Below are 57,671 nucleotides of genomic sequence, written 5' to 3' on the forward strand. Positions count from 1 at the left end.
CATACGATTTTTATATTTTTATGACAGTTCTGATGAGTGATTTACGTGCTTTATATTTTAGTGGGCACAAAATGCTTGATTAAAATATTCAAATAAATCTGGTGTTTGTTTCCATAAAATTATAGAAAGTACCAAAAATGCAGCGATGATAAAAGCCATAATTGTTTTCAAAAGTAAGGCATTATGCGTCATGAATAACAGCCTCCTCATTAACAAAGAAGTGAACAATCACTCCTACTATACTTAAGGCTATAGAACATAGCCAAATCGCATTGTAATTACCTGTTAAATCATGGTTAACGCCGCCAAGCCATCCACCAAAGAAAGAACCGACTTGGTGGGTGAAAAACACAATACCACTCAGCATCGATAGATATTTTACCCCAAACATATTTGCCACAATGCCATTTGTGAGCGGAACTGTAGAGAGCCATAAAAGGCCCATAATTATGCCAAAAGCATATACCGTATAAGTGCTTAAAGGTAATAACAAAAAGGCAATGATCGCGATGCCACGGCTGCCATAAAGTGCCATTAATAATTTAGGTTTTGAGAAGCGATCTCCTAACCAACCAGCACCGTAAGTTCCCACTACGTTAAATAGGCCCACCAATGCCAGAAATACAGTGCCAGTAGCCGCGTCAAATCCATGGTCGATTAAATAGCCGGGTAAATGTACACCTAAGAAGACGACTTGGAATCCACAAACTAAAAAGCCTAAAGCTAACCACCAGAAGGGCTTATGTTTTCTGGCAATGTTAAGCACTTGTTTAAATGTGAGTTGAGGCTGAGCAATTGCTTTTGGTGTTTGATTGCTTGACCCTTTTAACATAAGCGCTAGCGGAATAATAAAAGCAATTAATAGTGCACTCACCATTAGGGCTGCTGACCATCCCACTGTTTTAAGTAAGAGCAGGGTGGATGGCAACATAATGAACTGACCGAAAGATCCGGCAGCACTAGCAATACCCATTGCCATGCTTCTTTTTTCTGGTGGAGCAGCTCGACCTACTGCACTGAGTAAAACCGTAAATGAGGTTGCTGATAAAGCTAAGCCAATAATTAGCCCCAGACTTAAATTTAAGATTAATACGCTTGAACTAAAAGCCATTAAGAGTAAGCCGAGGGTATAAAGTAGCCCACCAATAGCGACCACAATTTTACTACCATATTTGTCTGCGATGGCGCCGGTAAAAGGTTGAACGACTCCCCAGATCAGGTTTTGCATAGCAATGGCAAGACTAAAAACATGTTGCCCCCAACCAAATTCATGACTCATCGGTACTAGATAGAGTCCAAAACCATGTCTGACTCCTAGAGAAAGAGCTAGAATAATTGCACTGCCAATCAACATATAGATGAGGGGCTGAGAAAATTGATTGCCAGTTTTAGTCATGATTAATGGAAAATTATAATAATGTGATGATTTATTGTAGAAGATATATCGAGTAATATCGATATGTTTAGATAGAATATTTAAGACGAGCTAAAGAGTAAGTAAGGTTGTATTGCTTTGTGAAAAAAAGAAAAGAAGCAGAAATTATTTTGATCTCTGCTTCTTATAAACAATAAAATTAAGCTGCGGAATTGCGTTCGAGCAAAGCCTGTTCAAAAAGAACTTGTTCTTTTTCTTTATGTTCGGTAGTGAAGCGAATTAAAATTACGCTACAGCCTGCAACCATAACTAGACCTCCTAAAATAAACAGGCAAGTTTGTACATCAAGTAAACCTTTCAGTAAGAAACCTGCTGCGACAGCGCCAACGTTACCACCTGCACCAATAATTCCTGCAACGCCACCTAATGCATTACGGTCAATAAACGGAACAAGTGCATAAGTTGCACCACAAGCCATATGAGTAAACAGTGCAAAAATGGTCATAGAAATGATTGCGAGAGCAACACCATTCATTTGTGAGAAGAGTATTAAGAATAAACCTTCACCTAAGATCATGAGTACGAGCACTTTTGTACGACCATCTAATCCTTTTTTGAGCGCTACTTTATCGGAGATGATCCCGCCAAGTGCACGAGCAAATAATGCCAGCAAACCAAAGATTCCTGCAGTTAAACCAGCGGTTTTCAAATCCATTTTGAACTGATCAACATAATACATTGCTGCAACGTTATGGATGAAAATCTCAATACCGAAACTTGCGCCATATGCTAAAAATAAAATCCAGACACGATAGTTACGAGCGGCTTGCATTAAAATTGCTGTACCACCTTTTTTACCACTACCAACCTCAATACCTTGTGCGCGGACTTCTTTAAAGTTTCCTTGAGGACAATCTTGAGTTAATTTCCAGTAAAGGATGCCAACAATAACCATCATTACGCCAGGTACGATTAATGCCACGCGCCATCCCATGGCTTGCTCAACACCAAACATCACAATTGCACCGAGCAATAAAGGCATTAAGGCTTGCGTTGCACCACCGCCAGCATTTCCCCAGCCAGCTGCTGCAGCGTTTGCTGTACCTACAACGTTAGGAGCAAACATAATGCTTGTATGGTATTGCGTAATTACGAAGCTTGCGCCAATTGCGCCAATGAGTAAGCGAAAGAACAGAAAAGATTCATAACTATTGGCAGCAGCTACACCAAATACTGGAATACTGCCGACTAATAGGAGGATGGTGTACGTAATGCGTGGACCATATTTATCGCAGAGTGGTCCAACAATAAGCCGAACTAAAATTGTAATGGCAACAGCAGCAATATTAATATTGGCAATTTGGTCTTTTGTTAATCCAAACTCACCTTTAATAACGGGCATTAATGGTGCACACGCAAACCATGCGAAGAAACATACAAAGAAAGCGAGCCATGTCATGTGGAAGGCACGCATTGCTGGAGTTGAAAAACTGAATAATTTAATCTCAGTTGCTTTTTTTGCATCTAGATTTACATTTGAAGACATACGCCGTCCCCCTGAACTGAACGAAATTTAATTTGCATGGCAATAAGTTGCCTATCTGCAGACCGATCAGAGCGGACATCGTTGGCCGTCTTGGTTTATTCATTGAATCAGCGTTGATTCATTATGCTATGAATAAAGCAAAGGGCGTGCCAAAAAATGAATTTTACTAAAAAGGAAAAATTACTTTCTAATTTTATTAAGTTAGTTTGTGAAGATAAAAATAACTAAAAAAAGAAGATCGAAACGAGAGGAGGGTTATAAGAGTATAGGGAGTTAGTTTTATTTGTTGTGTTTATAAAAAATGCTCATTTTTTTAGCATTTTGATTTAAAAAGAAGCAATTTGTAGATGTTTATAGATTGAAAGAAAGCTATAAAAACGTGCATAAGTTTTTATAGCTTTATATAAAACAAAAGTTAGAAGCGGTAACCGATCCCTGCATAACCTAAAATCGGGTTAATTTCGATGTCCGCTTTTGCATTGATTAATTCACCATACTTGGCGTCGCTCACTGTAATGGTTGTATCTGTTTTTAAGTGAGCATAAGAGACAGAACCTACAGCGTACCATTTGTCATTAAAGTCATAGGTAAATCCTAAAGTTGCTACCGGAGCAATAGCATCCGATGCTTCAAGGTCAACTTTTGGATCACCAGAGCTAGTTTTTCTTTCCAAAGCTGCTCCTGCTTTCCCGTCTTTAATGTTTACAATCATATGGCCAGCATTGACTAAATCTTTCTCAATTTCTGGGTTCATTTCTAATTCGCTAAAATAGGCATACATCACACCTAGACCAACATAAGGTCTAAATTTATTTACGCCAGTTTTGCCAAAATGGTATTGAAACTCAAATGCTGGAGTCCAAGCGCGTGCTGAAGCGGCACTTCCATGTCCTTCAAGATCTGTAATGAAAAGATTATTGTTAAGCTCCATAGAACCAGCAATTCCTCCCGCTGGTGTAGCGGTAGCTGAAAAAGGAGCATAAATTTTACCTTTACCTTGTAAATCAACTTTAGGAGGAATACCTGCTTTTACTTCTAAGGAAATGTTGTCTGTAAAAAAGTAATTGCTCATGAGTCCTAAAGTCGTAACATCATCTGCCTCTAAGCCAGTATTATTGGCCTCCCATTGACTCAAACCTCGAACTTCAGCTGTTCCGCTTAACCAAGATGGAATTTCATCGGCACCTAATCCACCAAGAGTATCAATAAGTTTTTCAAGCACAATATTACTATTATCATCTGAAATATTGTCCTGAATGGTTTTGATTTTAATATCTCCAACCTTGGATTTCTCATTCTCTTTAACAGAAGTATTAATTCTGAAAGGTTGAGCTTTTCCTGTGGGCTTGACATATAAGGGACCAGCAGAGACTGAAAAACGTTTGAAGCCATCACCATCTTTTAAACTAAAATATGGAGAAGCGGCGGAGGTGACTGTTGGCAGAGCAAAAAAGGCAGCTGTCATACAAAATAATGACTTTTTCATCATAAAAGGACTCCATGTCCGGCATTTGTTTACTGATTTTTATTGAGCCAACCATACCGTGTTTTATAAAAATGATTGTTTATTAAAAATTAATAATTGTAATTTTTTTGAAATAATTGTTTATATTTAGCAATATTTATTAATTAAAAATACATAATAAATAATAAAAGACTACATAAAGTAGCCTTTTATTAAATGTAATTAAATGATTAGTTGAAGCGAGATAAGTCTTCTTCAGGGCGTGCAGTTAAAACTTCAATGCCCGTTTGAGTCACTAAAATAGTATGTTCATATTGAGCTGAAAGTTTATGGTCTTTCGTTACCACAGTCCATTTGTCGCCTAAGAGTTTAGTTTGCCATACGCCTGCATTTACCATTGGTTCAATGGTAAAAGTCATACCTGCTTCCAGACGCATACCTGTACCCGCTTGACCATAATGTAATACTTGAGGCTCATCATGGAACACAGTTCCAATACCGTGACCACAATATTCACGTACTACACTAAAACGCTCTGATTCGACATATTTTTGGATTGCATGGCCGATATCACCTAAATATGAACCATCTTTAACAGTTGCCATACCTCGATACATGGCTTCTTGAGCAACTTTACATAGACGGTTGGCTAAAATAGAAGTTTCGCCACCGACGATATACATCATATTGGTATCACCGTGATAGCCATCTTTAATAACAGTTACGTCAATATTAAGAATGTCACCATTTTTTAAGATTTTATTTTCAGAGGGAATACCATGACAGACAACATGGTTAACCGAAGTACAAATAGAGTGCTGAAAAGCAGGTCGCCCAGGAGCTCCACCATAGCCGACACAGGCAGGAATAGCATGCTGTACATTTTCAATGTGGTTACGGCAAATGGTATCAAGTTCAAGTGTATTTACACCTGCCTTAATATGGGGCTTGATCATCTCTAGAACTTCAGCCGCCAGTCGTCCTGCAATGCGCATTTTTTCAATTTCATCTGGAGTTTTAATTAATCGACGTGGAGCTGTATAAGTACTGTTCATGATCTCTAAAAACTTTTGGTAATTTACAAGTGTCTATGGTATAAATAGCCGCCCATTTTATCAAATGCTTTTCGTGAATATCTTTTACGAACAATTTTGATAGATGGGGTAAAAAATCCGCACATATATCGTCACATTACTCTGGGTGCCTGTAAAAGGGTGGAGAATGCGGATATATGGAGGCCTAACCCAAAATTTAAGGTAAAGAAAATGGCAGATTACAACGTAAGCATGCGCGACCTTCTTCAAGCAGGCGCGCACTTTGGTCACCAAACTCGTTTCTGGAACCCAAAAATGCGTCAATACATTTTTGGCGCGCGCAACAAAATTCACATCATCAACCTTGAGCACACAGTTCCTGCGTTAAATGATGCTTTGAACTTCGCTAACCAATTAGCAAGCAAAAAGAACAAAGTTTTGTTCGTTGGTACAAAACGTGCTGCTTCTAACATCATCCGTGAACAAGCACAACGTGCGGGTCAACCATATGTTGATCACCGCTGGTTAGGTGGTATGTTGACGAACTGGAAAACTCTTCGCCAATCTATCAACCGTTTAAAAGATCTTCAAACTCAATCTCAAGATGGTACTTTTGCTAAGCTTACTAAACGTGAAGCTTTAGAGCGTACTCGTGAGATGGAAAAACTTGAACGTGCTTTAGGCGGCGTTAAAAACATGGGTGGTTTACCTGACGCATTATTCGTAATTGACGTAGATCACGAATCAATTGCGATTAAAGAAGCTAAAAACCTTGGTATTCCAGTAATCGGTATCGTTGATACAAACTCTAACCCAGACAACGTAGACTACGTTATTCCTGGTAATGACGATGCAATCCGTGCGGTTACACTTTATGCTTCTGCTATGGCTGATGCGATTCTTGCTGGTAAAGAATATGCTCAATCACAAGCAAATGCACAAGCTAAAGGCGAAGAAGCTGCTAAAGAAGCTCCAGAGGCTTAATGCGTTTTGACGCAGGCTTGTCATTTTTGCGACATGTAATGGTGGCAAATTAAGCGTCGAGAGTGCAAACGGCCCAGAGTTTCTTTGGGCCGTTTTTGTTGAAAAGATTTATTTTTCTACCGTATTTAGGAGAACAACATGACTGCAGTTACTGCGAGCATGGTAAAAGAATTACGTGACCGTACTGGTCTTGCAATGATGGAATGCAAAAAAGCATTAACAGAATCTAATGGTGATGTTGAATTAGCGATTGATAACCTTCGTAAATCAGGTCAAGCAAAAGCTGCTAAAAAAGCGGGCAACATTGCTGCTGACGGTGCAATCACTATCGTTCAAGAAGGCAACAAAGCAATTCTAGTTGAAGTTAACTGTCAAACTGACTTCGTTGCTAAAGACGAAAACTTCTCTAACTTCTCAAAAGCTGTTGCTACTGCTGCTTTAGCTGCTGGCGAAACTGATGCTGCTAAAATCGCTGAATTAAAATTAGCAGACGGTCAAACAGTTGAAGAAGCTCGTATTGCACTTGTTCAAAAAATCGGTGAAAACATCCAAGTTCGTCGCGCGAAAATCGTTGAAGGCGAAAACTTGGCTATCTACAAACACGGTTTAAAAATCGGTGTTGTAGTTTCTTATACTGGTGATGCTGATACTGGTAAAGGTATTGCAATGCACGTTGCTGCATTCAACCCAGTAGCTGTAAATGCTGAAGCTGTTCCTGCTGACCTTATCGCTAAAGAAAAAGAAATTGCTGAAGCGAAAGCGTTAGAATCTGGTAAGCCAGCTAACATCGTTGAGAAAATGGTAACTGGTTCAGTTGATAAATATTTGAACGAAGTTGCTCTTGATCGTCAAATGTATGTAATCGACAACGACAAAAAAGTTGCTGATGTATTAAAAGCAACTGGTACTACTGTTGCTAACTTCGTACGTTTTGAAGTTGGTGAAGGTATTGAGAAAAAAGCAGAACTTAGCTTCGCTGAAGAAGTTGCTGCTGCTCAAGCTGCTGCGAAGTAATTCGTATCACAATAAAAAAAGCCCCATTGGGGCTTTTTTTATCTCAGTTAAATAAGGGTATACAATGATAAATAAAAAGAATCTTAGTATTGGCGGTGTCATTATTTTATTGATTGCTGCATATTTTGGTCTGGATTTATCTGGACATAAGCAAAATCAATCATCATCAACTATACCCGCAGCTCAGCATACTGAAACTACATTACCAAGTAATGGAGTCGACAACATAAAAGCTGCTCATGAGCAGAGACAAAGTAATGTTCAAGTGAAGGGAAGTGGTCGAGTAAAAGCAATTTTAAGAGATGATAATGATGGGTCGAAACACCAGAAATTTATTCTTGTTTTAAAAAATGGCCTTTCAATTTTAGTCGCACATAATATCGATTTAGCACCTAAAATTCCTAATTTAAAAAAAGGTGACGTGGTAGAGTTTTATGGCGAATATGAATACAACCCTAAAGGTGGTGTATTGCACTGGACACATCGTGATCCACAAAGTCGTCATGAAAGCGGTTGGCTCAAACATGATGGGCAAATCTATCAATAAAGCCGAATAAATGAATAAAGAGATTGTTTTTATAGAGCAATTTTATTCTATTCAGTTTCTTAAAACATGCTATGGTTTTTTATTGAATGGATGAGACGTATTTATGCAGCGGGAGCAAGCCGATTATCTGCATGTGCGAGAGCTGGGCGGTTTAGAGTTATTAAAAGCACATTATCACCAAACGCAATTTTCGAAGCATACTCATGAAGGGTATTGTATTGGCGTGATTGAAGAGGGCGCACAGTCTTTTTTTAGGACAGGCCAGCTACATGTAGCTCCTAAAGGCGATATTATTTTAGTAAATGCTGACGAGATTCATACGGGTTCATCTGCTGTTGAGTCGGGTTGGCGATATCGGGCGATTTATCCCACACCTGAAATGTTGGCAGAAGTTAGTCAAGATTTTTTTGAAAATTCACGTGGGGCGCCGTGGTTTCCTCAAGCTGTGATTCGTGACCTAGGTTTAGCTCAACAACTTTGTTTACTCTTTGATTTATTAGAACAAAAAGATAATTTCTTACTCAAAGAAACAATGTATTTATCGACTTTAGCCTGTCTAATGAAGCGACATGGTAAATCAAATCACACTTTTTGTGAGTTGCCAGAGGCATATTTCAAAATATTAAGAGTTAAAGAGTTACTGGTAGAAATGCCTGAAACGAATTTTTCTTTGCAAGATCTGGCTGACATGGTGGGCTTGAGCGCATGGCATTTCTTAAGACAATTTAAAAAATATGTGGGCTTGCCACCTCATGCTTGGCTTGTTCAAGCGCGCTTACAAAAAGCAAGACAATTATTAAAACAGGGTGACCAAATTGCAATGGTGGCACAGCAGTGTGGCTTTTCTGATCAAAGCCATTTTAATCGCCACTTTAAAAAAGCAATGGGAGTGACGCCAACTCAATATGTAGCTAGTCTAAATAACTAAATTATTAAAAATTTATTTACAGCAATTTTATTCAATATAAGTCGGCTTTCATCAAGCATGTTATAGAGATGCTTCTTATATTGGATTCTATATATGAATATTCAGCTTAATCAGTCGGTTGAGTTTCCAAAAAATAAGCCATCCTATCTTTTTTTGCGCGGTGCAATGGATATTTTACCGTTGTCAATTTCTGTTATTCCATGGGCAATTTTAGCAGGCTCTATGGCAATTCATGCAGGTTTATCTTTCTATAAGGCGCTTGCGATGTCAGGAATTGTCTTTGCTGGTGCAGCGCAATTAGTTAGCTTAAGCATGGTAATGGAAGGTGCATCCACTTTTACAATTTATGTGACGATTTTCTTTTTAACAGCTCAGCATTTTATTTATGCATTAACTTTAAGAAAGGACATTTCTATTTTGCCTCTTTCGAAACGATTAAGTTTGGGGTTTTTATTAACAGATGAATTATTTGCGGTGTGTGCATCCGGTGAAAAAAGGCAGCCAGAATATCTGTTGGGTGCAGGCCTATCTTTTTATTTATTCTGGGTAGTGTTTAGCTTGGTAGGAATACTTTTAGCAACAGTGATTCCTGATTTATTAAATTATCATTTAGATTTTTCAATTGTGGCTATTTTTGTTGCCATGATCGTACCGTTATGTAAGGGGTTGCCTGTACTTGCTGGTGTACTAATGACTTGTTTTAGCGGTTTTTTCTTTAAATTTTATCAGGTTGAAGGGGCGATTTTACTTTCAGGATTACTAGGGATGTTGGTTGCTGTGTTAACTGAAAAAATAGAGAAGGAGCGATAATATGTCTTGGTTCATGATTTTAGGCTTCGCAGCAATCGTCTTTTTTAATCGTTATTATTTTTTAGAGCCTAACGTTAAAATTAAACTGCCTCTTATTATGAATAAGATGCTTAATTATTCTGCTCCCTGTTTATTAACAGCGATTTGTATTCCGGTTGTTTTTTTTGATGGCGATAATTTAAAAGGAATTTTAGATAATTCTTATATTTATGCAGCAATCTTTTGTATTGTAATTTCCATTTATCTAAAAAGAGTACTTTTAAGTGTTATCGCTAGTTTAGTTTTTTTCTATTTTATAAATTTTCTAATAAATCAGTAAAATGTAAAAAGCTGAATCGAGATGATCCAGCTTTAATTTAATCATTAGGAAAGAGCGTGTTTTTGTCTGCTTTTCCATTTAGGTAAGATTTTTCCTAAATAGGCATCCATGCACCAAACTGGTCCAATCAGTAGAAATTGTAAATCTTTAAAGAAAGATGGCTTTTTGCCCTCGATTTTATGGCCATAAAACTGTCCGACCCAAGCAACTACAAAAATAGCGATATAAAATCCTACTCCTACAGGTAGGGTGTAAATGAGCCACGCCATAACCACCAGTAAAGCAGCCATTGCAACAGCAAGTACAAGATCTAAACGTGCATAAAATACGAGAGTCAGTACAAGTAATAGAGCTGTGAGTAAAGCGCTGAAATGGGCAATGATTCCAATAATAGAAAATAAAATGGCAGGAACGCAGAGCCAGTGAATTTGTTTGTTGGTTGGGTTTTGATGGCTTTCGCTATATTCATCAAACCATTCTGTAATGGATTTCATTAATGGCACACTCCTTGTTTTAGCTTTGATTTATTTTTTCTGAGTATATTTTATCCTGTTCTTAAGGTGGGCGACAAGAAACTGGTATTATTCAACTATAGGAACTTGGCAATAAAGATTTAAAAAGAACACGAGAAAAACGTAATGCCTGGGTGATAGAAAAAGTACTCAATGTAACCTTGAGAATGATGCAATATTTCAGAATATTTTTTATAGGTTGCTAGATGATGAAATCATCAAAAAAAGTATAATTTTGAGATAGGTGGGAAAATTGCATGAAAAAGCTCTACTTATCTACTCTAAAAACGCCATAATTAGCCTTGATTTTATAAAAATGGTACTGGGGTAGCGGAAATTTAATAAAGTCGCTCTAAGCGCAATTTAGAAGCAAAATAAGCTTGGATAAGATAAACGTACTTTTTTGTGTAAAAAATATTCAAATTTAAGGGTGGAGAAGGGCTAAAAAAGATAATTTTTTTAACCTAAGTTGGAAATTATTTTTATAGTTTAATACATAAAAAAGCCGCAGAAAAAATTGCGGCTTTTTACATGAACTCTAGAGGCTATAACTTATGAAGTTGGACCATCAACACGTTCAATATTTACTTTTGCAGTTCCAGCATTGGTAATGCCAAGACGTTTAGCTGCACCGTATGATAGGTCAAGTACACGATTGCCATGGAAAGGACCACGGTCATTTACTTTTACAACCACACTTTTACCATTGTCTTTATTCGTTACTCGGATGTAACAGTTCAATGGTAGGCTACGGTGAGCAGCAGTGAGAGCATTCATATCGAATGTTTCACCATTTGCTGTTTTACGGCCATGGAATTGACGACCATACCATGAAGCCATGCCAGTTTGGCTAAACTTACGAACAGTGTTTGAAGCTACTGTGTTAAGTTTTTCAATCACTGAAGGCTCATCTTCAGGGATTTCAATTTTTGCTGCGATCGCTTGACGACGAATTTGGTCGCCAGAACGTTCAGTGATTGAAAGACTGTTAATGTTAGAAAAACGAGAATTAAAATTTTGAGTATCTTTACTCAATACACGAGCTGCTAAATTAGAGCCATCTACATCATTATTTAATGATGATGATTGCACCATTTCAGCGTGCAATGGGGCCATACTTAAACTAGCCGTCAGTGCAAGAACGTATTTCAGCGATAACTGCATTTGTATAAACTCCTGAGAACATGTACTTTTTTCTTTCAGCGATTGACTGAAATTTAAAGTGAACATGTCTGATTATTCACTTTTGCAATTGCTACATTGGGGTGGATAATATTCATCGCTTACGGAGAGTGTCTAGTCTTTAACGAGAAATCGTTACAAAAAGGGCAAAAACTTACAGTTCTGGGTTAAAAAATAATCAAAAGTGTAACAAAATATTAAATTTGTGCGTATTGTGACCTATTTAACAAAAATATTTATTGACTTTTACATAACTCATAAAAAAGCTAGCCTATCGGCTAGCCACTTCAGTGCCTAATAACCATACAGCAGTCGCATACATACGGCTCTTATTATAGGTCGTAATCACTTGAAAATTCGGGTAAGTTAAATAGTAAATCGGACCATTATAGTCTTGTAATTGAATAACATTTACCATATCCAGATCATCAATTTTAACTAAAGGATTTAATGGTGAGATGCCTAGCGTCTTTAATGCACCATATGGAAAAGGCTGAGTTAAATCTTTAGCAATAATACTTTCCGGATTTGATCCCGTGTAACGCGCCATAAACCCGATAGGTTGATCGCGTTGCCATCCTTGTTTTGCTAAGTAGTTTGCGATTGAACCAATTGCATCTTCTGCAGAGTTTCTTAAGTCGATATGCCCATTACCGTCATAATCGACACCATATTTACTAATATTGCTCGGCATAAACTGTGGATAGCCAATTGCACCTGCGTAGGAACCTACAATACTATTTGTTGGGTAACCTTCTTTATAAGTCCATGCAATAAGAGCAGCTAACTCATCGCCAAAATATTCAGCACGGCGAGGGTAGCCAAAAGCAAGTGTGGCTAAGGCATCACGTGTAATAAAAGAACCTTTATTCGCGCCATAACCTGTTTCAACACCTAAAATGCCCAAAATGACAGCTTGAGGTACACCATATTGTTGTTCAGCGCGGTTTAAAGCATCTGCATATTGGTTTTTAAAACGGACGCCACGTTGAATTGTCCCTTCAACCAAAAACATAGAACGATAGTCATACCAAGGTTTGCTTTCCCCTGGACGAGTCATAATATTTAGAATGTTTGGTAAATTTTTTGCACCACTCATGGCTGCATCAACTTGATCGCCACTTAATCCATAAGCGCTCATGGTTTTTTGTTTAAAATTTACATAGTCAGGATGTGTTGCAAAATCGTTGGCCTGAGCGAAGTGACTTGTACTGATTAAACCAGTACACAAAGCGAGCATTTTTAAAGTTTTATTTAAGTGTTGAGACAACATATCGTTTTAAAATTCCAGATTATCGATGTGTATGAATGGACATGACTAAACCAAAGGTGGCCATTAAAGTAATAATAGCTGTTCCGCCATAACTCATAAAAGGTAAAGGAACACCTACTACAGGTAAAATACCACTGACCATTCCCGCATTTACAAATACATACACAAAAAATGACAAACCAAAGGCGCCAGCAACTAAACGTCCATAGTTATGGAAGCTTTGTAAACCGATTTGGAATGTTCTAAAAATAATAGCAAAATAAAGAATAACTAAAATAAGTACACCGATGAGCCCAAATTCTTCGGAATACGCGGCAATAATAAAGTCGGTATGACCTTCGGGTAAAAAGTGCAAATGTGATTGAGTTCCTTCAAGAAATCCTTTGCCCGAAAAACCACCAGAACCAATCGCAGTTTTAGATTGAATAATATTCCAACCTGTACCGAGAGCATCCGCCTCTGGGTCAAGCAACGTTAAAACCCTTTGACGTTGATAGTCGTGTAAAAGAAATTCCCAAGCAATCGGAATGATGACCGCAGCGCACGCTCCTGCAGCACCGATCATACGCCATGATAGTCCACTTAAAAATAAAACAAATATGCCACTTGCTAGCACTAACACTGATGTCCCTAAATCGGGTTGTTCTGCAATTAGTAAAAAAGGAATACCAATTAACATTAAGGATAAAACAACTTGTGAAAAGCTAGGGGGAAGGGGTTTTCGTGCTAAAAACCATGCAACCATCATGGGCATGCCGATTTTCATGAACTCACTGGGTTGGACACTTCCGAAACCGGGAATATCAATCCAGCGCTGAGCACCCATTCGGACTTCGCCAAACACCATGACTGCCACAAGTGAAAATAAGCCAAACAAATAAAAATATGGTGAAAAAGCTTGATAGACCTTGGGCGGAATTTGGGCTAGACCAAACATAACTAAAAAGCCAATACCAAAACTCATGGCTTGTTTACTCACTAACCCCACATCCTGTGCAGAAGCACTATATAGTACGGTTAAACCTAATAAAGCATTTAAGAGCAGAAATAGGCATAACCAAGGGTCAACATGGAGCTGTTGCCACTTTGACGGTTGCATAGCGGTGCTAAGACCATCTCGAGGAGCTTGGCGTAAAAATTTATATTGTGGGCTAGGAGACATGCGGCGTTAACTAAGGTCAATCAGTGCTTGGCGCATGCTAACATAAACGTGGTGAATGGCAATGTATATCAATATTTTGCAATAAAAAAACCTAGCTCTCGCTAGGTTTCCGATAGTCTATTTTTTATTAGTTAAAGAATAAACCATCATGATATTCAGCCATCGCTTTAAGTTCAGTGCGATTTAAGCTTGGAATCAGTTTGTCGATTGCAATGTGAACAGCTTTTGTTACAGCTGCTGCACCAATATCTGCTGCTTTACGCTTGATCATACCGAGGTCTAATGTCTTGTTAAAATCAGACATGAAGTGTTTGATCATCGCATCGCCGAATTGTTTATATAATTCAGCTAAAGCAGCTTTATTAATGTCATTGCCTGCTTCAAGCTCAGTAAAGTTATGCTTAAGGTTAGTCACTAAACCTGCATCTAAATTTACGCCTATTTTATATTGGCCTTGTGGGTCTTTAAATAAGCTTTTTTCAGAAAACTCTACTGACTGTTTAACTACATCGTTAGGTGCTTTGCTTAGCAATTGCTTTAAAAGAACAGCAACAGTTGATTTGACATAGCCTGCTAGTTTTTCGGCAGTATCGCGCTTTTCACTTGCAGGAAAATGCTGAACTAACTGAATTAAGACATTATCAATAATTTCTTCATTGAGTTGTAAAGCAATCTTATCGCGAAGTGGATATAAAGGTTCACTAGAATTTTTATTCGCAATTCCAGTTTGTATATCGTTCAATAAGCCTTCAGAAGGGGTAAAACCAAAAAACGGCATGGTATATCCTCAAATTATTCGTTTTATTGTCGTGCCAATCGAATCGGTTTTGGCATCCATGAAAGATCCGATACTCGGCAAGGGTTAATATCAAGTCCGCCGCGACGAGTATAAGTTGCATAAACCATCAGCTTTTCAGGCTGTAGATTTTGCCAAATATCGGCAAAGATCTGTTCGACACACTGTTCGTGAAAGCCGTTATGCTGACGGTACGAGATAATATAAGCTAAAACACTACGATAACAAGGTTTTTTGCCTTTAAAACGAATAAAAACTGTACCCCAATCAGGTTGTCCCGTGACTGGGCAGTTACTTCTTAAAAGATGAGAATACAATTCAACTTCGACTTCTTCATCAGACTCATCTAGTTTTAAAAGAGTGGCATCAGGATGTTGTTCTAAACGCTCTGGAGTGAGGTCGTCAACACAAATACCTTGAGGCTTAGAAATCTCTAAATCATCTACTTGAACTAGGGTTAATTCAACTTTTGCACCAGCCGCCGCCGAGAGGTCTTTTTCAACAGTTTCAATAAATGATTGTTTAGACTCAAACTGAGTGAAGTTAAGACTATTGAAGTAAAGTTTTAATGACTTAGATTCAATCAAATTCGGTGAAGATGCAGGTAGCGTAATTCTGCCAATAGCAACTTGCGGAATACCATGAGCGTTTAACCATGAAATTTCAAAAACATGCCACCAATCTTTACCTTGTGTGATGCCTTCAATATGCGAGTAGGCTTCACGAGACTGAGCACGAGCAATTGGAAATAAAACATCAGGTTGATAGTTAGTTGGATATTGGGTTTCTTTCCCCAACAAAGACTGTTCGACACTCATTCACGCATTCCTGAACCACGAGCAAGTAAATAGTAAGCAATTCCGTAAAGTACAACACAGCATGATGTCACAATGATTAAAGAGAATGAAACATTCACATCGCTATGACCTAAAATACCGAAACGGAAAGCATTAACCATATAAACAATAGGGTTAATTAAAGAAAGTTTTTGCCAAAAAGGACCAAGGGAACTAATGGCATAAAACACACCACCTAAATAAGTTAAGGGTGTAAGAACAAAGGTTGGAATAATAGAAATATCATCAAATGATTTTGCATAGACTGCATTAATAAAACCACCTAATGAGAAAAGAACTGAAGTAATTAAGACTGTATATATAGTTACGAACCAGTTGTGTATGAAAAGGTCAGTAAAGAACATGCTCATTGCAGTCACAATTGTACCAACTAATACACCACGGCAAATACCACCGATCACATAGCCCCACAAAATAATATGTAGTGGCACAGGACTCATGATGAGCTCTTCAATGCTTTTTTGGAATTTTACGCTAAAGAAACTGGAAGACACGTTGGCATAACTATTAGTAATAACAGCCATCATAATTAAGCCAGGCACAATAAACTGCATATAGCTCACACCACCCATTTGTCCAATGCGTGAACCAACCAAATTACCAAAAATGACAAAGTACAAACTCATCGTAATTGCCGGTGGTAATAAGGTTTGTGGCCAAATGCGTAGAAAACGGCGTACTTCTTTACGAACTATGGTCCAGAGAGCAATTTGCAGTTGGCTAAAATTCATTTTGCCTCTCCTTCAAGATTTTTCTCGACCATTTTGACAAATAACTCTTCTAGACGGTTCGATTTATTACGCATACTGTGAACACGAATACCTTGAGATTCTAATAACTGGAATAGGTCATTCAATGTATGCGCTCTATCCATCGTGACTTCTAAAGTATTGCTATCAATTAAGTTGAACTTGACACCAATAATGTTTAACTGGAGCGGCCCAATCGGTTCGGCTAAATCGAAGATAAATGATTCTTCATTGAGCTGATTAAGGAAGCTCTTCATGCTGGTATCTTCTTTAATTACACCGCGATCAATAATCGCAATGCGACGACACAACATTTCTGCTTCTTCTAAATAGTGGGTCGTTAAAATAATAGAAGTACCGCTTTCGTTCATTTCGGTCAGAAAATCCCACATAGAACGGCGTAATTCAATATCTACACCCGCAGTAGGTTCATCTAGAATAAGAAGTTTAGGCTCATGCATCATGGCACGGGCAATCATCAGACGACGTTTCATACCGCCAGACAGCATACGTGCTTGTATATTACGTTTTTCCCACAAACCGAGTTTTTCTAAATAATGTTCAGCACGTTTTTCTGCAATCTTTTTATGGATACCGTAATAGCCAGCTTGAGTGACTAAAATATCGAATGTTTTTTCAAACTGCCCGAAGTTAAATTCTTGAGGAACGACGCCAAGCTGCTGTTTTGCCAGAGAAGGATGGGTATCGAGGTTGTGCCCAAAAATCTCAACTGTTCCTGAGGTTTTTTTTGTGAGGGAGCTGATAATACCAATGGTTGTTGATTTGCCGGCACCGTTTGGACCTAACAACGCATAAAATTCACCTTCAGGCACAGTGAGGTTAATACCTTTTAACGCCTGAAAACCATTACGATATGTTTTGGACAAATCTCTTAAAACCAAAGCATCAGTCATGAAATTCTCACATTATGAAAGAGGGGTATATTTTGAGCGATAATGATTAATAAACCAAGTAAAATAGTCGGAATTTTATAAAATTAAGATAAATTGAGAAATTATTATATAAAAGCTGGTGCGCCCGGCGGGGATCGAACCCACGACCCCAGGTTTCGGAAACCTGTACTCTATCCAACTGAGCTACGAGCGCATGTGTGGGGCACATCATAGGAAAAAAACACTTGCAGGTAAAGCACGAAATACGTGCCAAGTGATTTTAATGCTTAATTAAACAGCAAGTTGTTCAATATTTTATATGCTTTGTGAGAGAAGCTGAATTGAATAGTTAATTGTACGTAAAGCTCTTGCAAGTTCTTGAGGGGGAATGCTTGATTCTTGCAAACTTGTAATCCATTGCATTTGACATAGTTTAAGCTCTTGTATTGTTGTAGTTTTCTCTATTTTTTGAACAAGTGGTTTAGTCATTAGTCCGCAATAACTGCTAAGTGTTTTTATCATTAACTGTTGTATTTCTTCGAAAGAAAGAGCCTCAGAAGATATTACTGGTTGAAAATATGTAGTACTGGACTGATCTAAAGTTTTTTGCTCGGAAAGCTGGATTTCTCCAATAAGATGAGCGGAATGCGGTATAGAGCTATCAACACATTCTTTTTGATTTTCTTCTACTTTATTTATGGCTGATGTTTTTAGAATAATTTCTTCATTAGTAGATGTATCGGTAGAGGCAATTGGGGCAATAAGTTCTAAGTCGATAAGCTGTTGAATCAGCTCTGGAGAAGCAATACGTTTTTTAAATTCACCATTTAAGTTCTGAAAATCTTCATGGTCTATTAATAGTAACAAACGTCTTTGTTTTGCATTTAAAACAATATTGCGTTGTTGAAGCGCAACTCTTCCCAAATTGGTTCTATAAAAACCAGCCATTACTTTTCCCCAATATAAAAATAAATCAGACTGTTCAATCTTGTGAGTCGAACAGTACTGTTTTTAATAAAATATAAATGGGGTTAATAATAAAACTTAAAAATGACAATATGATGAATAATCTATAAATATCATTTGGTTAAAATCTTAAAAGGCACTTTCTAATGCTTTGCGAAGATAGACATCAAGCTCATCTTGGCGTAGTAGCCATTGAATATAGTCTTTAGGAAGTTCAGCAATTGCTGTGCCTTTATGCTTACCAAAGTTAACCGTTGTGGGGATACGTGCTTCTTCAGAAACTCGGTATAGCTCTTCAATATCTTGAATATTTAGATGATAGACAATATGCATCAAAATATTAGCAGTCAAAATAATATCTGCATCGGCACGGTGTGCACCTTTAAGCATTTCTCGGGCTTTACTGCTGCCTTGAGAAATCATATAGATCAGTGCTGAGATATTATGAGCCTCTGCATCTGCCCAAACTTTACGTGCCAAAGCCAAAGTACAAATCGGTTTAATATTCGATACATCCACACCGCAACGAGCAATCGCGGCAATATCGTAATCAATATTGTGGCCAATAATATAAGTTGTAGTCTCTGGTAATTTAAAGGTTTTATAGTGAGGCTGGTTTTCTAAATCTGTTTCTAATATGTGGTGTACTGCCATTGCAGCATAAGAGATAGGCGCACCCACTTGATATAACTGATCAAACAATTTGCTTTTATCTAAGGTGAGTTTTCCTTCCTTCAGTTCAATCGGGGCATACGCAATTTCAATAGGCAAACCATTTAGTGTATGAGTTTCTGTATCTAAAATAATGGCTTGCATATTTGGCCCTTTAAAAAATCACGAGTAGCTAGGAATGGTAACAGTTGGCTATCTACTTTAAAACACGAAGTAGGGCTAGAAAGTAGCTATAACGACAATTTCTATTAAAAAATGAGAGTATTTCAGAGATTCGTTTCATCAAATAGAACTTGCCAAAAATTAAGTTTAGGCGTAATTGTTTTTAAGGCATTAGAAAATGTTGATTAAAAAACTAAAGCAAAACAAAAATGGAATTTAAGGGAAGATATACCAATGAAAATGAAACTGTTCATGACGAGCGTTCTTAGCACGAGTTTATTTTTAGTCGCTTGTGGAGGAGGGGGTAGTGATGATAACTCAGCTATTGTCGATCCATCAGATACTCCAACCAATAATATTAAAAATCCAGTGGTTAAAGTTGATGCCTATACAAGTACCAATTTGGGAACAGTAGCTGCAGAAAGTAGCATTTTAACTTATAAAATGTTGGGCCAAAGTGGGCAAGAGGTGCAGGCAACCAGTTTGGTATTCACACCAAACACTCCACCACCAGCAGGCGGTTGGCCAATTGTAGTCTGGGCACATGGCACTACAGGTGTTGCAGATGCCTGTGCACCAAGTAAAGCAGCTTTAGCAGATAGTACAAAAGATTTAATTAGTAAGTTACTTGCAGCAGGTTATGTTGTCGTTGCACCTGACTATGAAGGTTTAGGCACACCAGGCATACATCCTTTTTTAAATGTTAAAAGTGAGGCTTTCTCAATTACGGATGCTGTAGTTACAACGCGTAACTATTTATTACAGCGTAATTTATTAACTTCAAAAAAATGGCTTACCGTCGGGCATTCACAAGGTGGGCATGCTGCGTTGGGCGCTGCACAATATGCGAGTCGTGCACAGTTAGACTATAAAGGTACGATAGCGGTAGCGCCAGCCTCTAATTTGGGAAGTATTCTTTTAAATGGGGAACTAGAAGCTGCAAGCGCATCAGTATATGAGAAAAAAGCAATCTATACGCAGCTTGATGCATATACAGCTCTAGTTGTAGCAGGAATTCGTAATACCCATCCAGATTTTGACTATCGTCAAGTATTTACTGAATCTATCTCAAGGATTGCACAAGAAGCTGAAGGTTTTTGCTATGAGCCCTTGGCAGCAAATTTTAACGCTACTATGCAAGTTTATATTGCCACCCATGGAGAAACATTGGATGGTTATATGCGTACACAACCTAACTTTATGGCTGTACCGTTAGTTAAAACCTTTTTAGAAAAAGATTCGCAGCCATTACAAGTAAAAGTAACTACCCCAATTATTATTTATCAGGGGCAAGCAGATACAACGGTTCCTAAATTAGCAACTGATCTATTGATATCTAATGCCACAGTAGTAGGTACTAAAATTAATAGTTATGTGACGGGTAACTGGGACCATAATACGGCGATGAGTAGTAATGTAGACAACATCGTTGGAAATGTTCAGACTTTGCTAGCCGCACAATAGAGTTATTGATATTTAAAGTATTTTTAACATTATTTTAATCTAGGGTTAACGATGAAAAAATTTAAAATATAAGCTTTAAACCAGCTTTTTTATTGATTTATAAACAATGGCTCATTTTTTATAAAACTTGAGCCATTTTTATTTAAAACTGAGCTAACTTGATTCTGTTTAATTATAAACTTCATGCTACAATATGTCGCAATCTTAGCACGGCTTAAAAGCCCTACTTATAGGACCCCCGCTAATGTTTGCCAATATTTCCATTTCTGAATTTGATCCAGAATTAGCTCAAGCAATTGCTTCTGAAGGTGAGCGTCAAGAAGCACATATCGAGTTAATTGCATCTGAAAACTATTGCTCTCCTGCTGTGATGGAAGCGCAAGGATCAAAACTTACGAACAAATATGCAGAAGGTTATCCAGGTAAACGCTATTATGGCGGTTGCGAATATGTGGATATCATTGAGCAAATGGCGATTGATCGTGCTAAAGAACTTTTTGGTGCAGATTACGCAAACGTTCAACCACACGCTGGTTCACAAGCTAACTCTGCTGTTTATCTAGCGCTTCTTAACCCAGGCGATACTGTTTTAGGTATGAGCTTGGCTCACGGTGGTCACTTGACTCACGGTGCAAAAGTAAGCTTCTCTGGTAAAACTTATAACGCGGTTCAGTATGGTCTAAACTCTGAAACTGGCGAGATCGATTATGAAGAAGTTGAGCGTTTAGCATTAGAGCACAAGCCACGTATGATCGTTGCTGGTTTCTCTGCTTATAGCCGTGTTGTAGATTGGCAACGTTTCCGTGACATCGCGGACAAAGTTGGCGCTTACCTTTTTGTTGATATGGCTCACGTTGCAGGTTTAGTTGCTGCGGGTGTATATCCAAACCCAGTTCAAATTGCTGACGTAACCACAACTACGACTCACAAAACACTTCGTGGTCCACGTTCTGGTTTAATCCTTGCGAAAGCGAATGAAGAAATCGAGAAAAAACTTCAATCAGCTGTATTCCCTGGTAACCAAGGTGGTCCATTGATGCATGCGATTGCTGCTAAAGCAATCTGCTTCAAAGAAGCAATGTCTGATGACTTCAAAGCTTACCAACAACAAGTTGTGAAAAATGCTCAAGCTATGGCTGAAGTATTAATCGCTCGTGGTTATGACGTTGTTTCTGGTGGTACTGACAACCACTTGTTCTTGTTATCTTTAATTAAACAAGACGTAACTGGTAAAGAAGCAGATGCTTGGTTAGGTGCTGCTCACATTACTGTTAACAAAAACTCAGTTCCAAATGATCCACGCTCTCCATTTGTGACTTCTGGTATCCGTATCGGTACTCCAGCGGTAACAACTCGTGGTTTCGGTGAAGCTGAAGTTCGTGAACTTGCTGGTTGGATCGCTGATGTGATTGACAGCAAAGGTGACGAAAAAGTTATTGCTGACGTAAAAGCGAAAGTTGAAACTGTTTGTGCAAAATTCCCTGTATATGCACAATAAGTTGTAGATATAAAAAAAAGCGCCGTATGGCGCTTTTTTTTATATCTAGTTAATTATGTAAGAATTAACTTTTAGTTTTTACCGATGACTCTGCATCATGCCATCCACCACCTAATGCCCGAATTAAATCTACACTAGCCATCATTCTGCTGCCGTTAAGCTGGGCAGAAAGTTGCTCTTGTTGCAAAATAGTACGGTCAGAATCAATTACATCAAGATAGCTAATAGCACCTTCTCGATAACGTAGATGAGAAAGCTGATTTGCGTGACGAGAAGAAGAGAGTGCTTGGTTTTGAGCTTGTATTTGTTGATCGAGAATACGTTGATCGGACAAACCATTTTCAACTTCACGGAATGCATTTAGCACTGTTTGGCGATAATTCGCAACGCTTTCTTCATAAGCAGCTCGCGCTTGAGCAACTCCAGCTTTACGTTGCCCACCATCAAACAAGGGTAAAGATAAAATAGTGCCTGCGACTGGCCCAAGCAAGAATGTGTGGCTCGACCATTTACCTAAATCACCTAAAGTTGATGATTCATAACCGAGCGCACCTGTCAGATCTAGTTTTGGGAAGAAAGCAGCACGCGCAATTCCAATACGTGCGTTATCTGCTGCCATAGCACGTTCAGCAGCAGCAATGTCAGGCCGTCTTTCAAGCAAAGTTGAAGGTAGACCTGCTGGAAGGCGAATGCTGTTTGTTGCTAAGGGGTGAGCTGCTAGGTTGAAGTCAGCTGGCGTTTTTCCAAGTAAAACAGCAAGTGAATGCTCTGCAATTGCTCGGTTACGGGCAATGGTTAGTGCATTGGTTTGAGCTGTAGCCAGTTCGGTCTGTGCGCGAGAAACATCTAATTCACTGACTAATCCATTTCTAAAACGTGTTTGAACTAAGTCACGTGTCTCGCCAAGTAACTTAATAGTGCGATTATAAATTACTTGTTCAGCATCAAGCTGGCGAATTAGAAAATAGCCTTGTGCAACATCTGCTTGTAATGCTAAAAGTGCCGACTGGTATAACGCTTCTTGTTGCTGTACATCAGCTGTTGCTGCATTGACACTACTAGCAATACGACCAAATAAATCAAGCTCATATGAAACACTAGCTTGAGCACGCCATAAGGTTTGTGCAGATGTATGCGCATTATCATCTAAACCCAGTGAAGCGGGAGATGGTTTTTGGCGAGTTGGGCCAAAGCCAGCACCAATACTTGGTAAGCGTTCCGCTTGCGCTGCTGAACGTAATGCACGTGAAGCTTGAATATTGGCAGCAGCAGCTTTAATGTTTTGGTTACCAGCAATTGCTTGTTGCTCTAGTTCGTTTAACAGTGGGTCATTAAAAACACGCCACCATTCGCCACGTGATTGTGCATCGGCAGGTTGAGCAATTTTCCAGTTGCTATCTTCAAGTTTAGGGTCTGACTCTTTAAATTTAACAGGAACTATGACCTTTGCAGGTTGATATTCCGGAGCCAATGAGCAGCCTGCAAGGAGCAGGCTTCCCATGAGTGAGGACACTAACCATTTTTGTTTTGATGATGTCATCAAATGTCCTCCTTAGTGATCATGTGGGTTAGCTAATGGCGCTTCATGAACGGCTGCCGAATGCAGTTTATGTTTGCTGTTGAGTGTACGAATCAGGACATAAAAGGCTGGGGTGAGGAATAAACCAAACAACGTTACCCCGATCATGCCGAAGAACACTGCTATACCCATGGCATGACGCATTTCAGAACCTGCGCCTGTTGAGGTAACCAGTGGTACTACACCCATAATGAATGCAATTGATGTCATTAAAATTGGACGTAAACGCAGACGACTCGCTTCAACTGCGGCATTAAATGCAGTTGCACCTTGCATTTCAAGTTCCCTTGCAAATTCGACAATTAAAATGGCATTTTTACAGGCCAGCCCGACCAGTACCATCAGACCAATTTGCGTAAAGATGTTGTTATCTCCACCCGTAAGCCAAACACCTGTCAGAGCCGCTAAGATTCCCATTGGCACAATGAGAATTACAGCTAAAGGCAGAGTTAAGCTTTCGTATTGTGCTGCCAATACCAAGAACACGAGTAATACGCTAATTGGGAATACCCAGAGTCCTGCATTACCAGCCAAGATTTTTTGGTAGGTTAAATCAGTCCATTCAAACTTAATGCCGCGTGGTAAGGTTTGAGTAGCAATACGTTCAACAGCAGCTTCAGCTTGGCTAGATGAATAGCCCGGTGCAGGGCCGCCGTTAATGTCCGCTGAGGTATAGCCGTTATAACGAACCACCATTTCAGGACCATAAGTTTGAGTCACATTCACCAATGAAGATAAAGGCACCATTTGTCCGGCACTGTTGCGGGTTTTTAGTTGCAAGATATCTTCAGGGTTAGCACGGAAAGGAGCATCGGCCTGAGCACGAACCTGATAAACACGACCAAAGCGGTTAAAGTCGTTGACGTACTGAGAGCCTAAATAAATCTGCATAGTATTGAACACATCGGTTACAGCCACACCTTGCTGCTTGGCTTTTACACGGTCCAGATCTACGTTCAGTTGAGGTACATTAATTTGATAACTTGAGAACATTGGACCTAGTTCAGGGGCTGACTGAGCTGCTTTCATAAAGTTTTGTGCAGCATCATTCAAGGCTGAATAGCCCAAGGCACCTCGGTCTTCAAGTTGGAGTTTAAAGCCGCCCATGGTACCTAAACCCATCACTGGTGGAGGTGGGAAAACTGCAATATAGGCATCTTGGATTGCTGAATATTTCTGGTTTAAAGCACCTGCAATTGCATTGGCAGATAAGTCTTTGGCCTTACGTTCATCGAATGGCTTTAACGTTACAAAGACAATACCGGCGCTTGAGCTGTTGGTAAAACCGTTAATGGAGAGGCCAGGGAAGGCAACAGCACTTTCTACCCCGGGTTGTTTGAGCGCTGTATCACTCATTTTGCGGATAACCGCTTCGGTACGATCTAATGAAGCGCCATTTGGTAATTGAGCAAAGCTAATTAAATATTGTTTGTCTTGGGCAGGAACGAAGCCACCAGGAACAATATAAGAAATACCAACGGTTAAGCCGAGAAGTGCTGCATAGACACCCATTGCCGATGCTTTATGAGATATGACACGACTTACGCCTTTACCATAGTTGTCTGACGCACGTGTAAATACGCGGTTAAACAGCGCAAAGAAACGTCCAAATATGCGGTTCATAATGCGTGTTAATGCATCAGGTTTAGCATCATGTCCTTTCAGTAACATGGCTGCTAAAGCAGGAGAGAGCGTAAGGGAGTTAAATGCCGAAATGACAGTTGAAATGGCAATCGTCATGGCAAATTGTTTATAAAATTGCCCTGTTAAACCCGTCATAAAGGCAAGGGGTACGAAGACCGCAACGAGGGTTAAGGCAATCGCAATAATTGGACCGCTCACTTCTCGCATGGCACGATAAGTTGCATCTCTTGGGCTTAAACCTGCTTCAATATTCCTCTCGACATTTTCGACGACGACAATCGCGTCATCGACCACAATCCCGATGGCGAGTACCATCCCGAACAGTGAAAGCGCATTGATCGAGTAGCCAAACGCAAGCATAAGTGCAAATGTACCAATAATTGAAACTGGTACTGCAAGCAATGGAATAATCGACGCGCGCCATGTTTGTAAGAATAAAATAACAACCACAACAACCAGTGCAATTGCTTCAAGCAAGGTATGAACGACCGCCTTAATACTAGAGCGTACGAATTGAGTCGGGTCGTAAACAATGTCGTATTTAATTGAAGATGGGAAATCTTTTGAAAGCTCCTTCATTGTGCTACGCACTTGATCGGAAACTTGCAAAGCATTGGCACCTGGAGCTTGGAAAATTGGAATAGCAACAGCTTGTTTATTATCTAGCAATGAACGCAAGCCATATTGTGAGGCTGCAAGTTCAACACGTGCAACATCACCCAATCGGGTGACTGCGCCATCCGGTGCAGTTTTTAAAATAATGTCTGCAAATTCTTGCTCAGTGGTTAAACGACCTTGGGCATTCACTGAAAGTTGTACAGGAGAGTTGGTTGGTGACGCACCAATTGTACCTGCCGCAACCTGAATATTTTGTTCACGGATTGCATTCACAATTTCAGTGGCTGTGAGGTTACGTTGCGCTACTTTTTGTGGGTCTAACCACACCCGCATAGCGTAGTCACCAGAACCAAATAAACCTACTTCACCTACACCTTGTAAGCGTGCTAAACGATCTTTTACGTTCAGTACCGCGTAGTTACGTAAGTAAGTCATGTCGTAGCGGTTATCTGGTGAGGTCAGATGCACAACCATAGTTAAAGTGGGAGAACTTTTTAAGGTGGTGACACCTAAACGCTGTACATCTTCAGGTAGACGAGGCATTGCCTGAGACACACGGTTTTGAACCAATTGTTGAGCTTTATCTGGGTCAATACCGAGTTTGAAGTTCACTGTAATGGTTAAGTTACCGTCGCTGTTTGCTTGAGATTGCATATACAGCATGTCTTCTACGCCGTTGATTGATTCTTCAAGCGGAGAGGCAACAGTTTCAGCAATTACTTTCGGGTTTGCACCCGGATATTGAGCACGCACAACCACAGATGGCGGTACAACTTCGGGATATTCGGAAATCGGTAACTGAAATACGGAAAGTAGACCAGCAAGCAGAATCAAAACTGATAACACACCAGCAAAGATCGGCCGATCGATAAAAAATTTGGAAATATTCATATGCAATTAACCTTTTGCCGGAGTTGAAGTTTTTTCTGTTGGCTGAGGTTGGGGCGTGTTAGTACTTGCAATGATTTGTGCATTCGGCATAGGGACGAGGTGCGGTGTAACAGGGTCACCCGGACGAATGCGCTGTAAACCATTCACCACAATACGGTCGCCCGCTTGTAATCCGCTATTTACGATTTGCAAGCCATCTTGTTGCGCCCCGATTTTTATTTCACGGTAAGCGGTCTGGTTTTTAGCATCGACTACAACAACAAAACGCTTATCTTGATCGACTCCAATGGCTGTTGGGCTAATGAGAATGGCTGAACGTGGTTGGCCACCACCCAGACGGATCCGAGCATATAAACCCGGTAATAAAACTCCGTTTGGATTGTCGAAAGTTGCACGAACACGAATCGTGCCTGAGGTTGTGTCTAGGTTATTGTCGATTGAGTTGATGGTTCCCTCACGAGAAAAACCAGTTTCATTGGCAAGTCCCATATAGACAGGAACTTGTGCAGAATTACGCTGATTACTGATGTATTTCAGGTAAGTTTGTTCATCAACATCAAAAGATGCATAGAGACGGGATACTGACACTAAACTCGTTAAAACTTGTGCTCCGTTACCCGCAGAAACCACATTACCCACGGTCACTTCAGCACGCGAAATTCGACCGCTAACTGGTGCAGTAATACGGGTATATTCCAGATTTAAGCGTGCAGATTGAACGGCTGCTCTGGCTGCTTGTAGGTTGGCACTGGCTGAGCGTGCATCATTTTCTGCCAGATCAAGTTCTTGGCGTGATACAGCATTACTTTGAATTAGACGTTGAATACGGGAAAGATTGGTTGCTGTATAGGTGACTTGCGCTTCGGCTGAAGCAAGTTGTGCTTGTGCACGATTAAGTTCTGCTTCAAATGGACGAGGGTCAATTGTAAAAAGTAACTCGCCTTTTCTAACCAGACTCCCATCTTTAAAATGAACGGCAATGAGTTTGCCCGAAACTTGAGGCCGAATATCAACTTGATCAATAGCTTCTAAGCGACCGGAATATTCTTGCCAATCGGTAATAGTTTTGCTGATGACAGGAGAGACATCAACAGTAGCAGCTTGTTGGGCTTGGGTCGGTGCAGCTTTTGCATCGGCATTTTCATGTAGAAATATAAAACTGCCTCCTGTTGCTAAAAGGGCAACAAAGATGGCAGACAGTGCGAACTGTTTGCGGGAAAATGACATGAGGTGCTCCTACTTATTTGGATACCTGTTTTCAGACTTTTAATTATGGTCCGTATGGGAGAAACAGGGTTTGGGGGATGGACGGAGCATAAAAGTTTGTCAATCACGAATAAATATATTAAATTCGATAACACTATTCGTATTTTTATAACAATTGATGTATTTGAATTAAAAAATGCATTGATAGGAGTGTGCGTGTGGATCTATTTCATGCCATGAAAGTATTTAACAAAGTTGTCGAAACAAATAGTTTCAGTTTAGCGGCTGACAGTTTAGGCCTACCGCGTGCTTCTGTGACAACAACCATTCAGGGTTTAGAGAGACATTTACAAGTTCGCTTATTGAACCGAACCACTCGTAAACTCAGTTTGACACCCGATGGTGCGGTTTATTATGAACGTACTTCGCGAATTTTAGCCGATGTTGAAGATGTTGAATCGAATTTTCATGATTCGGAGCGTGGACCACGAGGCCGACTACGTATTGATGTTAAAGCCTCGATTGGGCGGCTGATCCTGATTCCGATGCTTTGTGACTTTCATGCCAAGTATCCCGATATTGATTTGGTGATTGGAATGAGTGATCGTCCGGTCGATTTGGTACAAGATGCGGTGGACTGTGTCATTCGTATTGGTCAGCTGAAAGATTCAAGTTTGGTTGCACGTCGTATCGGAACAATTCAGTGCGTGACGGTTGCTGCACCCCGTTATTTGGCTGAACATGGTGAACCCCAAACCATTGAAGATCTACAAAAACATCAGGTCGTGCATTACTTTAATAGTCGTACCGGACGTAATATTGACTGGGATTTTATGGTTGATGATGAGATTCATAGCGTTGGTGTGAAAGGGCGTGTTTCTGTTAACGATAGTGATTCATATGTGGGGCTTGCAGTTCAAGGTTTCGGTTTAATTCAGTGTCCGCGTTTCATGGTTGCCGACCATCTGGAGTCGGGAGCCTTGAAAGAGGTTCTTACAGAGTGGCGTCCAGCACCAATGCCAATTTCTGTTGTTTATTTACAAAATCGACATTTATCACCCAAAGTTCGTGTGTTTGTAGATTGGGTGGCTGAATTATTTGCGGGTTGTCATCTATTAAGTGGTTGCTCAATGTCATGGGATCAGAAATGTGAATTTGCCAGTGCCAAAGAACATAACCATGAATATACCATTCGGACATTGGTTGAAAATGAAAATATGGCAGAAGCCTATGCACTCAAAAATTAGCTTCATATTTTGAGTGATTTTTCAACAATTAATCACTTAATACAATCCACTGTTTAGTCATCTTCATAAATCCTTAATTTATGGTATAGAAATTGCAATTATTTCGGCAGAAGAGTAAGTTAGAAATACTCAAATTTTTATCACCTTATTTGGATTTTTAAGGAGAAGCTTCAAGATGGCAAGCTTTATGAAAAAAATGTTCGTTTCAACAACCTTAGTTTTGGCTGCTGTTGCGACGAATGTTCAAGCAAAGGATTGGAAGGTGATTCGTTTTGGTACTGAGTCCTCGTATGCGCCGTTTGAATATAAAACACCGGATGGCAAGTTAACTGGTTTTGACGTTGATTTGGGTAATGCCGTTTGTGCAAAACTCAAAGCGAAATGTGTTTGGGTTGAAAACTCTTTTGATGGGATGATTCCAGCACTTAAAGCGAAAAAATTTGATGGTATTCTTTCATCAATGACGGTCACTGATGAACGCGCAAAACAAATTTTGTTTAGTAACAAAATCTACAACACGCCAACGCGTATGGTTGCAAAAAAAGGCTCGCCGTTATTGCCTACAGCTGCCTCTTTGAAAGGTAAACGTGTAGGTGTACAACAGGGCACAATTCAAGAAACTTATGCTAAAACCTATTGGGCACCAAAAGGTGTAACCGTTGTGCCTTATCCAGTCCAAGATTTGATTTATCAAGACATGATGTCAGGTCGTTTAGACGCAACTTTACAAGATGCGATCATGGTTGATGGTGCTTTCTTAAAACAACCAAAAGGCAAAAACTTTGCATTTGTCGGTGGCAATGTAGTTGATGCAAAAACACTGGGTGTAGGCGCAGCGATTGGTTTACGCAAAGAAGATGCAGATTTAAAAGCGAATATTGATAAAGCACTAGCAGCAATCATTGCGGATGGTACATACAAGAAACTAGAGAAAAAATATTTCTCCTTTAACATTTACTAATGATGTGAAAAATGTCGGCTGAGTGCCGACATTTTTAAATCTATTCTCATCTCATCAATATTAGATATTGTTTTTAAGGAGAAGATGAGTCATGTTTTTATCTGGCTATGGGCCACTCCTTCTCAGCGGGACATGGATGACCCTCCAGCTTGCGCTGTTGTCACTTCTGCTTTCTGTCATTATTGGCTTAATTGGTGCGAGCTCAAAACTCTCCAGTATTAAAGCCTTACGTTATATTGCGACTGCCTATACGACACTCATCCGTAGTGTGCCAGACTTGGTCATTATGCTGCTGTTATTTTATAGCTTGCAGTTGGGTCTAAACCAAATTACTGAATCACTGCAAATGGACCAAATTGATATCAATCCATTTGTGGCTGGTGTGATTACTTTAGCGTTCATTTATGGTGCATATTTTACCGAGACCTTTCGTGGTGCATTTCAATCGGTTCCAACGGGGCAAATTGAAGCAGCAAAGGCCTATGGTATGACCCCTTGGCAGGTTTTTCGCCGTGTATTATTCCCTCAAATGATGCGTTTTGCATTGCCAGGCATTGGTAACAACTGGCAAGTCTTGATTAAGGCAACCGCACTGGTTTCAATTATTGGCCTGACTGACATTGTAAAAATTACACAAGATGCAGGTAGAAGTACCATGCAACTGTTCTTTTTCAGCATCGTGGCTGCTGCGATTTATCTGGCAATTACCACCGTCTCGAACCTGATTTTAATGTGGCTTGAACGTCGTTATTCTGCTGGTGTGAGGAGGGGACAATTATGATTGAAATCCTTCAACAATATTGGCAGGCATACCTTTGGACTGATGGTTTACAAATGACCGGAGTAGCGATGACTGCTTGGTTATTGGTGCTTTCTATTGGTATTGGTTTTGTGCTTGCTGTGCCTTTATCACTTGCACGAGTATCAGAAAATCTTTGGTTGCGTGGCCCAGTTTGGTTGTATACATATGTTTTTCGTGGCACACCACTGTACATACAATTGCTGATTATTTACTCAGGCATTTACAGCTTTGATTACATCCATGAACAGCAGACTCTCGATGCGTTTTTTCGAGAGGGCATAAATTGCACCATTTTGGCATTCGCGCTCAATACTGGTGCATATACGACTGAAATCTTCGCTGGGGCGATCCGTTCTATTCCACATGGCGAGATTGAAGCTGCACAAGCTTTTGGCATGTCAAAATGGAAACTCTATACTCGCATTATCATTCCATCGATGTTGCGCCGTGCTTTACCATTTTATGGCAATGAAGTCATTTTGATGTTGCATGCGACAACCATTGCATTTACAGCAACTGTTCCTGATATTTTAAAAATTGCGCGTGATGTAAATGCGGCAACCTATGACACCTTCAATGCTTTTGGAATTGCCGCAGTGTTGTATGCGATGCTGGCATTTATTTTGATTTGGCTATTTCGTAAGTTGGAAAAACGTTGGTTGGCATTTTTAAAGCCATCGAATCATTAGGAGACATAAATAATGGAACAAGTTGCAAAACTAGTGATTCGTGATTTACATAAGACATTTGGCGATCATGAAGTACTTAAAGGGATATCACTTGATGCAAATGCTGGTGATGTCATTAGTATCATTGGTTCATCTGGTTCAGGTAAAAGTACCTTGCTACGTTGTATTAACTTTTTAGAACAACCAAGCAATGGCACTATTAAACTTAATGGTGAAAAACTACGCACAGTCTTTGATAAAAAAGGCAATTTAAAAGTGGTTGATCCAAAGCAACTACAAAAAATGCGTACCCAGCTCATGATGGTATTTCAGCATTTTAATTTATGGTCACACATGACGGTGCTAGAAAATGTTATTGAAGGACCAATTCACGTACTTGGGGTAAAACGTGCTGAGGCAGAAGAACGTGCGCGGAAATATCTACGCAAAGTTGGTTTGCCTGAAAGCGTTGAAAGTAAATATCCTGCATTTTTATCTGGTGGTCAGCAGCAGCGTGTAGCGATTGCCCGTGCTTTGGCTATGGAACCGGAAGTTATGTTGTTTGATGAACCAACCAGTGCGCTTGACCCAGAGTTGGTGGGTGAAGTACTCAAAGTAATGCAAGGCTTGGCTGAAGAAGGACGTACCATGATTGTGGTGACCCATGAAATGGGCTTTGCACGTCATGTGTCTAATCAAGTAATTTTTTTGCATCAAGGGAAGATTGAAGAACAGGGTCATCCTGATGAAGTACTCAATAACCCGAAAAGTGAACGTTTAAAGCAATTTTTAACAGGCAGTTTAAAATAAGCTGTTTATACCGAGTATGGTGAAGTTTTTATAAAGGACTCTCATCGTACTCGGTTGCTTTTAAATTATATTTTAAAGATGAGTATTTTTAGAAAACACATTAATAATGATAATACCTGCAATCATTAAAGTAAGACCAATGCAGGCTGCCAAGTCTAAATGCTGTTTGTAAAATATCCAGCCAATTGCAGAAATTAAAATAATGCCCGCGCCAGACCAAATGGCATATGCAATTCCGATCGGAATTGTTTTTAGCGTCAGAGACAATAAATAAAAAGCAATTGTATAACCCACAACAGTAATAATCGAAGGAATTGGAACAGTAAAACCTTGAGATGCTTTTAAAGCTGAAGTTGCAATGACTTCACAAGCAATCGCAATTGCTAAATAAAGATAAGACATGGGGAGCTGCGCCAGAATGAGTTTTAATCAATCTATATGAAATGTTGAAATGGTTAGATCAGTTTTAACGATTGTTTAATTTTTTTGGTACACAAATACAAGTAAATTAAACTGAACTGATCATTTGATTTTATCACTTGCAAAGTGGTCTCAGCTATTTATTCGTTTATTTAATCATTGATCCATGCAGTCATTTAGAGGATCAGCGACTTTAGCTTGATCCTCTATAAACTTTTTAAAAGATAGATTAGCCGAGCAAATTTGATCCCTTAAATTTCTCTAATAGTTTATCTTGGGTTTCAATATGTGCTGGATCTTTTTTTATACAATCGATTGGACAAACCGCCTTACATGTTGGCGCATCGTAAAAGCCTACACACTCGGTACAACGAAGTGGATCAATTTCATAAACTTTGCTGCCCTCAAAAATGGCGATGTTGGGGCATTCCGGTAAGCACATATCACAATTGATACATTCACTTGTAATTAAAAGTCCCATTTTTAACTCGCTGAATAAGCTAATGTCGATGCAGTAATACTTTCCTTCACATGCGGCAAATTACGTATGAGTAGGGCATAACTGATATCAACATCTTGTGATAGTGGAATGTCAACGAAATGTCCTGAACCTTTGGCATCTATAATTGCATTTCCTTTTAAGTCGCGCATTTCGGTTAAGGTAAAAGTGATATTGCCTTGAGGCGTCATGAGCTCAAGTGAGTCGCCAACCACAAAACGGTTTTTAACCTCAATACGAATATAGTCGCCATAACGCCCTAAAACTTCTCCACAAAATTGTTGATAGTCAAAATGTGATGAGCCATCGGCATAGTTTTGATATTCACTGTGCACATGACGTCTTAAAAAGCCTTCGGTATAACCACGGTTTGCCAAACCTTCAAGCTGAGACATTAAGCTTGGGTCAAATGGTTTTCCTGCTAATGCATCATCAATCGCTTTTCGATAAATTTGAGCAGTACGGGCACAGTAAAAATAGGATTTAGTACGGCCTTCAATTTTAAGCGAGGCGATTCCCATTTTTGTTAAACGATCTACATGTTGTACAGCACGTAAATCTTTCGAGTTCATAAAATAGGTGCCGTGTTCATCTTCTTCGGCAGCAAACATTTCTTCATCATTACGTTGTACCAACAGCGTTTCAGCTGAAGTTGTTTCTGATTGTGCTGATGAGCAGCAAGACTTTTCTGACTCATTGAGCTGAGTGACTGGAATTACATCACCGTTTAAATCTTCTTGTGCTTCATGCAGCTTATAGTCCCAACGGCAAGCATTGGTACATGCACCTTGGTTAGCATCACGTTTATTCATATATCCAGAAAGTAAGCAGCGGCCTGAGTAGGCCATGCATAGTGCGCCATGTACAAAAACTTCGAGTTCAATATCGGGCACATGTTGCTGGATTTCTTCTATTTCTTCTAAAGACAACTCACGCGATAAAATGACACGGCTTAGACCGTAATCTTTCCAAAATTTAACAGTTGCCCAATTAATTGCATTGGCTTGAACCGATAGATGAATTTGTACATCAGGAAATTGCTCACGCACCATCATAATTAAGCCCGGGTCAGACATAATGAGTGCGTCTGGCTGCATAGCGATCACAGGTTCAAGATCACGAATAAAGTTTTTTAATTTGCTGTTATGTGGCTGAATATTCACAACAACATAAAACTTTTTACCTAAAGCATGAGCTTCATCAATTCCGATTTTTAAGTTGTCATGATCAAAAGCATTATTACGCACACGTAAACTGTAACGTGGTTGGCCTGCATATACGGCATCTGCACCATAGGCAAATGCATAGCGCATATTTTTAAGTGAACCTGCGGGAGAGAGGAGTTCAGTATTCATAAAGTGAAAGGCATAAAAAATTTATGGTTTTATTTTATTAACTCTGCATTTTTGATTCAACCTACTGAATTAGTAGGAATTTGGCCTATATCTTTTTGTACGGGTAGCATATTTTTTGCCAACTCTCCTAAACGCATCAAAGCATTTAACATTTTGGGATTTAACTCAAAACAAGCTGCAATACGTAAACAATGACTAAAACGTTTATCAGCCGAACATAAAATTCCCGGCATACATAAGATTTTTTCATCCATAGCTTGATGAAACAGTTCTAATGTATCGATAGATTCGGGTAACTCTAACCATAAAATAAATCCTGCTTGTGGGCGACTGACTCGAGTACCGAGTGGAAAATAACGACAAATATAAGACTTAATGGTGTCAATTTGTTGTTGATAGCGTTTTTTGAGCTGCCGTAAATGCAGGTCATAACCACCATTTTCCAAGAAAAGTCCTAAGGTTTCAGTGAGCAAAGCAGGCTCGGCCACTGTTGTTGTAAATTTCAGTTGCTGCACAATATTACGAAAGCGCCCAGCTTCTAACCAACCAATTCGATAGTCGGGTGCTACAGTCTTGGTGTAGCTACTACATACCAACACCCATCCATTTTGATCAAATGCCTTAATGTTGGGTAAAAGAGGTTCGGCAAGTTGCAATTCGGCATACATTGTATCTTCAATAACAGGAACTTGAAACTGATTAGCTAGCTCTGCCAAGCGACGGCGGCTGCTTTCAGGCATACTAAAACCGAGGGGATTGTGTCCTGTTGGAATCGTTAATATGGCTTGTACACTTTGAGATTTTAAGAGTTCTTCAAGCGTATCTAGACACATGCCTGTATGTGGCGAAGTGGGAACTTCTACAATTTTTCGGCCTAAATTATGAAGGAGTGGGTACAAATTATGAAAAGTAGGGATCTCAAGTGCAATGCTATCACCCGCTTGAGTTGTTGCCATAATCGCTAGGCTCAAGGCCTCCATGGTGCCATGAGTCAGCACAATATCATCTGCTGAAAGAAACATGCCCAGTTGCAAGCTTCGTCTAGCAATTTGTGTGCGTAGTCGTGTTGACCCAGGTGGTAAGGTATAGCTTTTAAAAATATCTGGTTGTGTACGTAAAACTTGAGCAGTTAAGCGTTTTAAACGTTCAATTGGATAGAAGTTTTCTCCTGAGGGGCAAGCTAGGGCCAAATTAATATAGGCTGGGTCCATTTGCTTTTTAACGATTTGTGCGAGAAAGCAGCTAATACCTGAAAGAGGCACTTTTTCTTCACTGACATAACGTTCTTCGAGTTCTAGCAAGTTTGAAGGTGCATGACAAACATAGTAACCAGATTGAGGACGAACAGAAATCAAACCTTGATCTTCAAGTTGACGATACGCTTCTTTTACGGTGTTAATGCTGACCTGATAATGGTTTGCACAGTCTCGTATTGAAGGTAGACGCGAACCAATAGGCTGCCTTCCATTATGGATTTGAAGGGTTAAGTCATCACTCACTTTTTTATATTTGTACATATCAATTCATTAAAAAGCCAAAGCAATGGGTACACTTTATAGTGATCTGTTATTTATCTCAAATATTGTGATTACTTTAGGTTGGTCCATTTGATCGAGTTCTGGACTTAAAAACTGTGTCTATTATTTTTAATAAAAACTGATACTGTAACCATTAAAGATATCTCAGTAAGATCAAAAGCATGGTGAGGATTTAAAACCATAATTTTTTAATATCAAAATGAGTAGGAGTGGGTCTATGTCCGTTGTAGCATTTAAACAAGTTGATGTTTTTACTTCACAAGCATTTAAGGGAAATCCTGTCGCGGTGATTATGGATGCCAGTACCTTAACATCTGAGCAAATGCAGGCGATTGCCAATTGGACCAATCTCTCTGAAACTACATTTGTACTGCCTGCCACAGATTCGCAAGCTGATTATCAGGTTCGAATTTTTACTCCGCAAAATGAATTACCATTTGCAGGCCATCCTACAATCGGCACAGCCCATGCTTTACTTGAAGCTGGTCTAATTACTGCTAAAGAAGGAAAATTGGTACAGCAATGTAGTGCAGGTTTAGTTGCTCTTACGGTAAGTGAATTGAATCATATTTCCTTTGAACTACCACAACCTAAAATTACGCCATTAGATACGACACAGACTCAAAAATTGGCAGAGATTTTAAAATGTCAGATTGACACTCAATGGAATGCTGCATTGGTTGATGTTGGGGCGCGTTGGGTTGTATTACAAGCTGTCAATGCCGAAGCTGTTTTAGCGACTCAACCAGACTTCGCTGCTTTAAAACAACATGATTTAGAAATGAAAGTTGGTGGAGCGACGGTTTATGGTTTTTATGAAAATAATGATGAGCAAAAACATATAGAAGTTCGCTCATTTGCCCCTTCAATTGGAATCAATGAAGATCCAGTTTGTGGTAGTGGTAATGGTAGCGTAGCGTCTTTTATTCGTTACCATGGTATTTTGCCCGCACAAAATGATCAGGTACTTTCTTCACAAGGTCGCGTTTTAGGACGTGACGGACAGCTTCAACTAAATTTATATCAAGATAAAATTTTAGTGGGTGGAAGCGCTGTTACCTGTATCGATGGTACGATTAACCTATAAAACAGATATAAAAAAACCGAGGTAAAGTCCTCGGTTTTTTTAATTAGAAAAATCTTATTTTTCTACGAAAGCACGTTCAATCACGTAGTCGCCCATTACACCCATACGAGGTGATTCAACTAAACCATGTTCGTCAAGTAACGCAGCAACGTCTTTCAAGAAAGCAGGGCTACCGCAAAGCATTGCGCGGTCAGTTTCACGGTTAAATCGTGGTAAACCAAATTTTTCGAATAAAGCACCAGTTTCAATTGCAGTGGTAACACGGCCTTGAGTGTGGAAAGGTTCACGAGTTACAGTAGGGTAATAAACAAGTTTGTCTTTAATGCCTAATTCTTCAAAGAATTCATGGTTTGGAAGTTCATTCAAGATAAGGTCTTGATAAGCTAATTCAGAAATATAACGTGTACCATGAACAACAATGACTTTTTCAAAGCGTTCGTAAGTTTCTGGGTCACGAATAATTGATAAGAATGGTGCAAGGCCAGTACCAGAAGATAAAAGGTACAAGTTTTTACCCGGTAAAAGGTCATCATGAACCAATGTACCTGTCGGTTTTTTAGAAATTAAAATTTCATCGCCAACTTGTACTTTTTGCAAAATCGAAGTTAAAGGACCATCTTGTACTTTAATTGAGAAGAATTCTAACTCTTCTTCGTAATTTGCACTTGCAATCGAATACGCGCGCATTAACGGTTTGCCATTCACTTCAAGTCCGATCATTACGAACTGACCATTTTTAAAACGTAAGCTAGTGTCGCGTGTAGTTTTAAAACTGAAAAGGGTGTCATTCCAGTGGTGAACATGAGTAATGCGTTCGACGTTAAAAGCAGCCATTAAAGGTCTCGATCACGATTAAAAGAAAACAGATTGCTATTCTAATCTAAATTCATTCCCGATAAACTGAATATATTTAATTGTGTTTATAAGAAAAAGTGATGATCAATTCTGTCACCCTCCCCATAATCGGCCACATGTGCTCTCCATATCGAGAAAAATTTGGTATTCCACGCCAGCCTAATTTGGTCAATATCGAGTCATATATCGACATGGTAGAACCTTATAACGACTTGTTGGCTTTTGAGGGAATTGAACAATTTAGTCATCTGTGGCTAGTTTGGCAGTTTCATGACAATAAAAATCAGGGGAGTGCAGATAAATTCCGTCCGCAAGTTCGTCCCCCACGTTTAGGGGGGAATGAAAAAATTGGCGTATTTGCTACACGTAGCATGTATCGACCAGCACCAGTGGGCTTGTCTGTAGTACGTTTAAAGAAGGTTGAAAAAATTGGAAAGTCAGTCCGAGTGTACGTCACTGGCAGCGATTTATTAGATGGAACTCCAATTCTAGATATCAAACCCTATATTCAATATTCTGATGCGATTGCTGATGCACAAAGTGGTTATGCACATGCAGAACCAGAGCGTAAATCAGTCATTTGGTCTGAACCTGCTCTAAATGCTCAAAAATATTTTTTACAAAACAAAGAAATGAATGATCAATATCTTGATGAGCTTGAGCAAGTGTTAGCTTTAGATCCTCGGCCTGCCTATCAAGAAGATCCTGAAAGAATCTATAAAATGAAATTTTCAAATTTCGATATTCATTTTAAAGTCGGTCAGATTGAAGTTACCGTAGTGGATATGGTCAAAGCTTCTACTGTGCAATAAATTCTACTTTAGAACCAATGGATGTTGAGCCAAAGTAAAGTAATGAATATAGCCATATGAATCAGCTGGGCGGGAACGAAAGCAAGTGCATAGGGCAGCCCGCCCGAAATTGCAGAGTTTATACTTTTGGCAATGGCATGCACTGCAAAGCCTCCCATAAAAGCAATTAATAAAGGGGACATATGAGCACTATCAGGTTCACCTTGTACAATTACCGCGATAATAGCCGCATGTATTTCAAATAAAGATGCGAGTAGGGTTCCCGCAATTAATCCGGCATCCCCTAAATATAAATTTAAGCCGTAGACCCCCGCCTGAATAATAGCGAGTGTTGATGCAATAATAATGGCTTCTTTAAGACTAAACATTCTTGAATCTAATTCAGGAGTAGAGGTGCTGGGTTCGGCTTTGCGTAATAAAATGAAGGCCCAGACAGCTAAAACAACTAATGCAATAAGTGTAGGAAATATAATTAGCTTAAACCAAGCAAAGCTAATACCGATCACAATAATTAAAGTTTGAATAAGCGTTGAAACGCAAGACATCAGGGCTGCACCCGCGTTTGTTGTTGCATTTGCTCGACCAGAGCGTACTTCTAAACCTAAAGTGGCAATTGCCACTGTACTGGAAACAAAGCCTGAAGCCAAAGACGAAAGTAATAGCGCATTTTTAGAAGATAATAATCGTTTAGCAATATGAGCTAGTGCCTGTACAAATAATATTAAAGTGAGCAATTTTAAAATAACATGAGGATTTAAAACTGGTCCCCAAAACGGCTTATTCGGGACCAAAGGTAAAGCAATTAAAAGTAAGGCGAGTAGAAAAATTCCATCGCGCAATTCTGCCTCGGTAATCCATTGGCTAGCAATACCATGCATAGACTGTTTAGCTATTAAGATAGCCGTCATGATGACTGCTAAACTTGCTGCCAATGAAATATTCCAAATACAGAGTGCTCCGATGAAATAAGTCATGATAAATGCAAGTTCGGTAGTAACGCCTGGATCATTTGGCTGATTTTTTAGGGAAACGATGCTGATTGCACCGATGATTAAAGCTCCAACGATCCCAATTGAAATACCGAATAAAAAACAGATCGCGCCTAATAAAGCACTAATCGCAAAAGATCTGAAACCAGCGAAAGTTTTATATTCGTGTTTGAGTTTACTGTGTTCTCGTTCTAAACCAATTAATAAGCCACAGCCAAGCGCAGCAGCAATTATAGTAATGAATTCCTCAAAGGATGCAGTTTGTAATGACATTGTCATTGGAAGTTCCATATTACTTCCTCTTATGCTTATAGTTATATGTGGATTTTAATCATTTTAAAATCATGTGTTCGTTTCCAGTTTATGCTTTTTATTATAGTCAGCATAGTATCTTTTTTAGGCATAGCAACATACAAAATATTTTTATAAACATGACCTATGACGCAAAAAAATATCAAGTTGAGAATTGGTTTAATTATTTGAAGTTGAAGGAGATTTAAATAATGGATTTAACAATTTTGGGGTGAGCTAAATCTGAAACATCTCTGCTATATTATAAAAATATATTGGGGACAGCGCATGAATGCACATGTAGAAATAGATACTTATTGGTGTCTAGAACAACTATTACAAGAAGGCCGTATTACAGAACGAGATAAATTACTGGTACAGTCAAGCCACCGCCAAAAAGACCAGCTAAAGTGGCATCCATTACAATGGATAGCGCATTTTAATTTAAAAGATCAGCAACACATACAGGCCCATTTAAGTTTAAACCGCTTGTGTTTATGGTTTGCAGATCGAGTTCAACTTCCTTTATTTGTGATTGATCCTTTAAAGGCGGATGTGAGTGCTTTAACTCAGGTAATGTCGCAAGAATTTGCTATTCGTAATCATATTTTAGCTGTTGAAATTCATGCCGACCGAATTGTGATTGGAACAGACCAGCCATTTCAAACAGATTGGCTCAATAATCTTGAACGAAGTCTAGCTCCTAAAAAAATTGAGCGGGTATTATTAAATCCTGAACAATTACAGCGTTATTTACGCGAATATTATCAGGTCAGTCGAGCGGTAAACTCAGCTCAAAAAGATGCAGCTCATGACCGTGATAATAAAAATGTTGAAGCTCTTTTACAACTTGGGGATAGTCAAAACCCTGATGCCAATGATCAGCATATTGTGAAATTAGTCGACTGGATTTTACAGTTTGCGTTTGAGCAGAGTGCGAGTGACATTCATATGGAACCGCGCAAAGACAATGGCAAAGTCAGGTTCCGTATCGATGGTGTTTTGCACACCATTTACAACATGCCTTCAAATACGCTAACCGCAGTGATTGCACGTATTAAGATTTTAGGACGTTTAAATGTCGCCGAAAAGCGCAAACCGCAAGATGGTCGATTAAAAACTCGGACACCAAAGGGCCAAGAAACAGAGCTACGTTTATCAACCTTGCCCACTGCATTTGGTGAAAAACTGGTTATGCGTATTTTCGATCCCGATGTCTTGGTACGTTCTTTTCATCAACTGGGTTTTGAAGAGAGCTTATTACAACAGTGGCAGCAATTAACAAAAAATAGCCATGGCATTATTTTAGTCACTGGCCCTACAGGTTCAGGTAAAACGACAACGCTATATTCTTCGTTAAAGCAGCTCGCAACTGATCAGGTCAATGTCTGTACTATTGAAGATCCAATTGAAATGTTAGAGCCTAGTTTTAACCAGATGCAGGTCAACAATGCAATTGAATTAGGCTTTGCAGATGGTGTTCGTGCGCTCATGCGTCAAGACCCCGATATTATTATGATTGGGGAAATTCGTGATCAAGATACAGCGAATATGGCAATTCAGGCGGCATTAACAGGTCATTTAGTATTATCAACTTTACATACCAATGATGCGCCGTCTAGTTTGACTCGCTTGCATGATTTAGGCGTGCAACCATTCTTGACAGCAGCAACTATTTTAGGTGTATTGGCACAGCGTTTAGTACGACAGCTTTGTCCGCACTGCAAACAGCAAACTCATATTAATGAGGACGAGTGGCAACACCTAACCTTTGACTACATTATGGAAATGCCAGAAAAAGTTTATCATGCAGTAGGGTGTGAACAATGTCGTCATACAGGCTATAAAGGGCGAGTTGGTATTTATGAATTTATGCCGGTCAGTCTTGAGCTTAAGCATCTTATTAGTAGCCATATGACCTTAAATGATTTGAGAACACAAACTAAAAAAGAAGGTATAGAACCCTTGAGAATTGCGGGTGCACGTAAAGTCATTGATGGTCTTACGACATTAGAAGAGGTATTACGGGTTGTGCCATTAAATTAACTTTTTCTTAAGATTCACCTCATTTATGCATGATGTACTTATGTTATTCCAAGATGTGATTAAAAAGGTAATCTTATGAAAATGCTTAAAGCAATGATAATGACTGCAGGTCTAACAGCTGCTAGTGTCGCTATGGCGAATACACCTGTGAATCAGGCAGCAATTGCTCCAGTAGCTGTAACAACTGTTAAGCATGCATTAACGGCTAAAGATAATACACCGGTCAAAGTACATGGTCAGGTTGTAAAATCTTTAGGCGATGAAAAATACCAATTTCGTGACAAGACAGGTAGCATTACGGTTGATGTAGATGATGAACTTTGGCAAGGTCGTCCTATTTCACCAAATACAAATGTAACTTTAATTGGTGAAGTAGACATCGACTATAAGCCTTTAAAACGTGTAGAAATTGAGGTGGATCAAGTTCAGTTCTAATGAGTTGATCTCTAGATCTACTGCTTTCAGCCGCATTTAAATGATGCGGCTTTGCTTTTTTTATAAAGGCTTGGCAAGATTAAATCAGGATATAACAGGAAAAATAGATGAGAATTTTGCTTGCAGAAGATGATCGCTCTCAAGCTGAAAGTATTCAATCGTGGTTAGAGTTAGACGGTTATCAGGTCGATTGGGTTGAAAGAGGTGATTATGCGCTTACAGCAATTGAACAGCATGATTATGACTGTATTTTGCTTGATCGGGGGTTGCCTCAACTGGCTGGTGAAAAAGTTTTAACAACGATCCGCCATAAACAAAAAAATGTTCCTGTTATTTTCATTACAGCACGTGACAGTATTCATGACCGAGTGGAAGGACTAGATTTAGGTGCAAATGATTATTTGGTTAAGCCTTTTAGCTTAGAAGAGCTATCTGCTCGAATCCGCGCGCAATTACGCAAGCAAACGTTGAGTCAGCAATCGGTTTTAACATGGGGCGATCTGCAACTTGATACACAAGCGAAAGTTGTATCATGTGCTGGAAAGTCTATTGATTTAACAGCTAAAGAGTTCCAAATATTACGTAAGCTTATGGTTCATCCTGAGCATATTATTACGCGTGATCAATTAGAAGAAGCGCTCTATGCATGGGGTGAAGAAATTGAAAGTAACGCGATAGAAGTATTTATTTATCAGCTCCGAAAAAAAATCGGAAGTAGCAGCATTAAAACCATACGGGGGCTAGGCTACCGTATGGGAGATTTAAAATGAAATCTAATCGCTCATCCTTGCAGTCGCAACTGGTTAAAACCACGATGTGGAGTAGTGTCGTGGTGGGCTTGCTGGCTTTAAGCTTACTCACCATATTTTCTGTTTACCACAATATGTCAGTGCAAGACGAAATCATGGATGAAATTTCAGATACTTTGCTGGTTTCTGATCTTTCTCAACACTCTATGAAACAGTTTGATGAACTCAGTGACGAATTTGATATTCAGTATGAGTTATTAGACACAGGCCAAGTACTTACTCATTCTCATAGCTATCAGCATGAGCTTTTTGAACAAGGCAACTTATCAGAAGGTTTTTCATATTTTTGGTTTGATGGTCAATTATGGCGTAGCTTAGTTGCACAGCAAGAAGACTCAAAGTTACAAGTTGAAGTTTTTCAGCCAATGAGTACACGTATTGAAGAAGTACTTAAAGCCCTTGCTGGGTATAGCGGCCTTATGGTGTTGTTCTGGCTGCTACAATGGGTCATTGTAAGTTGGCGTACCGAGCATCAATTGGCTGCGCTAAATTTACTCTCTAGACGAATTGCCCAAAAAACAGCATCAAATTTAGAACCTATTCAAGACCCAGATGTCATTACAGAAATTCAACCTGTGATTGATGCGCTAAACCAATTACTTGCAAGGTTGCAAAGGGCTCTCGTTGCTGAACAGCGTTTTACCGCAGATGCTTCTCATGAGTTACGATCTCCATTATCTGCCATACAAATGCGTCTTCAGGTTTTACAGCGTAAATATCAACATGTTCCAGAGCTTCATCAGGATTTTGAACGTATACAAGAAGATGTTTCTCGAAGTACAAAAATACTTGAAAATTTACTGCTTCTTGCTCGCCTGGAACCCAATGAAGCAGAGCAGCCAGAACTTCCCAAGACAATTATCGATTTAAATTATTTATTGGCCAGAGTCATTGAAACTGTAACTTTAGATGCGCAAGCTAAACAGATGTTGATAGAGACAAATACCTTATCGACAGAAACTAAAACCTTTGCGAATGAAGAATTACTCTTTATTGCTTTTAGAAATTTATTTGATAATGCCATTCGTTATAGCCCTACTTTAGGCTCTATTCATGTTGAGATTAGTCAAGATGAACAGCAAATTAAGGTCGCTATAGAAGATACAGGCAATGGTGTAGATGATGAGGTATTGCAACGTTTAGGGCAGCGTTTTTTTCGAGTATTAGGTACTCAGCAGCAAGGTTCAGGGTTAGGAATTTCGATTACACGAAAAATTATTGAATTGCATAATGGCAAATTACATTTTATGCATGCTGAACAAGGTGGTTTGAGGGTGGAGGTTAATCTACCTTTATAAAAAATAGCATGGTTACCCATGCTATCCATTTTTTGTTTTCCCACGAATATTATTGAAACGCGAGTGTATTTTTTATTTAGTTAAAATTAGACGATTATTGCGAGTGAGGCGTAAACGATATTCCTCGCCAGCATGCATAATGCGGATTTCACGGCCTAATGCAAAGAGGTTGTTAGAATGTAACATTGGTAAGGCATGAGCTGTTTCATTGTTACGAGTAAATAAGCTAAAAGGTGCGTTCATTTGTTGTGCTCCGTGGTATGTTCTTGAACGATTTAAATGATAATCATTATCGAATAGATCTGTCAATGAGATTTTTAAAATTTTATAAAATGATAAAATTTACTTACACTTGAGAAAAGTTTTAGAGAGTAAAAAGATGCCCAAACCAATAGTCGATGTCGCTATAGCAATCTTGATCCATCGTGGAAAAATATTAGTCGGTTGGCGCGGGGAGCAGCAGCATCAAGGTGGAAAGCATGAGTTTCCTGGCGGAAAGGTTGAGCAAGGTGAAACACCCGAAGAAGCCTGTCGCCGTGAAATCTATGAAGAAGTGGGTATTGGTTTAAAAGATTGGCACCAATTCGATTATATTCACCATGAATATGATGACATTATCGTCAACCTCCATTTGTTCCATAGTTATGTACCTGATGAGTTATTAAATCTTATTCACCAACCGTGGGCATGGTACACACGTGATCAGCTACTTCATTTAAACTTCCCTAAAGCCAATAAAGACATCATAAAACGGCTCTATTGGCCTCATCTCATCAAAATTAGCAATACGCTTTCAACGGTAGAAAGCAGTGATGCTTTGTTGTACTGGCGTATAGAAGAAGATAGTTCTGATCAGAGATATTTAGAACAATTAAGTACTTTAGATGAAAATCAGTTATCAAACTTAATTATTAATACAGATAACTGGCAGCAATTAAGCCCTGAGTTAAAAAAGCAGATTAAGACCGTTCATTTAAAACAATCTCAGCTCATGAATTTGCATAAAGGCGATTTGACAGTAGGCTTACGTTATATTGCCGCTTGTCATGACGCAGTTTCTTTAAGGCAGGCTGAGCAGATTGGCTGTGATGCTGTTTTTATTAGTCCAGTACAACCGACAACCACCCATCCAGAAGCCTTAGCATTAGGTTGGGAACGTTTTGCTGATCTAGCCCAAAAAAGCCAGATTCCGGTTTTTGCATTGGGAGGAGTGCATCCTCATGATTTAGCTACTGCACAAAAGCATGGTGCATATGGCTTAGCAGGTATTCGTAATTTCTAATAAGAAAATAGAAAAGCATTAAAAGCTAGAGGGCTTTTAATGCTTGTTGCGCTTCTTGAACAGTTTTTTGATTATTGCGTTGTTGTCCAGCTTTTAAGATGGTCAACCAAAGTTGCTTTTTCATGGCCTGACTTTGGGCAAAACTTAAACCACGTCGCGCTAGAGATTCAGCATTAGAATATTGCTGTTTATGATTTGCCGTAAGGGCAAGAAATAGATATGTTTCTGCGGCTTGAGGAGCTAAACGCTGTGCTTGAAGCGCATAGCGTTCAGCTTCTGACCATTGCTGGTTTTTGTAAGCCTGCTGTGTTTTTTGCATTAAGACTTTAAATGCAGGTAACTGGCTGCCATCATCACTAAAATGTTGAGGCTTTTTTTGCTGAGGAACAATAACCTGTAAATTTTTGCGTTGAATTTCCGGATGTTCATAAGGTGTAATTTTTACACCCGATGGAGTTTCCGTATTTTTCTTCACTGGCGGGGCAGGTGTTTTCTCTTTGGAGCCAGAATGATCAGGCAAAGTTGTACAGCCGACCATAAGTACAGCACCAATATAAAAAACACCTTTCTTCAACATATCCTACTTTCCTGTTAACGCTTAGTTGTTATAACTACCACTTGAAATCACACGTGAGTTATTTGACAGATCTTGTTGCATCTGGCTTTCACTTTCACGAATATAACTGTCGGTATTATCATCCTGAGAGTCAGGAGTTGTGTTATCACTTTGTGGCGTATATGTTGGATCAACTTGATAATAAGGTGCTCCACATGGCGTAGCACGATGTGGAACCGTATGCGTTAGCATCGGAATATACATAGCACCATCACAAGCCTGTGCAGATAAATCACCTGATGCACGGTCAATCCACTGCCACTGTACAGTGTCTGGTTGACGTATATTCACAGGTGTTTGACGTAATTGCTTCATCACATTAATCCATACTGGCAATGCACCAGATGAACCTGTTAAGCCAGTCACTTTGTTGTCATCTAAACCTAACCAAACTACAGCAACGTGATTACCTGAGTAACCCGCAAACCATGAGTCACGTGTATCGTTAGTCGTACCTGATTTACCCGCTAATTTTAAAGCTGGAGATAAGCTGCTATAAGCTGCACGACCAGTACCCGAAGACATCACCTGTTGTAGGCCATAATTCATGATATAGCCAACAGATGGATCAATCGTTTGTTGAACATTCAGGCCATAACGATCAAGCAGACGACCATTCGCATCTACCACAGATCGAATTGCACGAGTTGGATATTTAAAACCGCCTGTAGCGAAGTTCTCATAAATTCCGAGCACTTCCATTGGTGACATATTGACTGCCCCAAGGAAAATAGAAGGGTAGGCAGGAATCGTTGATTCAACACCAAACTTTCTTAAATTATTGCTAAATGTAGATAGACCAAATTCTTGACCCAAGCGTACAGCAGATAGGTTGTATGAGTTTGCTAATGCCTCACTCAGACTGACTACACCATGTCCACCACCGCTATAGTTTTTAGGTGTCCAGCTTTTACCACCATCTACAGGAACACTGATCGGCGCATCTTCAATTTGGCTTGCCCAGTTATAACGTCCAGATTCAATAGCACTTAAATAAATTACAGGTTTCAATAAAGAACCGACTTGACGTTTCGCATCTAAAGCACGGTTAAAACCAGTAAAGTCTTGTGTAGAACCAACCGCTGCAACTAACTCACCGTTTTCAGGATGTGCAATCAGTACAGCGCCTTGTAGGTTTTTCAAACGTGCTGGATTACTGTTAGCCAAACGGTCTACTGAAGCTTTAAACGCGTTTTGAACTTGAGTTTGAGTAATTGGATCTAAGGTCGTAAAAATACGTAATCCCTGATTGGTTAAATCACTTTCTTGATACTCTGTACGTAATTGACGACGTACAATATCTAAAAAGTCTGGGAATTTTGCAGGGCCTAAACTTGGTTTACTTAACACATTTAAAGGACGTGCAATTTCATCTTCATATTCGGCTTGGGTTAAATAACCCATCACACGCATGTTATTTAACACAGTGTCGCGGCGTTTTTTTGCGCCTTCAGGGTTTTTCCAAGGGTTATATAAAGAAGGGCCTTGCACTAAACCGACTAAATAAGCTTGTTGTGCAACACTTAGCTCACGTAATGGCAAACCGAAATAAAATTGTGAAGCCAAACCATAACCATTAATTGAATAGCTACCATTTTGGCCCAGATTCACTTCATTTAAATAGGCTTCTAAAATTTCATCTTTGCTGTAATGTAGTTCGATGAGTAAAGCCATTAATGCTTCATTGACTTTACGTTTTAGTGTGCGTTCAGGGGTGAGATAGAAGTTTTTAACTAATTGTTGAGTCAGGGTTGAGCCACCTTGACGTTTTCCACCAGTGACATTACTGACCAATGCACGAGCTGTACCGCGAATTGAAATACCATGATGATGATAAAAATTGCGGTCTTCTGTAGAAATTAAAGCTTCAATGAGGGGTTTAGGGACATTATTCAGTTTAATGAGTACACGGTCTTCATTGTGTTGAGGATAAATTCCTCCAATGAGTAGCGGTTCTAAGCGTGCAACGCCGGTTGAAGAGGGTTTAGTACTTCTAACTTCAACAACTTGATCATTTGCAAAACTTAACTCTAAGACTTGTTCAGGTTCAACACTGTCACCGTAGTCAAAACCACGTGTGTGGATATACATATTGCTGCCTTGAGCAACATAGCTTCCAGACTTGTCATAATTACTTGAAGTTTTGTAACCTAATAACTTTAATTCTTGAGTGAAATTTGCTTGAGAAATAGGCGCGTTGTTATAAATTTCCAAAGGTCGTGCAAACACTTTGGCAGGAATATCCCACCGCTGTCCTTCAAATTTTTCACGGATAATATTATCTAAACGAATCAGATAGATACTAAGAGCAATAAAAGCACCAATGACCAAAATGGAAAATATTAGTGCAAAGAAACCGATACCACGTTCAAACTTCATAAAAATGAGATAAAACCCTAACAATGCCTGTAATGATGCGATAGCTTGTCATCAATTTGCAATGATAAAACTGTGAATAATTGGAAAAGTTAGATTGAATTTTACAGCATCTTGTAGTTATGTTTTTTTAAATTAATCGGGTTAATGTTATTATAGGCGAGTATCGCAGCGGAGCTTACTCATTCGTGCAAATTTCACATAAGTCCTTCAGAAACGTCGGGTTAATCGGTCGACCAGATAAATCATCAGTTGTAGAAACACTATGTTTAATTCATGATCATTTATTGAACTTAGGTTTGAACCCCATTTTTGATCAGGAAACCGCCGAATTAGTGCCTTATGATCATGCACAGATAGTGAGTCGTCATCTATTAGGTGAAGTTGCTGATTTAGTTATTGTGGTTGGGGGCGATGGTTCTCTACTCCATGCAGCGAGAGCGTTGGTCCGTTACAATACCCCTGTTATTGGTATTAACCGTGGGCGATTAGGTTTTTTAACTGATATCAAACCTTCAGAAGCCATTTTTAAACTTGACCAAGTGCTTCAAGGGCATTTCCAGCTTGATCGCCGTTTCTTACTTGAAATGGAAGTACGAACAAATGGCGAAGTTATTTATGATGCAATTGCTTTAAACGATGTTGTTTTGCATTCGGGTAAGTCTGTCCATATGATTGACTTTGAACTCAACATTGATGGTCAATATGTTTATCGCCAGCATAGTGATGGTTTAATTGTTTCTACTCCAACAGGATCAACTGCCTATGCTTTGTCAGGCGGTGGACCAATTTTACATCCAAGTATGGATGCGATTGCATTAGTTCCAATGCATCCCCATACATTGTCATCACGACCCATTGTAGTTGGTGGGCAAAGCGAAATTAAAATCGTTATTCGCGAAAATCGAGTTTTGCCGATGGTCAGTGCAGATGGTCAACATAGTATATCGCTGAATGTCGGAGATAGTTTACACATCCGTAAACATCCATTTAAACTAAGTTTATTGCATCCACCAGGTTATGATTTCTATATGGCCTGCCGTACCAAACTTGGTTGGAACCAAGATTTTGAATCTTTCCAAAGAGATGAATCATGAATATTGAACAAATGCTATCTGTTTTAAACCCTGAAATTGTAGAGCGTTTAAAAACAGCAGTAGAAATTGGTAAATGGCCAAATGGCGTTGTTTTAACAAAAGAGCAGCGTGAGACTTGTATGCAAGCTGTCATTGCTTGGGAGTTGAAAAACTTACCAGAAGAACAGCGTAGCGGCTATATTGACCGTGGTACGAAAGAGGAAGGTGAAGAGTGTGATGATGATCATCACAAGCATGAGCCAGAATTTAAACCAATTCGTTTTGTTTAATTTAAGAAGCTCAGTGATTACTGGGCTTTTTTTATGTTGATCAAAATATAATAAAGAATCCTATGAAACGTTTAAAACCTATTTATGTACTATTATTTCTAATATTGTTTAGTGGTGCTGCATTAGCCAAACAGCCGATTGAATGTTTACTCAACGTGAAGGTTGTTGCGAGTCGGAAATACACTTCACCTCAAGCTAAATATACAAGTATAAAGAACGACGGTTATCCCATGTTATTGATTGGGATTCAGGTGCTGGAGTCGCAAACAATACGAAGCTCCCAAAAGATCAAAGCGCATCATTTATATTGTAAGACACTTATTGGTCAACAACGAGATGCTTATCTTTCGGGTTCCTACGATTCTAATAAGATTACAATCAAAATAGGTGATCACTTGAAACTAAGAAATATTCATTCTTCAGGTCAGGAATATCCATTTTGGCCAGATTTTTATTATATTGAACCTTAAAACCAAGGCTATCCGATATAACCTTGGTCATTCAGATATTAGAAACGACTATTCCATAACGCTTTTGCTTTCAGCATTGCCTCTTCAAAACTAGTAACAACTCCCATGCTATATAGTGCAATTCCGATGGTTTCTGTTACTGCCATTTCACCGTATTCATGGTGCTGCTGACCTAACCATACTGCTTTAAAAGTTGCTAAATCTAATTCTTCTTCAGTTGGACTACGTTCAGGTATGAGCTTTGGTAACTCATGTTCATAGAGTTCACCATTTTTGATACCGCAAATGAGTGTTTTTGCATCTGGATTTCGCTCAAATTCACCGCCTTCACCTTTAATAACTGCACTATTTTGATAGCCTAAGCGCAGTGCACTATGTTGATGGGAAGTTCTATAAGCTGGATGGAATATGGCTTGTAAGGTGGCTTTTGCATTAAAAGGGTTTATTAAGCGGGCTAAAGTATGAATAGGCGAGCGTAATCCCATCACATTTCTTAAAGAAATCAGTTCACTTAAAACAGGTGAAATCACGTCTAAAGGTAAGTAAGCGAAATTTTGCTCTGCTAACTGAGTACGAACTTCTTGTTCAGAATGGCAAATTTGATAACCAAGGTATTCTAAAACTTGCTCGGTATAGACGCGGTTAAGCGTGTGGCCTGATGCACCGTGCATAACGATTTTATAACCGTGTTGAGCAAGCGTGAGAGCAGCTAAAAGAAACCACGGGTAATGTTTACGTTTACCTGCATAAGATGACCAGTCTAAATCAACATCTAAAGGCTGGAAATTAAGCTGGTCTCTAGTCGCTTGAACAAATCCTGCGAGTTCATCAATAGATTCTTCTTTAACCCGAAGCAGCATTAAAAAAGCGCCTAACTGCACATCAAGCACTTCACCTTTTAAAATCATGGTAAACGCTTGATACGCTTCTTCATAGCTTAAAGAGCGTGAACCACTTTTTCCTTTACCTAAAATACGGACATATTGAGCAAAGGGATGTTCAGCATCTTTATAGATATTACGTTTAGTATTCATCGTAGTTCAAAAACAATAAAAATGATGGGATGCAGGCAGCTCAAAATGAAATGTCCGCAAGTATTTAATCAATATGACATAAAAAACTGTCGAAAAAATATCAAAAGTGTTTCTTATACTAAAGTCTTAGGGCCACATGAGTGTTTTTTGCGCGTATTAGCCAAAAATTTAATCGAATCATTATTTAATTCGAGTACACTTTCTCGTGCTTTTTTGAGCACTCATATCATAATTTTCTGTGATTCTCCTATATCTTCAGCTTTTTATTAAAAAGTAAGAGGTTATTTCTAACTACTCAAAGTGGTTAGGAACTTCAGGTATTCTCCTGTTTTAGAAAACAACTTTTTTTGTTTTCATTGAGGTAGTAGGAAGGTTTTTTGTTTACAAAGAACCGTTTCCCTTTTGCGGTGTTCATGTGAAAGGTTAGGGCTGTGTATTCGTAAAGAATAGACGTTTCATTTTGGTATTTCCAACGGACTTGGAAATATAGATTGAAGTAAAGTTATGGCTAAAAAACCGATTTATAAATCACTTTATTTTCAAGTGATTATTGCGATTATTGCGGGTGTTCTGGTAGGGCATTTTTCCCCAAGCACAACGCAAATTGTCAATGGTGTCGAACAGCATATTCCAGGTTTAGGTGAGCAACTCAAGCCATTAGGTGATGCCTTTATTCGTTTGATCAAGATGATCATCGCACCCGTTATTTTCTGTACCGTGGTCAGCGGTATTGCTGGCATGGAAAGCATGAAGTCAGTCGGAAAAACTGGCGGCGTTGCGTTGTTATACTTTGAAGTTGTTTCAACAATTGCACTTCTAATTGGCCTTGTTGTAATTAACATTGCTAAACCGGGTGTAGGGATGAATATTGACCCTACCACTCTAGACACCTCGGGCATTCAAAAATACGTCAGTTCTGGTGAGTCACAATCTACCATTGATTTCTTAATGCACATCATCCCGGATACGGTTGTTGGTGCATTTGCAAATGGTGAAATCTTACAAGTCCTTCTTTTTGCAATTCTCTTTGGTTTTGCTTTACATAAGTTAGGTGATGCAGGACGCCCAGTTTTAAAATTTATTGATCAAGTTGCACATGTGTTCTTTAACATTGTGAATATGGTCATGAAACTGGCTCCAATTGGTGCATTCGGTGCAATGGCATTCACCATCGGTAAATATGGCGTTGGTTCACTCGTACAATTAGGGCAATTAATTCTCTGCTTCTATATTACATGTTTACTCTTTATCTTCTTGATCTTGGGTACAATCAGCCGTATTAGTGGATTCAGTATCCTAAAAATGATTCGCCTGATTCGTGAAGAGTTATTAATTGTACTTGGTACATCTTCTTCTGAATCTGTTTTGCCGCGTATGCTACGTAAACTTGAAATTGCAGGTTGTGAAAAATCTGTAGTCGGTTTGGTTATTCCAACAGGTTATTCATTTAACCTTGATGGGACGTCAATTTATTTGACTATGGCAGCAATCTTTATTGCTCAGGCAACGAATACTCAGCTTGATATTCAACATCAGATTACTTTGTTATTAGTACTCTTAATCTCATCTAAGGGTGCGGCGGGTGTAACTGGCTCTGGCTTTATTGTTATGGCAGCAACGTTGTCTGCTGTTGGACATATTCCAGTTGCAGGTTTGGCATTGATTCTTGGTATTGACCGTTTCATGTCAGAAGCACGTGCTTTAACTAACCTTGTTGGTAACTCTTTAGCGACGATTGTTGTTGCTAAATGGGTCGGTGCTTTAGATAAAGATAAGCTCAATGATGCTTTAAATAATCCAGATGAAGTCGACAGAAAAATGATGGAACCAAAAAGTCCTCAAGTCGCTGAAGGTCTAGATTAATTCAAATAAACCTATATAAAAAAGGAAGCTAAAGCTTCCTTTTTTATTGGCTGACTGAAAAGTACAGTTTTAATGAGCAGCTATGCCATGACAGTTGCTAAAAAAATGATTAGCATGCACAGCAATGAGATTTGATAAAACAATAAAGCTGAAGGAAAATATTATGTTGGCATACGATGCAGATTTAGAATTATTCCGTGATAATTTTAAACGTTTTATGAGTGAGCATATTGCGCCTCACTACGACCAATGGGAACGCGAAGGAATCATGCCTCGTTCAGTTTGGAATCAACTGGGTGAAAATGGCTATTTATGTGTGGATGTCCCAGAAGAATATGGTGGTTATGGGGTTCCAACTTACTATTCATTAATGTTAGTTGAAGAATCTGCACGTGCTGGCTTTTGTGCATTATCGACAGCTATTTCTTGTCATTCTGAAATTGCTGCACCCTATATTTTACATATCGGGACAGAAGAGCAAAAACAATATTGGTTGCCGAAAATGGTAACAGGTGAGGTGGTTGGTGCAATTGGTATGACTGAACCAGGAGCAGGTTCGGATTTACAATCAATGCGTACCAGCGCCATCTTGCAAGACGACCATTATTTGCTAAATGGTTCAAAAACATTTATTTCAAATGGACAGCATGCTGATCTTGTTGTGCTTGCTGTAAAAACAGATCCTCAAGCCCGTGCAAAAGGTGTGTCATTATTATTGGCAGATACTCACTTAGAAGGCTTTAAAAAAGGAACCAACCTCGACAAAATCGGCCTGCATTCTCAAGACACATCTGAGCTGTTTTTTGACAATGTGAAAGTGCCTAAAAACCAGTTACTTGGTCAAGCTGGGCAAGGTTTTGCTTATTTAATGCAAGAATTACCACGTGAACGTACTGCAATTGCATCCACTGCAATTGGTGCAATCCGCGGTGCAATTGATTTGACAACGGCTTATGTAAAAGAACGCCAAGCATTTGGTCAACCCATTTCACAATTCCAAAATACGCGTTTTGTTTTGGCGCAAGCGAAAATTGATGAACTTGCTACAGCGGCTTTTTATGAAAGAAATATTGCTCTATATCAAGAAGGTAAACTAGATGTAGAAACGGCTGCAGCATTGAAAAGTTTCAGTAGCGATATGCAAATGAAAGTTGCAGATAACTTGCTTCAGCTTTTTGGTGGTTATGGTTATATGACAGAATATCCAATTTCACGTTTCTTTGTAGATGCCCGTATTCAGCGTATTTACGGTGGTACAAATGAAATTATGAAAGAAATCGTAGCGCGTGGATTAATTGGCAAAGCCTAATTAAATAGATTTAAAAAACAGCCTGTCTTGAAACAGGCTGTTTTGTTTTTAACTATTTGTTCTTCTGTTGAATGACAGGGTAGTCTTGTTGTTTCGGTAATTGCTGTAAGGCATGATTCATCTTTTTTAAAAACTCATCTGTTTCATCCTGACGGAATGAGTCTTCGGTATACTCACTGCGTTTTTGAAAGACGACACCACAACCAGTTATTTCCATATTTTTAGGATTAAATGACCAGTCATTTGGATCCTTTAAAGTAATGTCTAAATCACTTTCACAACTTTTCCATAAACGTAAAAACTCATTTGATAATTCTGTTTTAAATCCTCGTGCTGGATAGACCGAGAATCCTTTCATTTCGGGATTAGAAAACTGTATAAACATGTCTACTGGCATGCCCCCCCAAACGATTGCCGTATTTTCTGGTAATGCGATAGCTGTTAAATTTTTCTCTTTTAAGGCATGTGTTTGCTGAAATTCCTGCCTAAAATGTTGTGACTTGTAGGTGAGTTTAGTCTGGGCTGGAATTGGAATACCACGAACTTGATTGCTGGCAGTCGTCATATAGTACGGGGACGGATCAGTACCATTGCACCCCGCGATGAGGGGGCAGCCACCACAAGCTGTTAGACTGACAGTAAGTAAACTCAGTAGACCTAAAACAATAATTTTATTCATTCTATTTTACTGTTGTTATGACATCTTCAGACAGTATAACTAATTCTCTCGATTAAGAGCTTTGTCTTTAAGAGGAGTGGAATGCTGCTCTTAAAATTTAAATGGGTTTTACTCAGCTGTTTGCTGTGTAGGCTCATCAAATAAAGATTTGCAGTTTTCTAAATTTTGGCATGCAGCAAACATAAGTGCTTTAGGTAAACTTGCATACAAATTGGTAATATGTTGTTCAGCAGGATTATAAAAATGCCAATAAGCAAATTGGGCTGAGCGGTGGTTTTCCAAAGCTTTAAAGAAATCTTTTTCGTTAAAGTTATAAGCAGATTGAGTACGAGGTCCTCCTTGCTCATGGGTGCCTACTGTAGTCAAAAGCATTGGAGAATTACTTTGTTTTTGACTCTGCCAATAGTTTAATTTTTGAAATAGCATGCCTTGATCAAACCACAGGGAAGGGCTGGCTGCGATGTAACGTTGAAATGCTTCAGGTTTTTGAAAAAATTGATAAAGCACAAATAACCCTCCAAATGAGTGGCCATAAATACTTTGCTGTTGGTTATTAATTGGAAACTGTTTGGCGATTTCCGGTTTGAGTTCATCATTTAAAAATGCAATGAATTGGTCAGCACCACCATATTTATATTTACCTTGAGCCTGAAATTCAGCAGAAGGTTTAGGGGTGTAGTCATAAGCACGTTTTTGTACATCAAAAGTTTTTTGTTTAGTATAACCGACCGCTACAATCATGAGCGGGTCTAGACCTAATTTTGTAGAACCTGCCCCAATAGATTGAGCGATATTGACTGCACTTGGAAAGGTTGCATTTCCGTCTAATATATAAAGTATCGGATAACCATGTTGGGGTGGGGCAACGGGTGGTTTATAAATTTGGATAAGATAATCATGGCCAGTATTTTTAGAGTTAATTTGAAATTGTGCCTGATTGTTTTGAAAAACAATTTTTGATTGATTTTGTGTAGAAGTTTGAGCCAAAACAGAGCCACTTACTAATGAGCTCAAAAGAAAACTGCAAGATAAAAAGAAAAATGAGTTATGCATAATAAACAAGAATAAAATTTATTATGCAAATGATAAATGAAAATCATTATCAAATAAAGTGATCTGGGGAATCCGACCAAGACGGTTTAATGAAAAAAGCCAATACAGCCATATTGCCTAACAAATCAAAGCAGACTATTGTTATACTCTCGTTTAAAAGATGATTTTGCTGAGGCTGCATTCCAATGATCAACGATGATCAAAACAAAACGACTTCTCTTAGTTTAGAACAAATTCGCGAAGATATTGATAGCGTGGATCAACAGATTCAAGAATTATTAAATCGACGCGCAAGCCTTGCTGAAGCAGTTGCGAAAGCTAAATTTGCTTCCGAAGAGAATCCTTTGTTTTATCGTCCTGAACGTGAAGCACAAGTCTTACGTAAAGTCATGGAGCGCAATCAAGGTCCTTTGTCTGATGTAACCATGGCGCGTTTGTTCCGTGAAATTATGTCTGCTTGCCTTGCTTTAGAAGCGCCGCAAAGTATTGCGTTTTTAGGGCCAGAAGGTACTTTTACTCAATCTGCTGTGCTTAAGCATTTTGGTAAAGATGCGG

The 57,671-nt window shown here is 39.1% G+C and carries 55 protein-coding genes, 1 tRNA gene and 1 pseudogene (1 of these 57 cut by a window edge); 26 read left to right on the plus strand and 31 right to left on the minus strand.

Translation table 11 applies throughout. The features are described 5' to 3' along the window. Positions 1-181 precede the first annotated feature (181 nt). The 4 genes from ACB088_RS03145 to map form a co-directional block, all read right to left on the minus strand. Complete coding sequence (locus ACB088_RS03145; protein WP_375037977.1) at positions 182-1,396, minus strand: MFS transporter; 1,215 nt, start codon at positions 1,394-1,396, stop codon at positions 182-184. 178 nt (positions 1,397-1,574) lie between these two features. Next, positions 1,575-2,921: an MFS transporter gene (locus tag ACB088_RS03150; protein WP_092706286.1), complete on the minus strand. Its 1,347-nt coding sequence runs from the start codon at positions 2,919-2,921 to the stop codon at positions 1,575-1,577. Between the two features lie 415 nt (positions 2,922-3,336). Then, positions 3,337-4,410 carry an OmpW family protein gene (locus ACB088_RS03155; RefSeq protein WP_375037978.1) on the minus strand — a complete coding sequence of 358 codons (1,074 nt, stop codon included), beginning with the start codon at positions 4,408-4,410 and terminating at the stop codon, positions 3,337-3,339. A 206-nt stretch (positions 4,411-4,616) separates the two neighbouring features. Beyond that, positions 4,617-5,441 (minus strand): type I methionyl aminopeptidase, encoded by an 825-nt coding sequence (map, locus tag ACB088_RS03160; RefSeq protein WP_375037979.1) that lies wholly within the window; start codon positions 5,439-5,441, stop codon positions 4,617-4,619. A 210-nt stretch (positions 5,442-5,651) separates the two neighbouring features. Between map and rpsB the strand changes: the two genes are divergently transcribed. From rpsB to ACB088_RS03190, 6 genes are all read left to right on the plus strand, one after another. After that, the gene (gene rpsB, locus ACB088_RS03165; protein ID WP_003650626.1) at positions 5,652-6,404 is read left to right on the plus strand and encodes a 30S ribosomal protein S2; all 753 of its coding nucleotides are present in this window, start codon (positions 5,652-5,654) and stop codon (positions 6,402-6,404) included. Positions 6,405-6,542: 138 nt separating this feature from the next. Beyond that, positions 6,543-7,418 (plus strand): translation elongation factor Ts, encoded by an 876-nt coding sequence (gene tsf / locus ACB088_RS03170; protein WP_092706277.1) that lies wholly within the window; start codon positions 6,543-6,545, stop codon positions 7,416-7,418. A gap of 64 nt (positions 7,419-7,482) precedes the next feature. Further along, entirely contained in the window at positions 7,483-7,965 is a 483-nt protein-coding gene (locus ACB088_RS03175) for a DUF3465 domain-containing protein (RefSeq protein WP_375037980.1), read from the plus strand. Positions 7,966-8,068: 103 nt separating this feature from the next. Further along, positions 8,069-8,893 (plus strand): AraC family transcriptional regulator, encoded by an 825-nt coding sequence (locus ACB088_RS03180; RefSeq protein ID WP_375037981.1) that lies wholly within the window; start codon positions 8,069-8,071, stop codon positions 8,891-8,893. Positions 8,894-8,986: 93 nt separating this feature from the next. Next, complete coding sequence (locus ACB088_RS03185; protein WP_375037982.1) at positions 8,987-9,703, plus strand: AzlC family ABC transporter permease; 717 nt, start codon at positions 8,987-8,989, stop codon at positions 9,701-9,703. Between the two features lies 1 nt (position 9,704). After that, positions 9,705-10,022 carry an AzlD domain-containing protein gene (locus tag ACB088_RS03190; RefSeq protein WP_375037983.1) on the plus strand — a complete coding sequence of 106 codons (318 nt, stop codon included), beginning with the start codon at positions 9,705-9,707 and terminating at the stop codon, positions 10,020-10,022. A 44-nt stretch (positions 10,023-10,066) separates the two neighbouring features. Here ACB088_RS03190 and ACB088_RS03195 read toward each other — a convergent pair whose 3' ends face one another. The 11 genes from ACB088_RS03195 to ACB088_RS03245 form a co-directional block, all read right to left on the minus strand. Then, positions 10,067-10,516 (minus strand): DUF962 domain-containing protein, encoded by a 450-nt coding sequence (locus tag ACB088_RS03195; protein WP_004643497.1) that lies wholly within the window; start codon positions 10,514-10,516, stop codon positions 10,067-10,069. Positions 10,517-11,086: 570 nt separating this feature from the next. After that, positions 11,087-11,698, minus strand: coding sequence for a septal ring lytic transglycosylase RlpA family protein (locus tag ACB088_RS03200; RefSeq protein ID WP_045430069.1), 612 nt, complete (start codon positions 11,696-11,698; stop codon positions 11,087-11,089). A gap of 289 nt (positions 11,699-11,987) precedes the next feature. Continuing rightward, complete coding sequence (mltB, locus tag ACB088_RS03205) at positions 11,988-12,989, minus strand: lytic murein transglycosylase B (RefSeq protein ID WP_375037984.1); 1,002 nt, start codon at positions 12,987-12,989, stop codon at positions 11,988-11,990. 19 nt (positions 12,990-13,008) lie between these two features. After that, positions 13,009-14,151, minus strand: coding sequence for a rod shape-determining protein RodA (gene rodA / locus ACB088_RS03210; protein WP_045430082.1), 1,143 nt, complete (start codon positions 14,149-14,151; stop codon positions 13,009-13,011). 127 nt (positions 14,152-14,278) lie between these two features. After that, positions 14,279-14,929 (minus strand): hypothetical protein, encoded by a 651-nt coding sequence (locus tag ACB088_RS03215; protein ID WP_133747034.1) that lies wholly within the window; start codon positions 14,927-14,929, stop codon positions 14,279-14,281. A 23-nt stretch (positions 14,930-14,952) separates the two neighbouring features. Then, positions 14,953-15,765: an NADPH-dependent 7-cyano-7-deazaguanine reductase QueF gene (gene queF / locus ACB088_RS03220; RefSeq protein WP_375037986.1), complete on the minus strand. Its 813-nt coding sequence runs from the start codon at positions 15,763-15,765 to the stop codon at positions 14,953-14,955. Beyond that, positions 15,762-16,535: an ABC transporter permease gene (locus tag ACB088_RS03225; RefSeq protein ID WP_016137528.1), complete on the minus strand. Its 774-nt coding sequence runs from the start codon at positions 16,533-16,535 to the stop codon at positions 15,762-15,764. Before ACB088_RS03225 ends, queF begins: the two co-directional genes overlap by 4 nt. After that, a complete protein-coding gene (locus tag ACB088_RS03230; protein ID WP_003650650.1) occupies positions 16,532-17,467 on the minus strand; it encodes an ABC transporter ATP-binding protein in 936 nt (311 codons plus the stop codon). Before ACB088_RS03230 ends, ACB088_RS03225 begins: the two co-directional genes overlap by 4 nt. A 116-nt stretch (positions 17,468-17,583) precedes the next feature. Next, positions 17,584-17,660: transfer RNA gene (locus ACB088_RS03235), tRNA-Arg, on the minus strand. A gap of 101 nt (positions 17,661-17,761) precedes the next feature. Further along, positions 17,762-18,394, minus strand: a complete 633-nt coding sequence (locus ACB088_RS03240; protein ID WP_375037987.1) for a hypothetical protein — start codon at positions 18,392-18,394, stop codon at positions 17,762-17,764. A 147-nt stretch (positions 18,395-18,541) separates the two neighbouring features. Continuing rightward, complete coding sequence (locus ACB088_RS03245) at positions 18,542-19,228, minus strand: 3'-5' exonuclease (protein WP_375037988.1); 687 nt, start codon at positions 19,226-19,228, stop codon at positions 18,542-18,544. A gap of 252 nt (positions 19,229-19,480) precedes the next feature. Between ACB088_RS03245 and ACB088_RS03250 the strand changes: the two genes are divergently transcribed. Beyond that, the gene (locus ACB088_RS03250) at positions 19,481-20,710 is read left to right on the plus strand and encodes an alpha/beta fold hydrolase (protein WP_375037989.1); all 1,230 of its coding nucleotides are present in this window, start codon (positions 19,481-19,483) and stop codon (positions 20,708-20,710) included. A gap of 92 nt (positions 20,711-20,802) precedes the next feature. Here ACB088_RS03250 and ACB088_RS03255 read toward each other — a convergent pair. Next, positions 20,803-20,895, minus strand: a pseudogene (locus ACB088_RS03255) (hypothetical protein); the annotation flags it as partial. A 59-nt stretch (positions 20,896-20,954) separates the two neighbouring features. Between ACB088_RS03255 and glyA the strand changes: the two are divergent. Beyond that, entirely contained in the window at positions 20,955-22,208 is a 1,254-nt protein-coding gene (glyA, locus tag ACB088_RS03260; RefSeq protein ID WP_003650657.1) for a serine hydroxymethyltransferase, read from the plus strand. Between the two features lie 64 nt (positions 22,209-22,272). On the opposite strand, the gene ACB088_RS03265 is transcribed toward glyA, so the two are convergent. Genes ACB088_RS03265 through adeF form a run of 3 tightly spaced genes read right to left on the minus strand, consistent with a single transcriptional unit; the run spans position 22,273 to position 28,167 of the window. After that, complete coding sequence (locus ACB088_RS03265) at positions 22,273-23,748, minus strand: efflux transporter outer membrane subunit (RefSeq protein ID WP_375037990.1); 1,476 nt, start codon at positions 23,746-23,748, stop codon at positions 22,273-22,275. Between the two features lie 12 nt (positions 23,749-23,760). Beyond that, entirely contained in the window at positions 23,761-26,940 is a 3,180-nt protein-coding gene (adeG, locus tag ACB088_RS03270; protein ID WP_375037991.1) for a multidrug efflux RND transporter permease subunit AdeG, read from the minus strand. A 6-nt stretch (positions 26,941-26,946) separates the two neighbouring features. Further along, complete coding sequence (gene adeF, locus ACB088_RS03275; protein WP_375037992.1) at positions 26,947-28,167, minus strand: multidrug efflux RND transporter periplasmic adaptor subunit AdeF; 1,221 nt, start codon at positions 28,165-28,167, stop codon at positions 26,947-26,949. Between the two features lie 197 nt (positions 28,168-28,364). Between adeF and ACB088_RS03280 the strand changes: the two genes are divergently transcribed. The 5 genes from ACB088_RS03280 (at position 28,365) to ACB088_RS03300 (ending at position 32,634) form a co-directional block, all read left to right on the plus strand. Further along, positions 28,365-29,393, plus strand: a complete 1,029-nt coding sequence (locus ACB088_RS03280; protein ID WP_375037993.1) for a LysR family transcriptional regulator — start codon at positions 28,365-28,367, stop codon at positions 29,391-29,393. A 175-nt stretch (positions 29,394-29,568) separates the two neighbouring features. Further along, positions 29,569-30,354 carry an ABC transporter substrate-binding protein gene (locus ACB088_RS03285; RefSeq protein WP_133747001.1) on the plus strand — a complete coding sequence of 262 codons (786 nt, stop codon included), beginning with the start codon at positions 29,569-29,571 and terminating at the stop codon, positions 30,352-30,354. 91 nt (positions 30,355-30,445) lie between these two features. Beyond that, positions 30,446-31,135 carry an ABC transporter permease gene (locus ACB088_RS03290; RefSeq protein WP_375037994.1) on the plus strand — a complete coding sequence of 230 codons (690 nt, stop codon included), beginning with the start codon at positions 30,446-30,448 and terminating at the stop codon, positions 31,133-31,135. After that, the gene (locus ACB088_RS03295) at positions 31,132-31,845 is read left to right on the plus strand and encodes an ABC transporter permease (protein WP_092706244.1); all 714 of its coding nucleotides are present in this window, start codon (positions 31,132-31,134) and stop codon (positions 31,843-31,845) included. The genes ACB088_RS03290 and ACB088_RS03295 overlap by 4 nt, the downstream gene beginning before the upstream one ends. 12 nt (positions 31,846-31,857) lie before the next feature. Next, complete coding sequence (locus tag ACB088_RS03300) at positions 31,858-32,634, plus strand: ABC transporter ATP-binding protein (RefSeq protein WP_017387976.1); 777 nt, start codon at positions 31,858-31,860, stop codon at positions 32,632-32,634. A gap of 72 nt (positions 32,635-32,706) precedes the next feature. Here the strand turns inward: ACB088_RS03300 and abeS are convergent, their stop codons facing one another. The 4 genes from abeS to ACB088_RS03320 all read right to left on the minus strand — a co-directional run bounded on the left by abeS (position 32,707) and on the right by ACB088_RS03320 (position 36,431). Further along, positions 32,707-33,036, minus strand: a complete 330-nt coding sequence (gene abeS, locus ACB088_RS03305) for a multidrug efflux SMR transporter AbeS (protein WP_375037995.1) — start codon at positions 33,034-33,036, stop codon at positions 32,707-32,709. Between the two features lie 247 nt (positions 33,037-33,283). Beyond that, entirely contained in the window at positions 33,284-33,535 is a 252-nt protein-coding gene (locus tag ACB088_RS03310; RefSeq protein WP_375037996.1) for a YfhL family 4Fe-4S dicluster ferredoxin, read from the minus strand. A 2-nt stretch (positions 33,536-33,537) separates the two neighbouring features. Beyond that, entirely contained in the window at positions 33,538-34,908 is a 1,371-nt protein-coding gene (gene yegQ / locus ACB088_RS03315; protein ID WP_375037997.1) for a tRNA 5-hydroxyuridine modification protein YegQ, read from the minus strand. A 56-nt stretch (positions 34,909-34,964) separates the two neighbouring features. After that, the gene (locus ACB088_RS03320) at positions 34,965-36,431 is read right to left on the minus strand and encodes a PLP-dependent aminotransferase family protein (protein ID WP_375038766.1); all 1,467 of its coding nucleotides are present in this window, start codon (positions 36,429-36,431) and stop codon (positions 34,965-34,967) included. Positions 36,432-36,663: 232 nt separating this feature from the next. Here ACB088_RS03320 and ACB088_RS03325 point away from each other — a divergent pair, with 232 nt between their 5' ends. Next, a complete protein-coding gene (locus ACB088_RS03325) occupies positions 36,664-37,533 on the plus strand; it encodes a PhzF family phenazine biosynthesis protein (RefSeq protein WP_133746994.1) in 870 nt (289 codons plus the stop codon). Positions 37,534-37,587: 54 nt separating this feature from the next. Here the strand turns inward: ACB088_RS03325 and ACB088_RS03330 are convergent, their stop codons facing one another. Then, positions 37,588-38,367: a ferredoxin--NADP reductase gene (locus ACB088_RS03330; RefSeq protein ID WP_375037998.1), complete on the minus strand. Its 780-nt coding sequence runs from the start codon at positions 38,365-38,367 to the stop codon at positions 37,588-37,590. Positions 38,368-38,468: 101 nt separating this feature from the next. Between ACB088_RS03330 and tsaA the strand changes: the two genes are divergently transcribed. Further along, positions 38,469-39,200, plus strand: a complete 732-nt coding sequence (gene tsaA, locus ACB088_RS03335) for a tRNA (N6-threonylcarbamoyladenosine(37)-N6)-methyltransferase TrmO (RefSeq protein ID WP_375037999.1) — start codon at positions 38,469-38,471, stop codon at positions 39,198-39,200. A gap of 8 nt (positions 39,201-39,208) precedes the next feature. On the opposite strand, the gene ACB088_RS03340 is transcribed toward tsaA, so the two are convergent. Continuing rightward, positions 39,209-40,480: an MgtC/SapB family protein gene (locus ACB088_RS03340; protein WP_375038000.1), complete on the minus strand. Its 1,272-nt coding sequence runs from the start codon at positions 40,478-40,480 to the stop codon at positions 39,209-39,211. 288 nt (positions 40,481-40,768) lie between these two features. On the opposite strand from ACB088_RS03340, the gene ACB088_RS03345 reads away from it, so the two are divergent. The 4 genes from ACB088_RS03345 (at position 40,769) to ACB088_RS03360 (ending at position 45,068) form a co-directional block, all read left to right on the plus strand. Next, positions 40,769-42,526, plus strand: coding sequence for a GspE/PulE family protein (locus tag ACB088_RS03345; RefSeq protein ID WP_375038001.1), 1,758 nt, complete (start codon positions 40,769-40,771; stop codon positions 42,524-42,526). Between the two features lie 75 nt (positions 42,527-42,601). After that, positions 42,602-42,961 (plus strand): NirD/YgiW/YdeI family stress tolerance protein, encoded by a 360-nt coding sequence (locus ACB088_RS03350; RefSeq protein WP_375038002.1) that lies wholly within the window; start codon positions 42,602-42,604, stop codon positions 42,959-42,961. Positions 42,962-43,068: 107 nt separating this feature from the next. Further along, a complete protein-coding gene (locus ACB088_RS03355) occupies positions 43,069-43,731 on the plus strand; it encodes a response regulator transcription factor (RefSeq protein ID WP_004643474.1) in 663 nt (220 codons plus the stop codon). Next, the gene (locus tag ACB088_RS03360) at positions 43,728-45,068 is read left to right on the plus strand and encodes a sensor histidine kinase (RefSeq protein ID WP_375038003.1); all 1,341 of its coding nucleotides are present in this window, start codon (positions 43,728-43,730) and stop codon (positions 45,066-45,068) included. Before ACB088_RS03355 ends, ACB088_RS03360 begins: the two co-directional genes overlap by 4 nt. A 72-nt stretch (positions 45,069-45,140) precedes the next feature. Here the strand turns inward: ACB088_RS03360 and hemP are convergent, their stop codons facing one another. Then, positions 45,141-45,311: a hemin uptake protein HemP gene (gene hemP / locus ACB088_RS03365; RefSeq protein ID WP_004643472.1), complete on the minus strand. Its 171-nt coding sequence runs from the start codon at positions 45,309-45,311 to the stop codon at positions 45,141-45,143. A gap of 136 nt (positions 45,312-45,447) precedes the next feature. Between hemP and ACB088_RS03370 the strand changes: the two genes are divergently transcribed. After that, entirely contained in the window at positions 45,448-46,350 is a 903-nt protein-coding gene (locus tag ACB088_RS03370) for an NUDIX domain-containing protein (protein ID WP_375038004.1), read from the plus strand. Between the two features lie 25 nt (positions 46,351-46,375). On the opposite strand, the gene ACB088_RS03375 is transcribed toward ACB088_RS03370, so the two are convergent. Both ACB088_RS03375 and mrcB read right to left on the minus strand, forming a co-directional pair. Continuing rightward, positions 46,376-46,927, minus strand: coding sequence for a tetratricopeptide repeat protein (locus ACB088_RS03375; RefSeq protein WP_375038005.1), 552 nt, complete (start codon positions 46,925-46,927; stop codon positions 46,376-46,378). Between the two features lie 21 nt (positions 46,928-46,948). Then, on the minus strand, positions 46,949-49,345 hold the full coding sequence (mrcB, locus tag ACB088_RS03380) for a penicillin-binding protein 1B (RefSeq protein ID WP_375038006.1): 2,397 nt from the start codon (positions 49,343-49,345) through the stop codon (positions 46,949-46,951). A gap of 185 nt (positions 49,346-49,530) precedes the next feature. On the opposite strand from mrcB, the gene ACB088_RS03385 reads away from it, so the two are divergent. From ACB088_RS03385 to ACB088_RS03395, 3 genes are all read left to right on the plus strand, one after another. Beyond that, positions 49,531-50,439 (plus strand): NAD(+) kinase, encoded by a 909-nt coding sequence (locus ACB088_RS03385; RefSeq protein ID WP_003650688.1) that lies wholly within the window; start codon positions 49,531-49,533, stop codon positions 50,437-50,439. Then, positions 50,436-50,708: a YeaC family protein gene (locus tag ACB088_RS03390; RefSeq protein WP_004643467.1), complete on the plus strand. Its 273-nt coding sequence runs from the start codon at positions 50,436-50,438 to the stop codon at positions 50,706-50,708. Before ACB088_RS03385 ends, ACB088_RS03390 begins: the two co-directional genes overlap by 4 nt. Before the next feature lie 62 nt (positions 50,709-50,770). Then, positions 50,771-51,178, plus strand: a complete 408-nt coding sequence (locus ACB088_RS03395) for a hypothetical protein (protein WP_003650692.1) — start codon at positions 50,771-50,773, stop codon at positions 51,176-51,178. Between the two features lie 38 nt (positions 51,179-51,216). Here ACB088_RS03395 and ACB088_RS03400 read toward each other — a convergent pair whose 3' ends face one another. Continuing rightward, entirely contained in the window at positions 51,217-52,212 is a 996-nt protein-coding gene (locus tag ACB088_RS03400) for a glycosyl transferase family protein (RefSeq protein WP_375038007.1), read from the minus strand. 504 nt (positions 52,213-52,716) lie between these two features. Here ACB088_RS03400 and ACB088_RS03405 point away from each other — a divergent pair. Then, on the plus strand, positions 52,717-54,075 hold the full coding sequence (locus ACB088_RS03405) for a dicarboxylate/amino acid:cation symporter (protein ID WP_092706211.1): 1,359 nt from the start codon (positions 52,717-52,719) through the stop codon (positions 54,073-54,075). A 163-nt stretch (positions 54,076-54,238) separates the two neighbouring features. Next, complete coding sequence (locus ACB088_RS03410) at positions 54,239-55,384, plus strand: acyl-CoA dehydrogenase family protein (protein WP_231762904.1); 1,146 nt, start codon at positions 54,239-54,241, stop codon at positions 55,382-55,384. Between the two features lie 52 nt (positions 55,385-55,436). Here the strand turns inward: ACB088_RS03410 and ACB088_RS03415 are convergent, their stop codons facing one another. After that, positions 55,437-56,063 (minus strand): hypothetical protein, encoded by a 627-nt coding sequence (locus tag ACB088_RS03415; protein WP_375038008.1) that lies wholly within the window; start codon positions 56,061-56,063, stop codon positions 55,437-55,439. 108 nt (positions 56,064-56,171) lie between these two features. Beyond that, positions 56,172-57,116, minus strand: coding sequence for an alpha/beta hydrolase (locus ACB088_RS03420; protein WP_375038009.1), 945 nt, complete (start codon positions 57,114-57,116; stop codon positions 56,172-56,174). A 185-nt stretch (positions 57,117-57,301) separates the two neighbouring features. On the opposite strand from ACB088_RS03420, the gene pheA reads away from it, so the two are divergent. Continuing rightward, on the plus strand, positions 57,302-57,671 hold the start of the coding sequence (pheA, locus tag ACB088_RS03425) for a prephenate dehydratase (RefSeq protein WP_003650703.1). Its footprint extends 740 nt past the window's final position; only the first 370 of its 1,110 coding nucleotides appear in the window; it begins with the start codon at positions 57,302-57,304; the stop codon falls past the right edge of the window.

This window comes from Acinetobacter sp. RW6 (genome assembly GCF_041956835.1).
Taxonomy (GTDB): Bacteria; Pseudomonadota; Gammaproteobacteria; order Pseudomonadales; family Moraxellaceae; genus Acinetobacter; species Acinetobacter calcoaceticus.

What these genes read in the sequence shown, in the direction of transcription:
- ACB088_RS03390 (WP_004643467.1), top strand. Translation starts at nt 50,436, where the DNA reads ATGAATATTGAACAAATGCTATCTGTTTTAAACCCTGAAATTGTAGAG.
- ACB088_RS03265 (WP_375037990.1), bottom strand. Translation starts at nt 23,748, where the DNA reads ATGACATCATCAAAACAAAAATGGTTAGTGTCCTCACTCATGGGAAGC.
- ACB088_RS03350 (WP_375038002.1), top strand. Translation starts at nt 42,602, where the DNA reads ATGAAAATGCTTAAAGCAATGATAATGACTGCAGGTCTAACAGCTGCT.
- ACB088_RS03180 (WP_375037981.1), top strand. Translation starts at nt 8,069, where the DNA reads ATGCAGCGGGAGCAAGCCGATTATCTGCATGTGCGAGAGCTGGGCGGT.
- ACB088_RS03360 (WP_375038003.1), top strand. Translation starts at nt 43,728, where the DNA reads ATGAAATCTAATCGCTCATCCTTGCAGTCGCAACTGGTTAAAACCACG.
- rodA (WP_045430082.1), bottom strand. Translation starts at nt 14,151, where the DNA reads ATGTCTCCTAGCCCACAATATAAATTTTTACGCCAAGCTCCTCGAGAT.
- ACB088_RS03200 (WP_045430069.1), bottom strand. Translation starts at nt 11,698, where the DNA reads ATGCAGTTATCGCTGAAATACGTTCTTGCACTGACGGCTAGTTTAAGT.
- tsf (WP_092706277.1), top strand. Translation starts at nt 6,543, where the DNA reads ATGACTGCAGTTACTGCGAGCATGGTAAAAGAATTACGTGACCGTACT.
- ACB088_RS03185 (WP_375037982.1), top strand. Translation starts at nt 8,987, where the DNA reads ATGAATATTCAGCTTAATCAGTCGGTTGAGTTTCCAAAAAATAAGCCA.
- ACB088_RS03395 (WP_003650692.1), top strand. Translation starts at nt 50,771, where the DNA reads ATGAAACGTTTAAAACCTATTTATGTACTATTATTTCTAATATTGTTT.
- ACB088_RS03330 (WP_375037998.1), bottom strand. Translation starts at nt 38,367, where the DNA reads ATGGCTGCTTTTAACGTCGAACGCATTACTCATGTTCACCACTGGAAT.
- ACB088_RS03375 (WP_375038005.1), bottom strand. Translation starts at nt 46,927, where the DNA reads ATGTTGAAGAAAGGTGTTTTTTATATTGGTGCTGTACTTATGGTCGGC.
- adeG (WP_375037991.1), bottom strand. Translation starts at nt 26,940, where the DNA reads ATGAATATTTCCAAATTTTTTATCGATCGGCCGATCTTTGCTGGTGTG.
- ACB088_RS03310 (WP_375037996.1), bottom strand. Translation starts at nt 33,535, where the DNA reads ATGGGACTTTTAATTACAAGTGAATGTATCAATTGTGATATGTGCTTA.
- ACB088_RS03145 (WP_375037977.1), bottom strand. Translation starts at nt 1,396, where the DNA reads ATGACTAAAACTGGCAATCAATTTTCTCAGCCCCTCATCTATATGTTG.
- map (WP_375037979.1), bottom strand. Translation starts at nt 5,441, where the DNA reads ATGAACAGTACTTATACAGCTCCACGTCGATTAATTAAAACTCCAGAT.
- ACB088_RS03215 (WP_133747034.1), bottom strand. Translation starts at nt 14,929, where the DNA reads ATGCCGTTTTTTGGTTTTACCCCTTCTGAAGGCTTATTGAACGATATA.
- ACB088_RS03415 (WP_375038008.1), bottom strand. Translation starts at nt 56,063, where the DNA reads ATGAATAAAATTATTGTTTTAGGTCTACTGAGTTTACTTACTGTCAGT.
- ACB088_RS03155 (WP_375037978.1), bottom strand. Translation starts at nt 4,410, where the DNA reads ATGATGAAAAAGTCATTATTTTGTATGACAGCTGCCTTTTTTGCTCTG.
- ACB088_RS03195 (WP_004643497.1), bottom strand. Translation starts at nt 10,516, where the DNA reads ATGAAATCCATTACAGAATGGTTTGATGAATATAGCGAAAGCCATCAA.
- ACB088_RS03175 (WP_375037980.1), top strand. Translation starts at nt 7,483, where the DNA reads ATGATAAATAAAAAGAATCTTAGTATTGGCGGTGTCATTATTTTATTG.
- ACB088_RS03355 (WP_004643474.1), top strand. Translation starts at nt 43,069, where the DNA reads ATGAGAATTTTGCTTGCAGAAGATGATCGCTCTCAAGCTGAAAGTATT.
- ACB088_RS03245 (WP_375037988.1), bottom strand. Translation starts at nt 19,228, where the DNA reads ATGCAAGCCATTATTTTAGATACAGAAACTCATACACTAAATGGTTTG.
- ACB088_RS03240 (WP_375037987.1), bottom strand. Translation starts at nt 18,394, where the DNA reads ATGGCTGGTTTTTATAGAACCAATTTGGGAAGAGTTGCGCTTCAACAA.
- ACB088_RS03190 (WP_375037983.1), top strand. Translation starts at nt 9,705, where the DNA reads ATGTCTTGGTTCATGATTTTAGGCTTCGCAGCAATCGTCTTTTTTAAT.
- ACB088_RS03325 (WP_133746994.1), top strand. Translation starts at nt 36,664, where the DNA reads ATGTCCGTTGTAGCATTTAAACAAGTTGATGTTTTTACTTCACAAGCA.
- ACB088_RS03150 (WP_092706286.1), bottom strand. Translation starts at nt 2,921, where the DNA reads ATGTCTTCAAATGTAAATCTAGATGCAAAAAAAGCAACTGAGATTAAA.
- ACB088_RS03230 (WP_003650650.1), bottom strand. Translation starts at nt 17,467, where the DNA reads ATGACTGATGCTTTGGTTTTAAGAGATTTGTCCAAAACATATCGTAAT.
- ACB088_RS03345 (WP_375038001.1), top strand. Translation starts at nt 40,769, where the DNA reads ATGAATGCACATGTAGAAATAGATACTTATTGGTGTCTAGAACAACTA.
- mrcB (WP_375038006.1), bottom strand. Translation starts at nt 49,345, where the DNA reads ATGAAGTTTGAACGTGGTATCGGTTTCTTTGCACTAATATTTTCCATT.
- ACB088_RS03250 (WP_375037989.1), top strand. Translation starts at nt 19,481, where the DNA reads ATGAAAATGAAACTGTTCATGACGAGCGTTCTTAGCACGAGTTTATTT.
- ACB088_RS03290 (WP_375037994.1), top strand. Translation starts at nt 30,446, where the DNA reads ATGTTTTTATCTGGCTATGGGCCACTCCTTCTCAGCGGGACATGGATG.
- ACB088_RS03295 (WP_092706244.1), top strand. Translation starts at nt 31,132, where the DNA reads ATGATTGAAATCCTTCAACAATATTGGCAGGCATACCTTTGGACTGAT.
- ACB088_RS03225 (WP_016137528.1), bottom strand. Translation starts at nt 16,535, where the DNA reads ATGAATTTTAGCCAACTGCAAATTGCTCTCTGGACCATAGTTCGTAAA.
- ACB088_RS03370 (WP_375038004.1), top strand. Translation starts at nt 45,448, where the DNA reads ATGCCCAAACCAATAGTCGATGTCGCTATAGCAATCTTGATCCATCGT.
- ACB088_RS03285 (WP_133747001.1), top strand. Translation starts at nt 29,569, where the DNA reads ATGGCAAGCTTTATGAAAAAAATGTTCGTTTCAACAACCTTAGTTTTG.
- yegQ (WP_375037997.1), bottom strand. Translation starts at nt 34,908, where the DNA reads ATGAATACTGAACTCCTCTCTCCCGCAGGTTCACTTAAAAATATGCGC.
- mltB (WP_375037984.1), bottom strand. Translation starts at nt 12,989, where the DNA reads ATGTTGTCTCAACACTTAAATAAAACTTTAAAAATGCTCGCTTTGTGT.
- tsaA (WP_375037999.1), top strand. Translation starts at nt 38,469, where the DNA reads ATGATCAATTCTGTCACCCTCCCCATAATCGGCCACATGTGCTCTCCA.
- glyA (WP_003650657.1), top strand. Translation starts at nt 20,955, where the DNA reads ATGTTTGCCAATATTTCCATTTCTGAATTTGATCCAGAATTAGCTCAA.
- rpsB (WP_003650626.1), top strand. Translation starts at nt 5,652, where the DNA reads ATGGCAGATTACAACGTAAGCATGCGCGACCTTCTTCAAGCAGGCGCG.
- ACB088_RS03340 (WP_375038000.1), bottom strand. Translation starts at nt 40,480, where the DNA reads ATGGAACTTCCAATGACAATGTCATTACAAACTGCATCCTTTGAGGAA.
- ACB088_RS03420 (WP_375038009.1), bottom strand. Translation starts at nt 57,116, where the DNA reads ATGCATAACTCATTTTTCTTTTTATCTTGCAGTTTTCTTTTGAGCTCA.
- abeS (WP_375037995.1), bottom strand. Translation starts at nt 33,036, where the DNA reads ATGTCTTATCTTTATTTAGCAATTGCGATTGCTTGTGAAGTCATTGCA.
- adeF (WP_375037992.1), bottom strand. Translation starts at nt 28,167, where the DNA reads ATGTCATTTTCCCGCAAACAGTTCGCACTGTCTGCCATCTTTGTTGCC.
- queF (WP_375037986.1), bottom strand. Translation starts at nt 15,765, where the DNA reads ATGAGTGTCGAACAGTCTTTGTTGGGGAAAGAAACCCAATATCCAACT.
- ACB088_RS03300 (WP_017387976.1), top strand. Translation starts at nt 31,858, where the DNA reads ATGGAACAAGTTGCAAAACTAGTGATTCGTGATTTACATAAGACATTT.
- ACB088_RS03410 (WP_231762904.1), top strand. Translation starts at nt 54,239, where the DNA reads ATGTTGGCATACGATGCAGATTTAGAATTATTCCGTGATAATTTTAAA.
- ACB088_RS03405 (WP_092706211.1), top strand. Translation starts at nt 52,717, where the DNA reads ATGGCTAAAAAACCGATTTATAAATCACTTTATTTTCAAGTGATTATT.
- ACB088_RS03400 (WP_375038007.1), bottom strand. Translation starts at nt 52,212, where the DNA reads ATGAATACTAAACGTAATATCTATAAAGATGCTGAACATCCCTTTGCT.
- hemP (WP_004643472.1), bottom strand. Translation starts at nt 45,311, where the DNA reads ATGAACGCACCTTTTAGCTTATTTACTCGTAACAATGAAACAGCTCAT.